Annotated in this window: 56 protein-coding genes (2 of these 56 running past the window's edge); 36 read left to right on the forward strand and 20 right to left on the reverse strand. The window is 64.5% G+C overall.

The window, feature by feature from the left end; all coding sequences use genetic code 11:
• Positions 1-39, reverse strand: the 5' portion of a protein-coding gene (gene fixJ / locus ACYCVF_RS11280) for a response regulator FixJ (protein WP_459602578.1). It extends 579 nt beyond the left edge of the window; 39 of the gene's 618 nt are visible here — the first part of the coding sequence; its start codon is at positions 37-39; the stop codon falls past the left edge of the window.
• Positions 40-42: 3 nt separating this feature from the next.
• Positions 43-1,560, reverse strand: coding sequence for a sensor protein FixL (gene fixL, locus ACYCVF_RS11285; protein WP_459602580.1), 1,518 nt, complete (start codon positions 1,558-1,560; stop codon positions 43-45).
• A gap of 217 nt (positions 1,561-1,777) precedes the next feature.
• On the opposite strand from fixL, the gene ACYCVF_RS11290 reads away from it, so the two are divergent.
• From ACYCVF_RS11290 to ccoS, 10 genes are all read left to right on the forward strand, one after another.
• Complete coding sequence (locus tag ACYCVF_RS11290; protein ID WP_459602582.1) at positions 1,778-2,611, forward strand: universal stress protein; 834 nt, start codon at positions 1,778-1,780, stop codon at positions 2,609-2,611.
• 38 nt (positions 2,612-2,649) lie between these two features.
• Positions 2,650-3,075, forward strand: coding sequence for a CBS domain-containing protein (locus tag ACYCVF_RS11295; protein WP_459602584.1), 426 nt, complete (start codon positions 2,650-2,652; stop codon positions 3,073-3,075).
• Between the two features lie 234 nt (positions 3,076-3,309).
• Entirely contained in the window at positions 3,310-4,959 is a 1,650-nt protein-coding gene (gene ccoN, locus ACYCVF_RS11300) for a cytochrome-c oxidase, cbb3-type subunit I (protein ID WP_459602586.1), read from the forward strand.
• Between the two features lie 13 nt (positions 4,960-4,972).
• Positions 4,973-5,707, forward strand: a complete 735-nt coding sequence (gene ccoO, locus ACYCVF_RS11305; protein ID WP_459602588.1) for a cytochrome-c oxidase, cbb3-type subunit II — start codon at positions 4,973-4,975, stop codon at positions 5,705-5,707.
• 13 nt (positions 5,708-5,720) lie between these two features.
• Complete coding sequence (locus ACYCVF_RS11310) at positions 5,721-5,885, forward strand: cbb3-type cytochrome oxidase subunit 3 (RefSeq protein WP_028135114.1); 165 nt, start codon at positions 5,721-5,723, stop codon at positions 5,883-5,885.
• 6 nt (positions 5,886-5,891) lie between these two features.
• Positions 5,892-6,767, forward strand: a complete 876-nt coding sequence (gene ccoP / locus ACYCVF_RS11315) for a cytochrome-c oxidase, cbb3-type subunit III (RefSeq protein WP_459602591.1) — start codon at positions 5,892-5,894, stop codon at positions 6,765-6,767.
• Between the two features lie 119 nt (positions 6,768-6,886).
• Positions 6,887-8,353, forward strand: a complete 1,467-nt coding sequence (ccoG, locus tag ACYCVF_RS11320; RefSeq protein WP_459602593.1) for a cytochrome c oxidase accessory protein CcoG — start codon at positions 6,887-6,889, stop codon at positions 8,351-8,353.
• A gap of 15 nt (positions 8,354-8,368) precedes the next feature.
• Complete coding sequence (locus tag ACYCVF_RS11325; protein ID WP_459602595.1) at positions 8,369-8,854, forward strand: FixH family protein; 486 nt, start codon at positions 8,369-8,371, stop codon at positions 8,852-8,854.
• An 11-nt stretch (positions 8,855-8,865) separates the two neighbouring features.
• Positions 8,866-11,055 (forward strand): cation-translocating P-type ATPase, encoded by a 2,190-nt coding sequence (locus tag ACYCVF_RS11330; RefSeq protein WP_459602597.1) that lies wholly within the window; start codon positions 8,866-8,868, stop codon positions 11,053-11,055.
• Positions 11,055-11,222 (forward strand): cbb3-type cytochrome oxidase assembly protein CcoS, encoded by a 168-nt coding sequence (ccoS, locus tag ACYCVF_RS11335; protein ID WP_459602599.1) that lies wholly within the window; start codon positions 11,055-11,057, stop codon positions 11,220-11,222. Before ACYCVF_RS11330 ends, ccoS begins: the two co-directional genes overlap by 1 nt.
• A 52-nt stretch (positions 11,223-11,274) precedes the next feature.
• On the opposite strand, the gene ACYCVF_RS11340 is transcribed toward ccoS, so the two are convergent.
• Both ACYCVF_RS11340 and ACYCVF_RS11345 read right to left on the reverse strand, forming a co-directional pair.
• Positions 11,275-12,468, reverse strand: a complete 1,194-nt coding sequence (locus tag ACYCVF_RS11340) for an MFS transporter (protein ID WP_459602601.1) — start codon at positions 12,466-12,468, stop codon at positions 11,275-11,277.
• A gap of 92 nt (positions 12,469-12,560) precedes the next feature.
• On the reverse strand, positions 12,561-13,043 hold the full coding sequence (locus ACYCVF_RS11345) for a cupin domain-containing protein (RefSeq protein WP_459602603.1): 483 nt from the start codon (positions 13,041-13,043) through the stop codon (positions 12,561-12,563).
• A 235-nt stretch (positions 13,044-13,278) separates the two neighbouring features.
• On the opposite strand from ACYCVF_RS11345, the gene ACYCVF_RS11350 reads away from it, so the two are divergent.
• Both ACYCVF_RS11350 and ACYCVF_RS11355 read left to right on the forward strand, forming a co-directional pair.
• Positions 13,279-13,563, forward strand: a complete 285-nt coding sequence (locus ACYCVF_RS11350; protein ID WP_459602605.1) for a hypothetical protein — start codon at positions 13,279-13,281, stop codon at positions 13,561-13,563.
• Between the two features lie 80 nt (positions 13,564-13,643).
• Positions 13,644-14,360 carry a peroxiredoxin-like family protein gene (locus tag ACYCVF_RS11355; RefSeq protein ID WP_459602607.1) on the forward strand — a complete coding sequence of 239 codons (717 nt, stop codon included), beginning with the start codon at positions 13,644-13,646 and terminating at the stop codon, positions 14,358-14,360.
• Positions 14,361-14,412: 52 nt separating this feature from the next.
• Here the strand turns inward: ACYCVF_RS11355 and ACYCVF_RS11360 are convergent, their stop codons facing one another.
• Positions 14,413-15,300: a LysR family transcriptional regulator gene (locus tag ACYCVF_RS11360; protein WP_459602609.1), complete on the reverse strand. Its 888-nt coding sequence runs from the start codon at positions 15,298-15,300 to the stop codon at positions 14,413-14,415.
• Between the two features lie 191 nt (positions 15,301-15,491).
• Here ACYCVF_RS11360 and ACYCVF_RS11365 point away from each other — a divergent pair, with 191 nt between their 5' ends.
• From ACYCVF_RS11365 to ACYCVF_RS11375, 3 genes are all read left to right on the forward strand, one after another.
• Complete coding sequence (locus ACYCVF_RS11365) at positions 15,492-16,313, forward strand: 3-hydroxybutyrate dehydrogenase (protein ID WP_459602611.1); 822 nt, start codon at positions 15,492-15,494, stop codon at positions 16,311-16,313.
• A 70-nt stretch (positions 16,314-16,383) separates the two neighbouring features.
• The gene (locus ACYCVF_RS11370; RefSeq protein WP_459602613.1) at positions 16,384-17,526 is read left to right on the forward strand and encodes a DUF3734 domain-containing protein; all 1,143 of its coding nucleotides are present in this window, start codon (positions 16,384-16,386) and stop codon (positions 17,524-17,526) included.
• Between the two features lie 76 nt (positions 17,527-17,602).
• Positions 17,603-18,550 (forward strand): oxygenase MpaB family protein, encoded by a 948-nt coding sequence (locus ACYCVF_RS11375; protein ID WP_459602615.1) that lies wholly within the window; start codon positions 17,603-17,605, stop codon positions 18,548-18,550.
• Between the two features lie 165 nt (positions 18,551-18,715).
• On the opposite strand, the gene glgA is transcribed toward ACYCVF_RS11375, so the two are convergent.
• Complete coding sequence (gene glgA, locus ACYCVF_RS11380) at positions 18,716-20,131, reverse strand: glycogen synthase GlgA (protein ID WP_459602617.1); 1,416 nt, start codon at positions 20,129-20,131, stop codon at positions 18,716-18,718.
• Between the two features lie 183 nt (positions 20,132-20,314).
• On the opposite strand from glgA, the gene ACYCVF_RS11385 reads away from it, so the two are divergent.
• From ACYCVF_RS11385 to ACYCVF_RS11420, 8 genes are all read left to right on the forward strand, one after another.
• Complete coding sequence (locus ACYCVF_RS11385) at positions 20,315-21,511, forward strand: CaiB/BaiF CoA transferase family protein (protein WP_459602619.1); 1,197 nt, start codon at positions 20,315-20,317, stop codon at positions 21,509-21,511.
• A gap of 131 nt (positions 21,512-21,642) precedes the next feature.
• Positions 21,643-23,178, forward strand: coding sequence for an ABC transporter substrate-binding protein (locus ACYCVF_RS11390; protein WP_459602621.1), 1,536 nt, complete (start codon positions 21,643-21,645; stop codon positions 23,176-23,178).
• Positions 23,179-23,185: 7 nt separating this feature from the next.
• Complete coding sequence (locus ACYCVF_RS11395) at positions 23,186-24,136, forward strand: ABC transporter permease (protein ID WP_459602623.1); 951 nt, start codon at positions 23,186-23,188, stop codon at positions 24,134-24,136.
• Positions 24,123-24,992, forward strand: coding sequence for an ABC transporter permease (locus tag ACYCVF_RS11400; protein ID WP_459602625.1), 870 nt, complete (start codon positions 24,123-24,125; stop codon positions 24,990-24,992). The genes ACYCVF_RS11395 and ACYCVF_RS11400 overlap by 14 nt, the downstream gene beginning before the upstream one ends.
• Entirely contained in the window at positions 24,989-25,981 is a 993-nt protein-coding gene (locus ACYCVF_RS11405) for an ABC transporter ATP-binding protein (protein WP_459602627.1), read from the forward strand. Before ACYCVF_RS11400 ends, ACYCVF_RS11405 begins: the two co-directional genes overlap by 4 nt.
• On the forward strand, positions 25,978-26,949 hold the full coding sequence (locus ACYCVF_RS11410) for an ABC transporter ATP-binding protein (protein WP_459602629.1): 972 nt from the start codon (positions 25,978-25,980) through the stop codon (positions 26,947-26,949). Before ACYCVF_RS11405 ends, ACYCVF_RS11410 begins: the two co-directional genes overlap by 4 nt.
• Before the next feature lie 81 nt (positions 26,950-27,030).
• Positions 27,031-28,098 carry an alcohol dehydrogenase gene (locus ACYCVF_RS11415; protein WP_459602631.1) on the forward strand — a complete coding sequence of 356 codons (1,068 nt, stop codon included), beginning with the start codon at positions 27,031-27,033 and terminating at the stop codon, positions 28,096-28,098.
• A gap of 109 nt (positions 28,099-28,207) precedes the next feature.
• The gene (locus ACYCVF_RS11420) at positions 28,208-29,287 is read left to right on the forward strand and encodes an isocitrate/isopropylmalate dehydrogenase family protein (RefSeq protein ID WP_459602633.1); all 1,080 of its coding nucleotides are present in this window, start codon (positions 28,208-28,210) and stop codon (positions 29,285-29,287) included.
• A gap of 61 nt (positions 29,288-29,348) precedes the next feature.
• On the opposite strand, the gene ACYCVF_RS11425 is transcribed toward ACYCVF_RS11420, so the two are convergent.
• From ACYCVF_RS11425 to ACYCVF_RS11440, 4 genes are all read right to left on the reverse strand, one after another.
• A complete protein-coding gene (locus tag ACYCVF_RS11425; RefSeq protein WP_459602636.1) occupies positions 29,349-29,633 on the reverse strand; it encodes a hypothetical protein in 285 nt (94 codons plus the stop codon).
• Between the two features lie 103 nt (positions 29,634-29,736).
• Positions 29,737-30,558: an enoyl-CoA hydratase gene (locus ACYCVF_RS11430; protein ID WP_459602637.1), complete on the reverse strand. Its 822-nt coding sequence runs from the start codon at positions 30,556-30,558 to the stop codon at positions 29,737-29,739.
• A gap of 282 nt (positions 30,559-30,840) precedes the next feature.
• On the reverse strand, positions 30,841-31,212 hold the full coding sequence (locus ACYCVF_RS11435) for a helix-turn-helix domain-containing protein (protein WP_020608151.1): 372 nt from the start codon (positions 31,210-31,212) through the stop codon (positions 30,841-30,843).
• A 29-nt stretch (positions 31,213-31,241) separates the two neighbouring features.
• Positions 31,242-32,291, reverse strand: coding sequence for a LysR family transcriptional regulator (locus tag ACYCVF_RS11440; RefSeq protein WP_459602638.1), 1,050 nt, complete (start codon positions 32,289-32,291; stop codon positions 31,242-31,244).
• A 513-nt stretch (positions 32,292-32,804) separates the two neighbouring features.
• Between ACYCVF_RS11440 and ACYCVF_RS11445 the strand changes: the two genes are divergently transcribed.
• Positions 32,805-33,041, forward strand: a complete 237-nt coding sequence (locus ACYCVF_RS11445; RefSeq protein ID WP_459602761.1) for a hypothetical protein — start codon at positions 32,805-32,807, stop codon at positions 33,039-33,041.
• Positions 33,042-33,246: 205 nt separating this feature from the next.
• Entirely contained in the window at positions 33,247-33,978 is a 732-nt protein-coding gene (locus ACYCVF_RS11450) for a cytochrome c biogenesis CcdA family protein (protein WP_459602640.1), read from the forward strand.
• Positions 33,979-34,017: 39 nt separating this feature from the next.
• Here the strand turns inward: ACYCVF_RS11450 and ACYCVF_RS11455 are convergent, their stop codons facing one another.
• The 7 genes from ACYCVF_RS11455 to ACYCVF_RS11485 form a co-directional block, all read right to left on the reverse strand.
• Positions 34,018-35,073, reverse strand: coding sequence for an ABC transporter substrate-binding protein (locus ACYCVF_RS11455; protein ID WP_459602642.1), 1,056 nt, complete (start codon positions 35,071-35,073; stop codon positions 34,018-34,020).
• 3 nt (positions 35,074-35,076) lie between these two features.
• Positions 35,077-35,409, reverse strand: coding sequence for a hypothetical protein (locus ACYCVF_RS11460; protein WP_459602644.1), 333 nt, complete (start codon positions 35,407-35,409; stop codon positions 35,077-35,079).
• Entirely contained in the window at positions 35,406-36,164 is a 759-nt protein-coding gene (locus ACYCVF_RS11465) for an ABC transporter ATP-binding protein (RefSeq protein ID WP_459602646.1), read from the reverse strand. The genes ACYCVF_RS11460 and ACYCVF_RS11465 overlap by 4 nt, the downstream gene beginning before the upstream one ends.
• Entirely contained in the window at positions 36,161-36,967 is an 807-nt protein-coding gene (locus ACYCVF_RS11470; protein ID WP_459602648.1) for an ABC transporter permease, read from the reverse strand. Before ACYCVF_RS11470 ends, ACYCVF_RS11465 begins: the two co-directional genes overlap by 4 nt.
• Positions 36,964-37,785, reverse strand: coding sequence for an ABC transporter permease (locus ACYCVF_RS11475; protein WP_459602650.1), 822 nt, complete (start codon positions 37,783-37,785; stop codon positions 36,964-36,966). Before ACYCVF_RS11475 ends, ACYCVF_RS11470 begins: the two co-directional genes overlap by 4 nt.
• Positions 37,786-37,935: 150 nt before the next feature.
• A complete protein-coding gene (locus ACYCVF_RS11480) occupies positions 37,936-38,757 on the reverse strand; it encodes a FadR/GntR family transcriptional regulator (RefSeq protein WP_459602652.1) in 822 nt (273 codons plus the stop codon).
• Between the two features lie 169 nt (positions 38,758-38,926).
• The gene (locus ACYCVF_RS11485; protein WP_459602763.1) at positions 38,927-40,384 is read right to left on the reverse strand and encodes a sensor histidine kinase; all 1,458 of its coding nucleotides are present in this window, start codon (positions 40,382-40,384) and stop codon (positions 38,927-38,929) included.
• A gap of 424 nt (positions 40,385-40,808) precedes the next feature.
• On the opposite strand from ACYCVF_RS11485, the gene ACYCVF_RS11490 reads away from it, so the two are divergent.
• The 3 genes from ACYCVF_RS11490 to ACYCVF_RS11500 all read left to right on the forward strand — a co-directional run bounded on the left by ACYCVF_RS11490 (position 40,809) and on the right by ACYCVF_RS11500 (position 43,717).
• Complete coding sequence (locus ACYCVF_RS11490; RefSeq protein ID WP_459602654.1) at positions 40,809-41,807, forward strand: TRAP transporter substrate-binding protein; 999 nt, start codon at positions 40,809-40,811, stop codon at positions 41,805-41,807.
• 78 nt (positions 41,808-41,885) lie between these two features.
• Positions 41,886-42,401: a TRAP transporter small permease gene (locus tag ACYCVF_RS11495; RefSeq protein ID WP_459602656.1), complete on the forward strand. Its 516-nt coding sequence runs from the start codon at positions 41,886-41,888 to the stop codon at positions 42,399-42,401.
• Positions 42,398-43,717, forward strand: a complete 1,320-nt coding sequence (locus ACYCVF_RS11500; RefSeq protein ID WP_459602658.1) for a TRAP transporter large permease — start codon at positions 42,398-42,400, stop codon at positions 43,715-43,717. The genes ACYCVF_RS11495 and ACYCVF_RS11500 overlap by 4 nt, the downstream gene beginning before the upstream one ends.
• 66 nt (positions 43,718-43,783) lie before the next feature.
• Here ACYCVF_RS11500 and ACYCVF_RS11505 read toward each other — a convergent pair whose 3' ends face one another.
• Entirely contained in the window at positions 43,784-45,058 is a 1,275-nt protein-coding gene (locus ACYCVF_RS11505; RefSeq protein ID WP_459602660.1) for a serine hydrolase domain-containing protein, read from the reverse strand.
• A 160-nt stretch (positions 45,059-45,218) separates the two neighbouring features.
• Between ACYCVF_RS11505 and ACYCVF_RS11510 the strand changes: the two genes are divergently transcribed.
• Both ACYCVF_RS11510 and ACYCVF_RS11515 read left to right on the forward strand, forming a co-directional pair.
• The gene (locus ACYCVF_RS11510) at positions 45,219-46,136 is read left to right on the forward strand and encodes an intradiol ring-cleavage dioxygenase (protein WP_459602662.1); all 918 of its coding nucleotides are present in this window, start codon (positions 45,219-45,221) and stop codon (positions 46,134-46,136) included.
• A gap of 60 nt (positions 46,137-46,196) precedes the next feature.
• Entirely contained in the window at positions 46,197-46,523 is a 327-nt protein-coding gene (locus tag ACYCVF_RS11515; RefSeq protein ID WP_459602664.1) for a barstar family protein, read from the forward strand.
• A gap of 29 nt (positions 46,524-46,552) precedes the next feature.
• On the opposite strand, the gene ACYCVF_RS11520 is transcribed toward ACYCVF_RS11515, so the two are convergent.
• Positions 46,553-48,289, reverse strand: a complete 1,737-nt coding sequence (locus tag ACYCVF_RS11520; RefSeq protein ID WP_459602666.1) for a protein kinase domain-containing protein — start codon at positions 48,287-48,289, stop codon at positions 46,553-46,555.
• A gap of 60 nt (positions 48,290-48,349) precedes the next feature.
• On the reverse strand, positions 48,350-49,189 hold the full coding sequence (locus tag ACYCVF_RS11525; RefSeq protein ID WP_459602668.1) for a formate/nitrite transporter family protein: 840 nt from the start codon (positions 49,187-49,189) through the stop codon (positions 48,350-48,352).
• Between the two features lie 670 nt (positions 49,190-49,859).
• On the opposite strand from ACYCVF_RS11525, the gene ACYCVF_RS11530 reads away from it, so the two are divergent.
• The 6 genes from ACYCVF_RS11530 to ACYCVF_RS11555 form a co-directional block, all read left to right on the forward strand.
• The gene (locus ACYCVF_RS11530; RefSeq protein WP_459602670.1) at positions 49,860-51,182 is read left to right on the forward strand and encodes a CmpA/NrtA family ABC transporter substrate-binding protein; all 1,323 of its coding nucleotides are present in this window, start codon (positions 49,860-49,862) and stop codon (positions 51,180-51,182) included.
• 62 nt (positions 51,183-51,244) lie between these two features.
• A complete protein-coding gene (gene ntrB, locus ACYCVF_RS11535) occupies positions 51,245-52,141 on the forward strand; it encodes a nitrate ABC transporter permease (protein ID WP_459602672.1) in 897 nt (298 codons plus the stop codon).
• A gap of 12 nt (positions 52,142-52,153) precedes the next feature.
• Positions 52,154-52,948: an ABC transporter ATP-binding protein gene (locus tag ACYCVF_RS11540; RefSeq protein WP_459602674.1), complete on the forward strand. Its 795-nt coding sequence runs from the start codon at positions 52,154-52,156 to the stop codon at positions 52,946-52,948.
• Between the two features lie 337 nt (positions 52,949-53,285).
• Positions 53,286-54,665 carry an MFS transporter gene (locus tag ACYCVF_RS11545; RefSeq protein WP_459602676.1) on the forward strand — a complete coding sequence of 460 codons (1,380 nt, stop codon included), beginning with the start codon at positions 53,286-53,288 and terminating at the stop codon, positions 54,663-54,665.
• Positions 54,666-54,794: 129 nt separating this feature from the next.
• A complete protein-coding gene (locus ACYCVF_RS11550; protein WP_459602678.1) occupies positions 54,795-55,223 on the forward strand; it encodes a globin family protein in 429 nt (142 codons plus the stop codon).
• A 10-nt stretch (positions 55,224-55,233) separates the two neighbouring features.
• On the forward strand, positions 55,234-56,026 hold the 5' portion of the coding sequence (locus tag ACYCVF_RS11555) for an NAD(P)/FAD-dependent oxidoreductase (protein WP_459602680.1). It continues 425 nt past the right edge of the window; 793 of the gene's 1,218 nt are visible here — the first part of the coding sequence; it begins with the start codon at positions 55,234-55,236; the stop codon falls past the right edge of the window.

The raw sequence follows: 56,026 nt of genomic DNA on the forward strand, positions 1-56,026 counted from the left end.
GTCGTCGTCGATGACGTAGACATGTCCCTTGTTCGTCATGAGTCAGTTCTCGTCGGTTGCCGGCAGGGTGAAGCGGAATGTCGCCCCTCCCGCTGCGTTGCTCTCGGCCCACATGCGGCCGCCGTGGGCCTCGATGATCGAGCGGCTGATGGAGAGGCCAACGCCCATGCCGGTGTCTTTGGTGGTGAAGAAAGTCTGGAACAGGTTTGGGATGACGTCGTCCCGGAAGCCGATGCCGGTGTCGGAGACCTCCACCTCGATCATGTCGTCATCGACACGGGTGTTGGCGACGACGAGCTCGCGCCGCGGCGACTGTGCCATTGCCTCGAGCGCGTTGCGGAACAGATTGACCAGCACCTGCTGGATCTGCACCCGGTCGGCGAGGACGAGATCGGCGTCGGGATCGAGGCTGAAGCGGAGCTGCACGTTCTGCTCGCGGGCGCCGGCGAGCCCGAGCGCACCGGCTTCCTCGATCAGCTTGGACAGGCTCTCGACCCGCTTCTCCGATTCGCCGCGGGAGACGAAGTCGCGCAGGCGGCGGATGATCTGCCCGGCGCGCAAGGCCTGCTCCGCTGCCCGATCCAGCGCGCTTTCGACCTTCGGCGTGTTGGGATCGCTGCTGCCGGCAAGGAGGCGCCGAGATCCCTTCATGTAATTGCTGATCGCCGCCAGCGGCTGGTTGAGCTCGTGGGCGAGCGCGGAGGCCATTTCGCCCATGGCGGTCAGCCGCGAGACGTGGACGAGCTCGGACTGCAATTCCTGGAGCCGCGCCTGGGTCTGCTGGTGCTCGGTAAGGTCGCGCACGAAGCCTGTGAAATAGGGCTCCCCGGCGCGTTGCGTCTGCCCGACGGACAGGTGCATCGGGAAAGTCGTGCCGTCGCGGCGCTTGCCGGTCACGATGCGGCCGATCCCGATGATGTGCGGATCGTTCGTCCGGAGATAGCGCGTGAGATAGGAGTCATGACGCGACTGATCGGGCTCCGGCATCAGGATGCTCACGTTGCGGCCGATGGCCTCCTGCCTGCTGTAGCCGAACAGCCGCTCCGCGGCGCTGCTGAAGAGCTGCATGATGCCGCGTGAATCGATGACAATCATGGCATCGGGCACGGTTTCGAGAATCGAGCGAAGATGATTCTCCTGGGAGCGCAGGGCCTCCTCGAGATGCTTTTCCTCGTTGATATCGAGGAATATCCCGCTGAGATGACGCGGCGTGCCGGTATCGTCCCGGATCACACCTGCCCTGGCCCGGATCCATTGACCGGTCCCGGCCCCGCTGACGACCTTGAAGGACAGATCAAGTCCACCCCCGCCTTCCGAGGTGCGCCCGATTGCCTTCAGGAAGTGGTCCCGGTCGCTTGGCTCCAGCAAGGAAAGGAAGCGATCGTAGCTGACGGCCTGGTCCCGCTCGAGGCTAAACAGCCGCTTGGCCATGTCCGACCATTCGAGTTCGCGCGTCTGCAGATCAAGGTCCCAGGTGCCCACCCCGAATCCCTCGATGCGGCCTCGGAATTGCTCGCCCCGACCATCGTCCGCCGGATGGGTCACGCGCGTCGGCGCCAAGCTCTGCTCCTATCCTCGGCGGCGAGGCAGGATGCCTTTACCGCTTGCGCAATTTCGCCCAAGGCTCGCTCCGAGGCAAGCGCGGACGTTGAATTTACTGGCGGATTTCCCGCAAGACGGCGAGGCGAACCAGAAGCGCTTGTTTTTGATCTATCTCAGCCTGCCGCGCGGCAGCAGGTCTAGGATAGCGGAAATTTGGTGATGCTGGAGATACCCGATGACATACGCGACCGTCATGGTCAGCTTGGCGCTCGATCAGTCCAACGAGGCGCGTCTTCAGGTCGCGGGCGAGCTTGCCGAACGATTCGAGGCCGCCATCGTCGGGGTCGCCGCGGCGCAGTTTGCGCCGCCGCTCCATTTCACGGACGGCACCGAGGCGCAAGCGCTGATCGACGAGGGCGAAGCTTCGGTCAAGCGGCGGTTGGCCGGGCTGGAAGCGCAATTCCGGGCGGCCACGAAAAATCGCGGCGGACATGTGGAGTGGCGCAGCGCCATGGATTTTCCGGCGCGATTCGTCCTGGCGCAGGCGCGTTGCGCCGATATCGTCGTCAGCGGGGGGCAGAGTCCGGCCTTCTCCGATGCTTTCTCGCTCGTGAGTCCCAAGGATCTGGTGATGCAGGCCGGCCGCCCGCTTCTCGTCGTCCCCGACCGGGCGAACTGGCTCGACCTGCGCAACGTGCTGGTGGCGTGGAAGGACACGCCGCAGGCGCGGCGGGCGGTAGCCGACGCGCTGCCGATGCTGCGCAAGGCGAGGGACATCACCATCGTCGAGATTCCAGAGCAGGGCGACGACCGTTCGGCCGTGATGGCCGGCGTCAGCGACGTTGCCGCCTGGCTCGGCCGTCACGGCGTGACCGCGACCGCACGCGTCTCGGAGGCCCATGCACGCGAAGCTCCGGCAATGCAATTGGAGAAAGTCGCCGGCGACGTCGGCGCCGGCCTGATCGTCGCGGGTGCCTACGGTCATTCGAGATTTCGCGAACTGATCCTCGGAGGTGTCACTCAGTATCTGGTCACACAAACCACCCGCAGCGTGCTGCTGTCGCACTGAGCGCCGGCCCGTCAGTATGGAAGCGAGGAGGACGCGCCGTGTATAGATTTCTCGAGCAGACCGTCGACGGCTACATGACGCGCAACGTCAAAACGGTGCAGCGCGACCTTGACCTGCTCCAGCTGAGCGAAATGTTCGAGACCGACGATTTCAACAGCTATCCGGTCGAAGACGACGGGCAAGTGGTCGGCATCGTCACCAAGTTCGACATCCTGAAGTGTTTCGCCTTCACGCCGAGCCAGATGTTGCCGCGCTACGACGATCTGATGCGCCGCAAGATCGGCGACGTCATGACGCCCGAGTTCATCTACGTCAACCCGGACACGCGGTTGACGCGTGTGCTCCAGATCATGGTCGAACACCGCATCAGGAGCATCATCGTGCTCGACGGTGCACAGAAGCTGGTCGGCATCATCGCCCGCGAGGACGTCATCGCGGCACTCAAGGCCAGCGCCGGCGACTGACCTGCGTTCTCCGTTCTCCGATTCGTGGGTTCCAAGCTCCGTGATTTCACGGAGGTCATTCCTTTTGCGATCGGCCTGACGTCCTCGCTGTCCTCACGCACCGTGGCGAGAAGGCCTTTTCAACCGGCGCCGCGTCCGTCCACGTCGACAGAAAACCATCCATCTTGATTTCAATCAATTCCCCGCGAGGGTGAATGTGGTTTCTGGCGCTGTGTTCTTTCAGAGAGAATCCGCATGAGCCAGCCCTCCATCTCCAAATCCATGACCATCGGTGAAAGCGGCTTGGCTGTCGTGTTCGCAGTCACCGCTTTCCTGTGCGTGATCGCCTCGGCCAAGGCGCTCGATGCGCCCTTCGCGTTCCACGCCGCGCTCAGCGCTGCGGCAAGCGCGGCTGCGGTGTTCTTCATCGTCAACCGCTACTTCGAGCGGCCCGCGGCGCTGCCGCCGGCGGAGATCAACGGTCGCCCGAACTACAACATGGGGCCGATCAAGTTCTCCGCCTTCATGGCGATGTTCTGGGGCATTGCCGGCTTCCTTGTCGGCCTCATCATCGCCTCGCAGCTGGCTTGGCCCGCGCTGAACTTCGATCTGCCCTGGATCAGCTTCGGCCGCCTGCGGCCGCTGCACACGTCCGCGGTGATCTTCGCCTTCGGCGGCAACGTGCTGATCGCGACCTCCCTCTACGTCGTGCAGAAGTCCTGCCGCACGCGCCTCGCCGGCGACCTCGCGCCGTGGTTCGTCGTGCTGGGCTACAACTTCTTCATCCTGATCGCCGGCACCGGCTATCTGCTCGGAGTCACGCAGTCGAAGGAATACGCCGAGCCGGAATGGTATGCCGACCTCTGGCTGACCATCGTCTGGGTGGCCTATCTGCTCGTCTTCGTCGCTACCCTCATGAAGCGCAAAGAGCCGCATATCTTTGTCGCGAACTGGTTCTATCTCGCCTTCATCGTGACGATCGCGGTCCTGCATCTCGGCAACAATCCGGCCCTCCCGGTCTCGGTGTTCGGCTCGAAGTCCTACGTCGCCTGGGGCGGCATCCAGGATGCCATGTTCCAGTGGTGGTACGGCCACAACGCGGTCGGCTTCTTCCTGACCGCCGGCTTCCTCGCCATCATGTACTACTTCATCCCGAAGCGCGCCGAGCGGCCGATCTATTCCTACCGGCTCTCGATCATCCATTTCTGGGCACTGATCTTCCTCTACATCTGGGCCGGCCCGCACCATCTGCACTACACGGCGCTGCCGGACTGGACGCAGACTCTGGGTATGACCTTCTCGATCATGCTGTGGATGCCATCCTGGGGCGGCATGATCAACGGCCTGATGACGCTGTCGGGTGCCTGGGACAAGCTGCGCACCGATCCCGTGCTGCGCATGCTCGTGGTCTCCGTCGCCTTCTACGGCATGTCGACCTTCGAAGGCCCGATGATGTCGATCAAGGTGGTCAACTCGCTCAGCCACTACACCGACTGGACCATCGGCCACGTGCATTCCGGTGCGCTCGGCTGGGTCGGCTTCGTCTCCTTCGGCGCGCTGTACTGCCTGGTGCCGTGGGCCTGGAATCGCAAGGGGCTCTACAGCCTCAAGCTCGTCAACTGGCACTTCTGGATCGCGACCCTCGGCATCGTTCTCTACATCTCGGCGATGTGGGTGTCCGGCATCCTCCAGGGTCTGATGTGGCGCGCCTACACTTCGCTCGGCTTCCTCGAATATTCCTTCATCGAGACCGTCGAGGCGATGCACCCCTTCTACATCATCCGCGCCGCAGGCGGTGGCCTGTTCCTGATCGGCTCACTGATCATGGCCTACAATCTCTGGATGACGGTTCGCGTCGGCGAGCAGGAAGTCCAGATGCCCGTCGCTCTTCAGCCGGCGGAATGAGGAGCTCAAAGCAATGTCGTTCTGGACACGCCACCAAATCTTCGAAAAGAACTCGATCATCCTGATCGTCGGCATCCTGCTGGTGGTCGCGATCGGCGGTCTCGTCGAGATCACCCCGCTGTTCTACCTCAAGAGCACGATCGAGAAGGTCGACGGGGTCAGGCCCTACACGCCGCTGGAGCTCGCTGGACGCAACATCTACGTCCGCGAGGGCTGCTATCTCTGCCACTCGCAGATGGTCCGGCCCTTGCGGGACGAGGTCGAGCGCTACGGCCACTTCTCGCTCGCCGCCGAGAGCATGTACGATCACCCGTTCCAGTGGGGCTCCAAGCGCACCGGTCCGGATCTTGCCCGCGTCGGCGCCAAATACTCCGACGACTGGCACGTCACCCATCTGACCAACCCGCGCGCGATCGTGCCGCAATCGGTGATGCCGGGCTATCCATTCCTCAGCAGAACCGAGATCGACCCGGATGCGATCGCCGGCGACATGCGCACGCTCAGGATCGTCGGCGTACCCTATAGCGACGAGCAGATCGCCAACGCAGCCGCCGACCTGAAGGCTCAGGCCGATCCGGATAATGCCGGCACCGACGCCTTCAGCAAGCGCTACGCGAAGGCCGTCGTGCGCAACTTCGACGGCAAGACCGGCACGCCGACCGAGATGGACGCGCTGGTCGCGTACCTGCAGATGCTCGGCACGCTAGTCGACTTCAAGATCTACAACGAGAAAGCCAATCTTCGCTGAGAAGGCATGAACGATGAAAGCCATCCTGACCGTCCATAATCTTGCGTCAGATCTCGTGACGACGATCTGGACACCGGTGTTCGTAGCGATCTTTCTCGCGATCATCGCCTACGCATTCTGGCCCCGTAACAAGGCTGTGTTCGACAAAGCAGCGCACCTGCCCTTGCGGGAGGAGTAGAGAACCATGACCGACCATTCTAGCGACATCGATTCCGTCTCCGGCACGTCCACGACCGGCCACGAGTGGGACGGCATCAAGGAGCTCAACACACCGCTGCCGCGCTGGTGGGTGATCACCTTCTATCTCACCATCGTCTGGTCGATCGGCTACTGGATCGTCTATCCGGCCTGGCCGCTGATCTCGAGCAACACCGCCGGCGTGTTCGGCTACTCATCGCGCGCCGACGTTGCGGTCGAGCTCGCCAACCTCGAGAAGATCCGCGGTGACAAGATGGTGGCGCTGGGCGCCGCCTCGCTCGCCGAGATCGAGAAGGATCCGGCTCTGCTGGCGCTCGCACGCGCCAAAGGCAAGACCGTGTTCGGCGACAATTGCGCGCCGTGCCACGGCACAGGCGCCGCCGGAGCCAAGGGCTATCCGAACCTGAACGACGACGAGTGGTTGTGGGGCGGCTCGCTCGACCAGATCATGCAGACCATCCAGTTCGGCGTGCGTTCCGGCCATGCCAAGACGCGTGAGGGCCAGATGCTCGCCTTCGGCAAGGACGGCGTGCTGAAGTCGGACGAGATCGTCGCCGTCGCCAGCTACGTGCGGGCGCTGGCGGGTCTGCCGACCCGGGCAGGCTTCGACAAGGCCAAGGGCGAGAAGATCTTCGCGGAGAACTGCGCGGCCTGTCATGGCGATGCCGGCAAGGGCAACCCGGAACTCGGCGCGCCAAACCTGACCGACAAGATCTGGCTCTATGGTCCAGAGGAGGCCACCCTGATCGAGACCATCACCAACGGTCGCGCCGGCGTCATGCCGGCCTGGGAAGGCCGGCTCGATCCCGCCACCATCAAGGCGATGGCTGTCTACGTCCACTCGCTCGGTGGCGGCAAATAGCCGGCGAGCGAGCGCCGATTTCAAACGGGGGCGCAGAAAAACGCCCCCGTTTGCGTTGGATCAAGTGACCGGCGAACACCGGGTCTAGGTTTAATCGCACCTCCTGAGAAGATTCCGCGATGAACAAGACCGTCAACCCGAACGAAGTGAAGCCGGCGGACGATAGCGGGCCGCTCTATGTCCCCCGCAAGAAGGTCTATCCCCAGAGCGTCTCCGGAACGTTCCGGCGGATCAAATGGGGCCTGATGGCATTCTGCCTCGGTGTCTACTATCTCCTGCCGTTCGTGCGCTGGAACCGCGGCCTCGGCGCTCCCAGCCAGGCGGTTCTGATCGATCTTCCCAACAGCCGCTTCTACTTCTTCTTCATCGAGCTGTGGCCGCAGGAGGTCTACTACTTCACCGGCCTGTTGATCGTCGCCGCGGTGGCGCTGTTCCTGATGAACTCCATCGGCGGACGAATCTGGTGCGGCTATCTCTGTCCGCAGACCGTCTGGACCGACCTGTTCTACGCCGTCGAACGCCTGATCGAGGGCGACCGGCGCGAGCGGATGAAGAAGGACAAATCGTCCGACCCGATGAAGCTCGAGCGGATCTCCGAGATCGTGCTCAAGCATTCGATCTGGCTCATGATCGCTTGGTGGACCGGCGGCGCCTGGGTGCTCTACTTCAACGACGCGCCGACGCTGGTGAAGGAGCTCGTCACCTTCCAGGCGCCAATGATCGCCTATATCTGGATCGGCATCCTCACCGCGACGACCTACGTCCTCGCCGGTTTCATGCGCGAGCAGGTCTGCACCTATATGTGCCCGTGGCCGCGCATTCAGGCCGCGCTCACCGACGAATGGGCGCTCAACGTCACCTATCGCTACGACCGTGGCGAGCAGCGCACGTCGGTCAAGAAGGCCGCCGAGTTGCGGGCGCTCGGCCAGACGGTCGGTGACTGCGTCGATTGCTACCAATGTGTCGCGGTCTGCCCGACCGGCATCGACATCCGCAACGGGCCCCAGCTCGAATGTATCCAGTGCGGGCTCTGCATCGACGCCTGCGACAACGTGATGACGAAGATCGGCCGGCCGAAGCGTCTGATCGGCTACGACAACGACGTCAATATTCACCGCCGCCAGGAAGGCAAGGCGCCCATCTACCGGATCGTCCGGCCCCGCACCATCGTGTACAGCGCGATCATCGTGGCCATCGGCGGCTTCATGACTTATACGCTCGCGACCCGCAGCCTGCTCGACGTCAACGTGCTGCATGACCGCAATCCGGTCGCGGTCAAGCTCAGTGACGGCTCGATCCGCAACGCCTACACGGTGCGCCTGCTGAACAAGAGCGGCTACGACCGCATCATCGCCATCGACGCGCACGGCCCGGCGAATGCGACCGTCCACGTCATCGGCGTCGATTCGGTGACGCCGGATCGGCCGATGATCGTGGTCCCACGCGATTCCACCAGCGAGCTCCGGCTTCTCGTCACCGCGCCGGCCGACAACAATCCGGAGAAATCGATTCCGGTCCGCTTCCACGTCACCGATATCGGGCTCGGCGAAGTCGCATCCGCCACCGACAATTTCGTTTCGCCTTAAGGAGTGAGGACTGCCATGGCCTCCAAGCCGCTGACTGGAACCAAGGTCTTTCTGATGCTCGTCGCCTTCTTCGGCGTCGTGATCGGCGTCAACGGGACCATGATGAAGCTCGCGATCGCGACGTTGCCCGGCACCGACGTCGACAGCCCCTATGCCGCCGGCCTCGTCTATGACCGCGAGATCTCGGCGGCGCAGGATCAGGCCGCGCGCAAATGGAAGGTCAGCGCCCATATCGAGCGCCGCAACGACGGCGGCGCTCTGGTCCAGGTCGAAGCCCGCGATGCGAGCGGACAGCCGATCTCCGGGCTGAAATTCGACGGCCGCCTGGAGCGGCCGACCGACAAGCGCGCCGATCTCGCCGTCGAACTCACCGAAGCCGGTATCGGACTCTATCGCGGCAACGCCGCATCCGTCGCGCCGGGCCAATGGGATCTCGTGATCGAGGGTGAGGCGCGGGGGACGCGCGTCTTCCTCTCGCGCAACCGCGTGATCCTGAACTGAAGGATTCTGTCATGCAGGTCACGCGCGATTTCTCTCACTATGTTCGCGATGCGGGCGCGGGCCTCCGGCATATCGACCTCGCCGTCGAGGGCGTTCACTGCGCCGGCTGCATGGCAAAGATCGAGCGCGGCCTGTCCGCCATCCCCGACGTCACGCTGGCGCGCGTGAATCTCACCGACCGCCGCGTCGCGCTGGAGTGGAAGGCGGGCACGCTCGACCCCGGCCGCTTCATCGATCGCCTCGAGGAACTCGGTTACAAGGCCTATCCGTTCGAGACCGAGAGCGCGGAGGCGGCCGAGGTCGCCGAGTCGCGTTTCCTCCTGCGGTGCCTCGGCGTCGCGGCATTCGCCACCATGAACGTGATGATGCTGTCGATCCCGGTGTGGTCCGGCAACGTCTCCGACATGCTGCCCGAGCAGCGCGATTTCTTCCACTGGCTGTCGGCGCTGATCGCGTTGCCGGCGGCCGCCTATGCCGGCCAGCCGTTCTTCCGCTCGGCCTGGCGCGCGCTGTCGGCGAAGACGACCAACATGGACGTGCCGATCTCGATCGGCGTGATACTGGCGCTCGGCATGTCCGTGGTCGAGACCATCCATCACGCCGAGCACGCCTATTTCGACGCCGCGATCATGCTGCTGACCTTCCTGCTGGTCGGCCGCGTCCTCGACCAGAACATGCGGCGGCGGACCCGCGCGGTCGCCGGCAACCTCGCAGCGCTGAAGGCGGAGACTGCCGCCAAGTTCGTCGGTCCCGACGAAATCTCGCAGGTCCCCGTGGCGGCCATCCATCCCGGGGACATCGTGCTGCTCAGGCCGGGCGAGCGCTGCGCGGTGGACGGTACCGTGATCGAGGGCCGTTCCGAGATCGACCAGAGCCTGATCACCGGCGAGACGCTTTATGTCACGGCGGAGCAAGGCACGCCTGTCTATGCCGGATCGATGAACATCTCCGGGACGCTGCGGGTGCGGGTCTCCGCAGCCTCCGAGGCGACGCTGCTCGCCGAGATCACGCGGCTGCTCGACAACGCGCTGCAGGCACGCTCGCGCTACATGCGGCTCGCCGACCGCGCCTCGCGGCTCTACGCGCCGGTGGTGCATGCGACCGCGCTTCTGACCATCCTCGGCTGGGTCATCGCCGGCGCGAGCTGGCATGATGCGATCGTGACCGGTGTTGCCGTCCTGATCATTACCTGCCCTTGTGCGCTGGGCCTTGCCATTCCGACCGTGCAGACGATCGCCTCCGGCGCGATGTTCAAGTCCGGGATGCTGCTGAATTCCGGCGACGCGATCGAGCGGCTCGCAGAAGCCGACCATGTCATCTTCGACAAGACCGGTACGCTGACGCTGCCCGATCTCGAAGTGATGAATGCGGCCGACATCCCCTCCGACATCTTCGAGCTCGCCGGCCGGCTCGCGCTGTCGAGCCATCATCCGGTCGCCGCCGCGGTCGCTCAGGCTGCCGGTGCGAAGTCTCCGATCGTCGGCGCGGTCGAGGAGGCCGGGCAGGGCGTCCGCGCGACCGTGGACGGCGTCGAGCTTCGCCTCGGGCGTCCGTCCTTCTGCGATGCCGAGACGCTGGTCGGCGGCGCCACGCTCGATCCCGAGGCCTCCGTCGTGGCCTTCAGCAAGGGCGACGAGAAGTTCATCCTTTCCGTCCGCCAGGGCCTGCGCCCGGATGCGGAGGCCGTGGTCGCGGCGCTGAAGGCTCGCGATATCGGTGTCGAGATTCTCTCCGGCGACCGCGAGCCGGCGGTGAAGGCGGCAGCGCTTGCGCTCGGCATTCCCGAATGGCGCGCCGGCGTGACGCCGGCCGACAAGATCGCCCGGATCGAGGAATTGAAGCGGCGCGGCGCCACGGTGCTGATGGTGGGTGACGGCATGAACGACGCGCCTTCGCTGGCGGCAGCCCACGTCTCGATGTCGCCGATCTCGGCCGCGCATCTCAGCCAGGCCACCGCCGATCTCGTCTTCCTCGGCCGGCCGCTGGCGCCCGTCGTTGCCGCCATCGACGCTTCGCGCAAGGCGCTGCGCCTGATGCGGCAGAACCTCTGGCTGGCGATCGGTTACAATGTCCTGGCAGTGCCGGTTGCCATCAGCGGCATCGTGACGCCCCTGATTGCGGCGGCCGCCATGAGCGGATCGTCGATCCTGGTCATGCTGAACTCGCTGCGCGCCCGCAGCGCCTCGCGGGAGATCGTGTGATGGAGATCCTGGTCATCCTGGTCCCGCTGGCCTTGTTGCTCGGAGGTGCCGGTCTCGTCGCTTTCCTGTGGTCGCTCAGGAGCGGCCAGTACGACGATCTCGACGGTGCTGCCTGGCGCGCCATCGCCGACGATGAGCCGCCGCAGGAAGCGCCGGCCAAACACTAGCGATTTCGAGCGAAGTGGACATCGGTTCGCGTCAATCGGAACGGGAAAGGCTCTAGCGCTTCAAGCCGCTCGCGAGCAGGGCAGCGGCCACGAGGGCGAGACCAACGCCGGCTACGCAGGCCTGCCAGCCAAAGGCGTCGAACAGCCGTCCGAGCACGGCCGTGCCGACGAGCCCGCCGCAGAAGTAGCAGGCGAGATAGGTGCCGCTGGCGATGCCGCGGTCGTCAGTCGCAATCTGTCCGACGAATCCGGTCGCCGCCGCCTGTGCGAAGAAGGTCCCGACTGCGACCAGCACCATTCCGGCGAGAACTTCGGCGAGCCGCGCCGTCAGCATCAGCGGCAGGCCGATGCCTGCAACGGCGAGCGAGCCCCAGATCGTTGGACGTGTTCCGAGGCGCGAGGCGACACGCCCAGCCAGCAGCGTCGTTGCGATCGAGGGCAGGAACACGAGATAGACGAGGCCGAGGTCCATCATGCCGAGCGACAGCGGCGGCCGGACCAGAACGAAATTGACGAAGGTGAAGGTGCCGATGAAGGCAAACAGAATGCAGAAGCCGATGCCGTAGGCGGCGCGCAGCGGCGGATTGCGCCAATGCGCGATGCTGGCCGCGAGCGGAGATGCCGGGGGCTTCATCTCGTGCATCGGCGGCATGCGTCCGACGGTGAAATAGACCAACACCGCGCCGGCCAAATTCAGCGCTGCGAACAGATAGAAATTCCAGGCAAGGCCGAAGCCATCGGCGACGGCCGCCGAGATCAGCCGGCCGAGGAGGTTGCTGGCGACATTGCCGGTGATGTAGGCGGCGAAGGCGCCGCCGGCGTCCATGGCGCTGCATTGCTCGCCGAGATGGGCGAGGGTGAGCGCAAAGGCGGAGGCCATGCACAGGCCCTGCGTGACCCGCAAGGCAGTGAAGACGGCCAGATTCGGCGCGGACGCCAGCAGGCTGGTGGGGATCGCGAGCAGTGCCAGGCTGAGCAGGATGCCGGTCCGCCGGTTAATGTGCGGGCTGAAGAAGCCGACGACGAGCCCGGCGACCGCCATGCCGAAGGTGCTGGCATTGACCGCAAAGCCCATCGCTGCCGGCGTGACGCCGTAGTGCCGCGTCAGCGAGGGCAGGATCGCCTGCGTCGCGAAGAGGTCGACGACGGTCAGGAATGCGGTGAGGCCGATCACGAGCGAGCGAAGCACGAGACCCGGAGAATGCGTCGTCGTGGCCGGTCTTGTCCGCGCGGAGAGCTCGGTCATGCGTGCTTGTCCTGTGAGGAATGTGGCGCCCGGCATGCGGCATCCCGGGCGCCACACCCAGGTAACGAATGCGCTGGGGCTGAGGGCGCTCGTTACATGTGGTGGTCGTTCGGGTCCTTGCGGACGTCGCCGACATAGAGAATGACGGTCTCCTTGCCGAGGTTTTTCCACCAATGCGAGGTGCCGAATACCTCGGAGCGGATGTCGCCGGCCTTGTGCACGATCGGTTCGACGCAGTTGGAAGCGTACTCGACGATCTCGCCTTGCTGCACGAAGATCAGGGCAGGACGGTCGTCATGGCTGTGCCACGGCACGATGCCGCCGGGCGCGATGGTCAGCTTGCGGAAGCGAAGCTCGCGACCCTCGATACGCGCCGGCTGCTTGCCGAGGTCGATCGCCCCGAGCGTGACGTCGGTGACGCCGACCGCTTTGTGGTCGACCATCTGCTGCGCGTTCGGCTTGATCTTCCCGGCCGGGCATTCGCCGGCGACGACCTGCTTCGCCGGAAGCGTCAGTGCGGCGAGGATCGCAAGGCCGGGCCAGAGCGCCCGGGATAACGTGCGATGCTTGAACATGGAAGTCTCCTGTGTTGGCCGCAACCGCGGTGGTCGCCGGCTGTGGCCGAAGTGTCTTCGAGGCGCTGCCCGTCCTGAAATGCTCTTTCGCTCTCGGCGCGATAGCCCGGGACTATGCCGATAGGCGGCGGCTATCGAACCGATCGTGGATCGGCATTTCCGCTCGCGCCGCTTCCACCGTTCGATGGCAAAGCGCCCGTTGGCGGGCGTTCACGTCAATCCGGAGGAGCATTCCATGACATCACTGTCCAAGACCCTGATCGCCACCGCCGCGTTTGCGGTCATCGCTACAGCGGCCCTCTCGGAGGCTGCCTGGGATTTCAAGGCCGGCATGGCCTACGTCTATGGCGGGCCTGGCAAGATGTCGGCGATGGCGATGGCGCCGGCCGAAAAGAACCACGAGGCCATGATGAAGCACGCCAAGAAAGTGCCCGACAATACCGTCTTCTTCATGGACAAGGGTACGCTGTACTCCACCTCGGGGCGGCTGGACCCAACCGGCAATTTCTACGTGAACTGATGACGTGCGCACGACGGCCGCCCCTTGCGGGCGGCCCGATCGGGCAACTACTATTCGTTCCTCGAACGCCGGAGCAGAAGATGACGTCTCTTGCGGAAGCCGACGCCGAACAGCTCAGGCTCGCCTTTCAGCGCTGCCGCGACATGGACGGTACGCTGAACGAACAGCTCCGCGCCTACGCCAATGCCAGCCGCAAGGTCTTCCCCGCCTATGGCGAGGCCGTCGATCGCCTGGTGGCGCGATTGAACGGAAACGGCGGTGGCGAGACGGCGCCGCATCCCGGCGACACCATGCCGCCCTTCATCCTGCCCGACGAGAGCGGGCGTCTCGTCGCGCTGACCGCGCTGCTGGAGAGCGGCCCGGTCGCGGTGATGTTTTTCCGCGGTCATTGGTGTCCGTATTGCAGGCTCAACGTCCGCGCGGTTGTCCAGGCACTCGGCCGCATCAAGGCGATGGGGGCGCAGGTGGTGGCAATCATGCCGGAGATGCAGGAATATACGCGGCAGCTCAAGTCAGACGCGGGCGCGCCGTTTCCGATCCTGACCGATCTCGACAACGGCTACGCACTCTCGCTCAATCTCGCGATCTGGCTCGGCGCCGAAATCCAGCATCTGTTGTCCCATCAGGACATGGCGAAATTCCACGGCAATGACGGCTGGGTGCTGCCGATCCCGGCCGTGTTCGTGGTCGGACGCGACGGCATCGTGAAAGCCCGCTTCGTCGATCCGGATTTCCGCAAGCGAATGGAGATCGACGATCTGATCGAAGCGCTGGCGAGCGCCAGCCGGGAGCGCTGAGGCGCATTTTCTTCCTTCTCCTACAAAGAGGAGAAGGAGGGCAGCGTCCGCGCTACCCCGCGATCTCCCGCCAGTCGGCGCCGCGCAGCATGCGCATCACGGCGTTGCCTACTGCCGTGCGCTGCCGGCCCGCGACCCCATAAAGGTTGACGGTACGGCGGGCGTCCAGCCCAGCGACTGCGGCACGCGTCAGCCGCTCCGGCACGGGCGAGGTGTGCGGCACCATGGCGACGCCCATGTCGGCTTCGACCAGCTCGATCAAATCGCGCTCGTTCGAGACCTCGTGGCCATGTTCGATGTCGATGCCGTGCTCGCGCAGGCTGGTCGAGATGCGGCGAGAGTGCTCGCAGAAGGTTCGGCTCAGAAGCTGCTCCGATCGCAAATCGTCCAGTTCGATCGAGCTGCGGCCGGCCAGCCGGTGTCCGTCGCCGACCACGAGCTCGAAATTTTCGGTGAACAGCGGCCAGACGTCGAGCCGGTCCCAGGCCTCGTCGATCTCCGCGGCGATGCCGAGCTCGGCTTCACCCTTCTTCAGGAAATCGCCAACCTCCCGGTTCGAGCCGCGCAGGAAGCGGAATTCGATCCGGTTGAACTGCCGCTTGATCTCGTTGAGATGCGGAATGAGCAAGGCGAGGTCGATCGAATGGGTCAGCGCAATGCGGAGCGCACCGATCTCGCCGCTCTTGAACGAGGAGGCGAGCGAGCGTGCGCCGGCGGCGGCGTCATAGCACTGCTTCAAAAGCGGATGCATCCGCTGACCGAGCTCGGTCAATTGCGCCGCCGGCCGTTCGCGGCGGAACAGGTCGCCGCCGAGCTCGGCCTCGAGCTGCTTGATCGCGCGCGTCAGTGACGGCTGCGTGACGTTGCACTCTTCGGCCGCGCGCGTGAAGTTCAAGAGCTGCGCCACCGCGAGGAAATAGCGGACCTGGTGCATTTCCATGGATCGGCTCCGAGCAAAACTGGACCGCAAATCTAGCCGATTGGAACCCGGAATGACATCCCGGGCGCAATAGCGCGCGCCTATGGAATTGGAAGCCAGCCGGTATTTCCGTTCGGGCGAGCGTTCCCTCAGGCTCCAGCGAAGGTCCGGGCTCGTCCGTGAAGCCCGGTTGTCGCGAACGGAGATCCTGCATGAACATTCCGTCGGCGCAGACAGCTCAGCTTGTCCGCGCGCTAGCCGGCAAAGTGGCGCTTGTCACGGGCTCGACCAGCGGTATCGGCCTCGGTATCGCGCGTGCGCTGGCCGCGGCCGGCGCCGACATCGTGCTGAACGGGCTTGGCGTCGCCAGCGAGATCGGCCGGACCAGCGAGCAGATCGCCGCCGAGTTCGGCATCAAGGCGAGCTATTCCCCGGCCGACATGACGAAGCCCAGATCAATTGCCGAGATGATCGCGGCCACCATCGCCCAATCGGGCCGGCTCGACATTCTCGTCAACAATGCCGGCATCCAGCATGTTGCGCCGCTCGACCAGTTTCCCGTCGAAAAATGGGATCAGATTCTCGCGATCAACCTGACCTCGGCCTTTCACACGACGCGACTTGCACTGCCGGCGATGCGCGGCAACGGCTTTGGTCGCATCATCAATATCGCCTCCGCGCACGGTCTGGTCGGCTCGCCGTTCAAGGCGGCCTATGTCGCAGCCAAGCACGGCATCGTCGGCCTGACCAGGGTGACGGCACTGGAGACAGCCGAACAAGGCATCACCTGCAATGCGGTCTGCCCCGGCTACGTTTATACTCCGCTGGTCGAGGCGCAGATCGAAGGTCAGGCCAAGGCGCACGGCATCTCCCGCGACGAGGTGATCCGCGACGTGCTGCTGGCACAGCAGCCGAACAAGCGTTTTGCGACAGTCGAGGAACTCGGGGCGCTCACGGTGTTCCTGTCGACAGAGGCGGCCGGGTCGATCACCGGCGTCGCCCTTCCTGTCGACGGCGGCTGGACCGCGCACTAACATGAGCCGGCGTAACAAGCCGCAATCAGCAGCGAATACCCGGGCAGTGCAGGCTGATCAGGAGCGACCCATGAATGGCACGCAGACCAACATACAGCGCAAGGATCTACCGGGGCAGGTCGTGCTCGTCCTCCAGGGCGGCGGCGCGCTCGGCTCGTACCAGGCAGGCGTCTACCAGGCGCTGCACGAGGCCGACATAGAGCCGGACTGGGTCATCGGCACCTCGATCGGCGCCATCAATGCCAGCCTGATCGCGGGCAACGGACCGGCGCAGCGGCTCGCGCGCTTGAGGGAGTTCTGGAAGCGGATGGAGCAACAGCCGGTCTGGGACTGGCGCGCCGGATTTCCCGGCTTCAACGAGAAGCTGGCCTATTGGTCGACCGTCACCCACGGCATTCCGGGTTTCTTCCGGCCCAATCCGCTGGCGCATGCCGGAGATTCCTTTCCGCTGGGTGCCGATCACGCGGGCTATTATTCGACGGCTCCGCTGGAGAAGACGCTGAGCGAGCTCGTCGATTTCGATCTGGCCAATCGCTGCGCGCCGCGCCTGACGGTCGGTGCGGCTCATGTCGGCACCAGCGAAATGCGCTATTTCGACAGCCGAGACGGCGAGCTGACGGTGAAGCACGTGATGGCTTCGGGCGCACTGCCACCGGCTTTCCCCGCCGTGCGTATCGACGGTGAGCTCTATTGGGACGGAGGCATCCTGTCGAACACGCCGACGGAAGCGGTGTTCGACGACAATCCACGCAGGGATTCGCTGATCTTCTCCGTGCATCTGTGGAATCCGGTCGGGTCCGAACCGACCACGATGGCGGAGGTGCTGAACCGGCACAAGGACGTGCAATATTCCAGCCGCATCGCGAGCCAGATCGTGCGACAGCAGCAGGCCCATCGCCTGCGCCATGTGATCAACCAGCTCGCGGCGCGGCTACCCGAGAGCGAACGCAACGACCCCGCCGTGCGTGAGCTGACGAGCTACGGCTGCCCGACCCGCATGCATGTGGTGCGGCTGCTGGCGCCGCAGCTCGAGCGCGAGACCCATACCAAGGACATCGATTTCAGTCCGTCCGGGATCACGCGGCGATGGCATGCTGGCTATGCCCACACGAAGGCGGTGTTGGCGCGCAAGCCGTGGATCGGCGAGTTCGATCCGCTCGCGGGCGTGGTGCTGCACGAGCATATGGACGAGATGCCGATGGCGGCGGAGTAGGGACGGCGTCCCTCTTCATCGAATTGCCACAGGCCTCGCGGATCGTTCATCGTTCGCCACAGTCCAAGGCCGTACAATGGTGTCCGGGAATGATCTCGAAGCCGCTCTCGATCAGGTCCGTGCTCACGCGGCAGGACCGGTTGCCGGCGTGTTCGGCCCGGACTCGGTGACGTGGCGGATCGACCGTGAGGCCGTGATCTTCCTCGGCGCCGGTCGCGCGCTGTTGCTGCAATTGGCCAACCCCTGGGTCGCCGCGGCGATCGCCGAGCATTCCAAGACCTTTGCCGACCCGATCGGGCGATTCCATCGCACCTTTGGCATCGTCTTCGCCATGGTGTTCGGCTCGCTCGATGAGGCACTGTCGTCGTCGCGGCAATTGCACCGGCGTCATGCCATGATCGTCGGCGAGATGCCCGAGAGCGTCGGCCCGTTCGCGGCAGGCTCGCGCTACTGTGCCAATGACATTCCGTCGCTGCGCTGGGTCCACGCCACCCTGGTCGAGACCGCGTTGATGGCGCATGACCTCGTTCTGGCACCGCTCTCGGCGGAAGAGCGCGAGCGCTACTGGGCCGACAGCCGGATGTACGGTGCGCTGTTCGGGCTGACGGCGGATGATCTGCCCGCCGACTGGACCGGCTTTGCCGCTTACACCGCGGAGATGGCGCAGTCGGAGACGCTGACGGTCAGCACGGCGGCACGCGAGATCGCCACACAGATTTTCACGGGGGCGCGCCCGTGGTTGCGGCCACCGCGATGGTATCGCGCGCTCACGGCGAGGATGCTGCCCGAGCGCTTGCGCGCAGGCTTTGGTTTCGAGCTTGACGCGCGGGATATCCGGTCCGCGGACAATGCACTGCGATGGATCAGGCGCGTCTATCCGAAATTGCCGGATCGTCTGCGCTATGTCGGCCCCTACCAGGAAGCGCAGGCGCGGCTGCGGGGCGAGCCGCAGCCCGACTGGATGACCCGCTGTCTCAACAGGGCCTGGATCGGACGGCCGCAGATGGACGCCCGCGGGAAGTAGGGTCTTGGAAGTCGGTTATCCGTGCAGTTCACGGCCCGCCGTCATTCCTCGGTCATTCCGGGGCGCGCGGAGCGCGAGCCCGGAATCCATTTCTCAGAGCATTCCGGCCGCACGATAGATTCCGGGCTCGCGCCAAGCGGCGCGCCCCGGAATGACAGCGGCGCCTCACACCGACGCCAGCTTGCGGTAAAGTGCGCTGTAGCTGCCGGCGGAAATGCTCCAGGAGAACGATCGTCCCATGGCGCTGCGGCGCATGGTATCGAGCTGGTCGTGCGCCATGAAGGCCGAGAAAGCACGGCGGACGCCGCCGAGGAAAGATTCGCGCGAGGGTTTGGAGAACAGGAAGCCGGTCTCGCCGTCGGTGATGGTCTCGGCGAGACCGCCGGTCTGGTGCCCGATCGGCAGCGAGCCGAAACGCTGAGCGTACATCTGGCTGAGGCCGCACGGCTCGAAGCGCGACGGCATCAGCGTGAAGTCGCTGCCGGCGAAGATGCGGCGAGCCTGGGCGTCGTTGAAGCCGATCACGACGCCGATGGCGTCGGGGCGGCGGCGATGCGCGTCGATCAGGGCTTGCTCGAGCGCCGGCTCGCCGGAGCCGGTGACCACGATCTGCCCGCCGGCGTCGACGATCTCGTCTGCCGCCGAGAGCACGAGGTCGATGCCCTTCTGGTGCACGAGTCGCGCGACGATGCCGAACATCGGGCCGCGCGAGACGGCAAGCCCGAACTGCTTGCGCACGTAATCCGCATTGGCCCTCTTGCCGGCCCAGTCGCCGGCGCCGAACTGCTGGGCGAGCTGGGCGCATGAACGCGGGTCCCAGCTCTCGTCGATGCCGTTGAGGATGCCGGTCAGCTCGGCCGCATCCGAGCGCAGGCGGAGCAGGCCCTCCAGGCCGCAGCCGAATTCGGCCGTGGTGATCTCGCGCGCATAGGTGCCGCTGACGGTGGTGAGGTGCGAGGCATAGACGAGGCCCGCCTTGAGAAAGGAGACCTGGTCGTAGAATTCGACGCCGTCGATGTGGAAGGAGCTCTCCGGGGCGCCGATCCGCCGCAGCGAGTCCTTCGGGAAGAGGCCCTGATAGGCGAGGTTGTGAATCGTCAGGATCGACGGCAGCTTTGCGCCGCGCCAGGCGAGGTAGGCCGGCACGAGCGAGGCTGGCCAGTCATTGGCATGGATCAGGTCCGCTGCCCAATTCGTGTCCAGCGTGCCCATTGCGAGCTCAGCCGCCGCCGAGGCAAAGCGCGCGAAGCGGATGTCGTTGTCCGGCCAGTCGCGCCCGGATTCGTCGCCATAGGGATTGCCTGGCCGGTCGTAGAGCTGTGAGCACAACAGCACATAGACCGGCAGGCCGTCCTTGGTCGCAGCCCGACCGAGCGAGCAGGCCGGCATTTCCGCGAACGCAGGACAGCGCCCGACGATCTGAATATGCGTGAGTTGCTCGATGATGTCGCGATAGCCGGGCAGCATGATCCGGATATCGGCAAAGGACCGAAGTGCACGTGGAAGGGCGGCCGAAACGGCGCCCAGTCCACCGACGCGGACGAAGTCGTCCATCTCTGTGGTGACGAACAAGACCCTCAAGAACAGCCGCCCTCTTCCGATCCCGTTCCCTGCTATGCAAGAACGGGTCCAGTTTCCTGGAATTCCCAAGCCCGCCCATGCGGTGCGCCTGTTCGGTAAACACTTTCCTACTCAGCCGCCGCCCTCTAGGGTCGCGGCATCAACAAGAAGAAACATTGAAGGTTCCAAAGAGGGGCTTCAAGGATGCAGCTAGCAGATGAGCATCACGGCACAACGATAAAGGCCTTCGCGGGCCTGCGGGTCCTGGATTTTTCGACCACGATCGCCGGTCCGCATTGCACGCGGATGCTCGCCGACATGGGCGCGGAGGTCATCAAGATCGAGACCGACGGCGGGGAGACGATGCGGACGCGACCTCCTTTGCGCAAGGGCTGCAGCACCGTGTTCGGCCAGCTCAACGTCGGCAAGAAGAGCGTGGTCCTCGACCTCAAGTCCGAGCATGGTCAGGAGGCGGTGCGCCGGCTGGCCGCGACTGCCGACATCCTGGTGGAGAACTTCCGCCCTGGCGTGATGCACCGGCTGCGGCTCGACTATGACAGGCTGCGCCCGGTCAACCCGAGGCTGATCTACTGCTCGATCTCCGGCTACGGCCAGAGCGGCCCCTCGGCCGAGCTGCCGGCCTACGCCCCGGTGATCCATGCGGCTTCCGGCTACGACATGGCGCATCTCGCCTACCAGCCAGGCCGCAACCGTCCCGACTATTGCGGCATCTACCACGCCGACGTCGTCACCGGCGCCTACGGCTTCGGAGCCATCGCTTCCGCTCTCTATCAACGCACGGTCACCGGGCTCGGTCAGCACATCGACGTCTCCATGCTGGAATCCATGCTGACCTTGACCGTGATCGAACTTCAGAACTCGCAATTCGCCGTGAAGCCGCCGCCGCGTCCGATGTTCGGGCCGACGGAGACGGGAAACGGCTACGTCATGATCACGATCGCCAGCGAGAAGACGTTTCAAGGATTGATGGGCGTCATCGGACGCCCCGAATGGATCTCCGATCCGCGCTTTGCCACCTACGCCGCGCGCCGCGAGAACTGGGCGGACCTGATGGACGGCGTCGAAATCTGGTCGCGTCAACTCACGACCGATGCATGCCTCCTCGCGCTTGGCGCCTCCGGCGTGCCGGCGTCGGCCTATCGCACCGTATCCGAGGCCCTGGCCGATCCGCAGCTGGCGCATCGGCAGGCGCTCTCCGAGGTGCGGGACGAGGGTGGCTCCTTCCGGGTGCTCAACCTGCCGTTCCGGATGTCCGGCGCCGATACGAGGCCGGGCAAGACGATTGCCGTGCTCGGCGAGCATACGGATGCGCTCCGCGACGAGATCGGCCTCGCCAGCGATGCGGCAATCCTGCCGGGCAAAACAGCTGCGACAGGCTGAACAGCATTGCGTCGCGGCATGCGGAGGTTGAAACTCCCCCCGCGTGCCTCTTGCCGTGGCCCGCTTTTGTGGTCAATCTCGCCCGGTCATTCAACGATCCGAAACATCGGACGAGGGATCCGGGAGGGACCATGACGAACGCGGCTACAGCGGCGCGCAAGCGCGCACCGATTTTCCTTGTTGCGGCATTTGCACTGGTCGCGCCGGCGCAGGCGCAGAAATCCGGCGGCAGCATCACCGTCGGCCAGGAGCTCGAGATCTCAGGCTTCGATCCGTTGAAGGTCGGCGTCTACGACACCTCCACCTTCACCGCCGCGGCCGCGATCTTCGACACGCTGACAACGCTCGACGACAAGGGCGAGGCCGCGCCAAAGCTCGCGGTGTCCTGGACCCATTCCGACGATTACAAGAGCTGGACCTTCAAGCTGCGCCAGGGCGTGAAGTTTCACGACGGTACGCCCTTCAATGCGCAGGCCTTCAAGGAGAACTTCGACCGGCAGAAGGACCCTGCCAACAAGTGCCGCTGCGCCTTCTACATCAGCAACATGAAGGAGGTGCTGGCGCCGGACGACTATACCCTCGTCTATAACCTCACCGATCCTTCGGTGAACCTGCCGGCGGTGATCACCATCCAGAGCCAGAACAACGTCGTGCACTCGCCCACGGCCTGGAAGAGCAAGGGCGACGACTATAATCGCAATCCGGTCGGCACCGGTCCTTACATCCTGAAATCCTGGACCGCCGGCGACCGCATGGTGCTGGAGAAGAACCCCAACTACTGGGACAAGAGCCGTCCCTACCTCGACCGCATCATCCTGAAACCGCTGCCGGACGCGCAGTCGCGCTTCGCCTCGCTGCAATCGGGCGAGGCCGACATCATCTGGGACGACGAGAATGACGCCGACAACATCATGAAGGCGCAGAAGGATCCCAAGCTCACCGTGCACACCTACAAGGGCTCGGGCGCCGCGGTCTACGCCTTCAACACCAAGGTCGCTCCATTCGATGACGTCCGCGTGCGGCAGGCGCTGGTGATGGCGATCGACCGGCCGAAAATGTCGCAGGCGATCAGCAACGGTCTGAGCCGGCCGGCGACCAATCCCTATGGCGACGGCTCCTGGGTCAAATGCAAGGACGACGGCGCGTTGCCCTTCGACGTCGAGAAGGCCAAGGCGCTGATCAAGGATTACGGCAAGCCCGTCGAGTTCAAGATGCTGGTGACCGCGACGCCGCGCGGCCGCATGGTCGGCCAGGTGCTCCAGCAATTCTGGAAGCGCGTCGGCGCCAATATGGAGATCGAGCAGGTCGACCAGGCCACCATTCCGTCGCGCGCCTTCACCCGCCAGTTCCAGCTGACGCCGTGGCGGATCGTCGATCTCGCCGATCCCGATCCGCAGATGTATGCGAACTTCCGCAGCGGCAGCCCGCTGGCGCTCGCCGGATTCTCGAGCCCCGAACTCGACAGGCTTCTCGACCACGCACGAGTCACCGCCGACCTCGGCCAGCGGACGGAGGACTATTGCGCGATCAGCCGCCTGATCAACAAGGAAGCGATCTGGTTCTGGACCTTCCAGAACACCTATTACGCGCTGTCGAGCGCCAGGCTGAAGGGCTTCCCGAAGATCTACAACGGCGTGATCGACGTCTCGAACACCTGGTTGGAATGACCGCGCGATGCTGAACTTCGTCGTTCGGCGGCTCCTTGCCATCCTGCCGGTCCTGCTTGCCGTCTCGCTGCTGACCTTCCTGATCGCTTCGCTGCTGCCGGGCGATCTCGCTTTGGTCATCCTCGGGGATCAGGCGACGCCGGAGAATGTTGCGGCACTGCGGCGTGACATGGGGCTCGATCAGCCGCTGTGGTGGCGCTATCTGAGCTGGCTCGGTCAGGTCCTGCAAGGCGATCTCGGCCGCTCGTTCCGCACGGGGCAGACGGTGCTCCAGGCCGTGGCCGAGCGCATCCCGGTCTCGTTGCAGCTGATGCTGATGGCGGAGTTCATCGGGCTCCTGATCGGCGTGCCGCTCGCGATCGCCTGTGCCGCGCGCGCTGGCGGCGGCTTCGACCGCTTCATGACTGGCGGCGCCTTCGCCATGTTGTCGATGCCGTCTTTCCTGACCGCGATCCTCTTGATCTACCTGTTCGCGGTCGAATTGCGCTGGCTGCCGGCGACCGGCTATGTGCCGTTCACCGAGGCGCCGCTTGCGAACTTGCGCTTCTTCGTGCTGCCGGCGCTGACATTGGCGCTGGCGGAATGGCCGGGCATCATGCGGGTCCTGCGCTCCGACATGATCGCGACCTTGCAGGAGGACTATATCGCGCTCGCCAAGGCGAAAGGCCTCAAGCCATCGCGCATCCTGTTCGTGCATGCACTCAAGCCTTCGTCGCTGACGCTGGTGACGGTGACCGGCATCAATATCGGGCGCCTGCTCGGCGGCACGCTGATCGTGGAGTCGATCTTCGCGCTGCCCGGCATCGGCCGGCTGCTGGTCGGCGCGATCTACACCCGCGACCTCGTCATCCTCCAGGGCGTGGTGCTGCTGGTCGCCTGCGGCTTCGTCATCGTGAACTTCATCGTCGACATGCTCTACGCCGTGCTCGATCCGAGGATCCGCCATGGCCACGCTTGAGCTCATTCAGGACGAGGCAGCATCCACGCCCGCGCGCGGCAAGCGCAAGCTCGGCTTCCTGTTCTGGCTCGCGAGCGGCTGGGTCGCGATCATTCTTGCGCTCGCGATCCTCGCGCCTCTGCTGCCGCTCCAGAACCCGACCGACATGGACATGCTGGAGCGCCGTGCCGCCTTCTCGAGCGAGCATTGGTTCGGCACGGACGGGCTCGGCCGCGACGAGCTCGCCCGGCTGATCTTCGGTGCGCGCGTGTCGCTGACGGTCGGCCTGATCGCGCCGATGATCGGCCTCGTCGTCGGCGGCGCACTCGGGCTGCTCGCCGGCTATTTTCGTGGCCGGTTCGAGACGCTGGTGGTCGGCAGCATGGACGTTCTGCTCGCCTTTCCTCCACTGATCTTCGCTCTCGCCGTGACGGCCTATCTCGGCCAATCGGTTCCCAATCTCACCTTGATCCTCGGCGTGCTCGGCATCCCTGCCTTCATGCGCGTGGCGCGGGCGGCGACGTTGACGCTGGCGCGGCGCGAGTTCGTGATCGCGGCGGAGGCGTTGGGTGCCAGCCATGCGCGCATTCTCCTGCGCGAGCTGCTGCCGAACGTGACCCTGCCGCTGCTCGCCTTCTTCCTGCTCGGCGTTGCCGTCGCCATCGTGGTCGAGGGGGCGCTGTCCTTTCTCGGCCTCGGTGTGCCGCCGCCGATGGCGAGCTGGGGCAGTATGATCGGGGAGGGGCGGGACAGTCTCGACGTCGCGCCGCGGCTCGCCTTCCTGCCGGCGGCCGCGCTGTTCCTGACCGTGCTGGCCTTCAACCTCGTCGGCGACACCTTGCGGGCGCTGACCGATCCGCGTCAGGGGGCGCTGTGAGCGCACCGCTCTTGACCATCGAGAATGTCGCGGTCGAGCTGCCGACCCCACGCGGCAATTTGCGCGCCGTCGACCATGTCGACCTGACGCTGGACGCCGGCCGCACGCTCGGCATCGTCGGCGAATCCGGTTGCGGCAAGACCATGCTGTCGCGCGCGGTGCTTCAGCTGCTGCCGAAAAAGGCGAAGCTCACCGGCAGCGTGATGTTCGACGGCGAGGATCTGGTGCGGCTCGATGCGGAACGCTTGCGCCGCTTGCGCGGGCGCGATCTCGCGGTCGTGTTCCAGGATCCCATGACATCGCTCAATCCGGTGCTGACCATCGGCACCCAATTGATGGAGACGATCCAGGAGCATCTCGAGCTCGATGCACCGGCGGCGCGCAAGCGCAGCGTTGAGCTGCTCGCTGCCGTCGGCATCCCGGCGCCGGAGCAGCGGCTCGCGCAGTATCCGCATCAATGCTCCGGCGGCATGCGCCAGCGCATCGCAATTGCGATCGCGCTGTCGTGCGAGCCGAAGCTGCTGATCGCAGACGAGCCGACGACGGCGCTCGACGTCACCATCCAGGCGCAAATTCTCGATCTGCTGGCGCGCGAGCAGCGCCGCCGCCACATGGCGATGATCATCATCACCCACGACCTCGGCGTCGTCGCCGGCCGCGCCGACGAGGTCGCCGTGATGTATGCGGGCCGTGTGGTGGAGCGCGCGCCGACGCATGCGTTGTTCAAGCGCATGCACATGCCCTACACCGAGGCTTTGCTGGCGGCGATCCCGAAGCTGGAGACCGCACCGCATACGCCGTTGCCCGCCATCTCCGGCCGCCCGCCCGATCCGACGCGGCCGGTGAAGGGCTGCTCCTTTGCGCCGCGCTGCCGCTATGTCGGGGAGCGCTGCCATGAGGGCAAGCCCGAGCTGAAGAGCGCCGAGATGCCCGGGCATCTCTATGCCTGCTTCCATCCGATCCGGATGGCCGAGGGAATTGGCGCATGATGCAGCTTGCCGTGCGGTCCGAACCGCTTCTGGATGTCGAGGATCTCGTCGTCGAATATGGTCTCGGCAACAAAACGGTCCACGCCGTCTCCGGCGTCAGCCTTCAGGTTGCACGCGGCGAGACATTGGGGCTGGTCGGCGAATCCGGCTGCGGCAAGTCGACGCTGGGACGTGCGATCCTGCAATTGCGACGCGCCAAATCCGGTCGCGTGTTGTTCGATGGCGAGGATCTCACGGCCATGAAGGGCGAGTTGCTGCGGAGAATGCGGCGCCGCGTCCAGCTGATCTTCCAGGACCCGATCGCTTCCCTCAATCCGCGCCGCCGCATCGGCGACATCGTGGCCGAGCCGCTGATCATCGCGGGCGTCAAGGATGCCGCCGAGCGGAAACGGCGCGTGCGCGAGGTGCTCTCTGCGGTCGGGCTCGACCCTGATATCGTGGCGGGCCGCCTGCCGCATGAATTCTCCGGCGGGCAGTGCCAGCGCATCTGCATCGCACGCTCGCTGGTGCTCAATCCGGAGTTCATCGTCTGCGACGAGCCGGTCTCGGCGCTCGATGTCTCCATTCGTGCGCAGATCCTCAATCTTCTGGAGGAGATGAAGGCGCGGTTCGATCTGACCCTTCTGTTCATCGCGCATGATCTCGCAGTGGTCAAAGCGGTCAGCGACCGGGTCGCGGTGATGTATCTCGGCCGGCTCTGCGAGGTTGGGCCGTCCGAGCAATTGTTCGCGAGGCCGGCGCATCCCTATACCGGGCTGTTGTTGCAGGCGATCCCGGTGCCCGATCCGGACGTTCGTCCCGCCGAGAGCGTGGCGCCAGGCGAGCCGCCATCGCCGATTGCACCGCCGTCCGGTTGCCGCTTCCGCACCCGCTGCCCGCGCGCGGATCAGCGATGCAGCGCGGAGATACCGGAGTTGCGCGAGGTAGCAATCGGCCAGTTCGCGGCTTGCCACCATCCGCTGGCCTGAACTAAGACCGTTCCCGGGTTTGTCTCGCCTCGCCGGCCATGGCATGGTGCGGGACAACGAGAAACATGCCGGAGGACGCCGATGAAGAGTTTCAAAGTCGCCGATTTCAAGGCGCCGCTGCAGGAGGTCGACGAAGCGACGCCGCAGCCGTCGGGCACGCAGGTGCTGATCAAGGTGAAGGCGGCCGGCGTCTGCCACAGCGACCTTCACATCTGGGAAGGAGGCTACGATCTCGGCCACGGCCGAAAGCCGCTGTCCCTGAAGGACCGCGGCATCAACCTGCCGCTGACCATGGGCCACGAGACGGTCGGCGAGATCCTGGCCTTCGGTCCCGACGTGAAGCCGACCGATCAGGGCGATCTCAAGCTCGGCGACATCGGTCTCGTCTATCCCTGGATTGGTTGCGGCAAATGCGCCACGTGCCTGGCCGGCGACGAGAACATGTGCCTGACGCCGCGCTCGCTCGGCGTCTATTGCGACGGCGGCTATTCCGATCACATGCTGGTGCCGCATCCGCGCTATCTGCTCAATCTGAAGGGGCTCGACCCCGCGACGACCGCGCCTTATGCCTGCTCGGGCGTCACCACCTATAGTGCGCTGAAGAAGGTCGAACAGCATTTCGACACGCCGATCGTGATGTTCGGCGCCGGCGGGCTCGGCCTCATGGCACTGTCGCTGTTGAAGGCAATGGGCGGCAAGGGCGCCATCATGGTCGACATCGACGCGAAGAAGCGCGAGGCGGCGGAAAAGGCCGGCGCGCTCGCGACGGTCGATCCCAAGGCGCCGGATGCGCTGGAGCAGCTTGCCAAGAAGGCAGGCGGCCCGATCCGCGCCGTGATCGACCTCGTCGGCAATGCCGCCACGACGCAGCTCGGCTTCGACTGCCTGACCAAGGGTGGCAAGCTCGTCATCGTCGGCCTGTTCGGCGGCGGCGCGACCTGGGCGCTGCCGCTGATTCCGATCAAGGCGGTGACGATCCAGGGCAGCTATGTCGGCAATCTGCGTGAGACGCAGGAATTGCTCGAGCTCGTGCGAAGCAAGAAGGTGCCGCCGATCCCGGTGACGCGGCAACCGCTCGCCAAGGCCAACGAGGCGCTGCTGCAGCTGCAGCAGGGCGCAGTGGTCGGACGCACGGTGCTAACACCTTAGTTTTCACCTCGTCGTTCCGGGGCGATGCGAAGCATCGAACCCGGGACCTCGAGATTCCGGGTTCGGTCCTGCGGACCGCCCGGAATGACTTCTACTTTTTGGGAAACCCATGTCCGCAAACAACGCCTTCCACGTTGCCGTGCTCGCCGGCGACGGCATCGGCCCCGAAGTCATGGCGCCGGCCATCGAGGTGCTGCGTAAGGTCGAGCAGAAATCCGGCCTGAGCTTCCGCTTCACCGAGGCGCCGGCAGGCGCCAACAATTATCTCGCCACCGGCAAATCGATGCCGGACAGCACCATCAAGCTGTGCGAGGAGGCGGATGCGATCCTGCTGGGCGCCTGCGGCCTGCCGTCGGTGCGCTATCCCGACAATACCGAGATCGCGCCGCAGATCGAGCTGCGCTTCATCTTCGATCTCTATGCCGGCGTGCGTCCGGCGCGCCTCATTCCCGGCGTGCCGAGCCCGATCGTCGGTGCCGACACGCGCGGCATCGATCTCGTCGTGATCCGTGAATCCACCGAGGGCCTGTTCGCCTCGATGGGCAAGGGCGTCGTCACCCATGAGGATGCGCGCGAGACCATGGTGATCACGCGCAAGACGTCCGAGCGCCTGTTCGAGTTCTCGTTTCGCCTCGCCGAACGGCGCAAGGCGCGTGGCAAGCCGGGCGCACTCACTTGTGTCGACAAGGCGAACGTGTTCAAGGCCTTCGCATTCTTCCGCGGCATCTTCGACGAGATCGCCAAGAAACATCCCGAGGTGAAGACCGACCGGCTCTATGTCGATGCCTGCTCGGCGATCCTGGTGAAACGTCCCTGGGATTTCGACGTGATGGTGATGGAGAACATGTTCGGTGACATCGTCTCCGACATCACCGCGAGCCTGATCGGCGGCCTCGGCATGGCCCCGTCTGCCGATATCGGCGACAAGTACGCAGTGTTCCAGCCCTGCCACGGCACCGCGCCCGACATCATGGGGCAGGGCAAGGCCAATCCGACCGGCATGATCCTGTCCGCGGCGATGATGCTGGACTGGCTCGCCGACAAGCACGGCGTCGAGAGCGCCGCGGAAGCCGGCGCGACGATCGAGCGTGCGGTGGATCAGATCTATGCCGGCGGCATCAAGCCGATGGAATTCGGCGGCAGCAACGGTACGGCGGACATCACGAAGGCGGTGCTCGCGGCGCTTTGAGCAGCGATCGCGGTGCCACTTCACCCAAAAAGAAAAGGGCCCTGAGAGGGGCCCTTGCCGTTCACCACCGACGCCAGTGGTGGTGATGGCGGCGATAGCCCCACGGGCGCGGACCGTAGAAGCGCGGGCCGCCGTAATAGCCGTAGGCGCGGTAATAGTTCGGGCGCCACCAGCAGCGGCCCCAGCGGTTACAGACCCAGCGCACCTGTTCGACCTCTGCGGCTGGGCCTTTTGCGATCTTATCCGCCTGCGGAATGCCATTCGGCATAGCCGCAAGGGCCGGTCCCGAAGCGAGCGTCACACTGCCGACGGCGACCAGACCAAGAAGAGCAAATTTCAGTGTCATCGCAAATCTCCCGTTGGTGGCGGGAGAACTTTCGCGACATCAAGTGGTTGCGACTGCGCTCAGTTGCACGAGGAATTTAATCTACCTGAACGCCGGTTCAGCTTCAGCGTCCCCGGAACTGCGGCATGCGCTTTTCCATGAAGGCCTGCCGGCCCTCGCGGAAATCCTCCGAGTCCATGCAAGAACTACCGATCGCCTTGACGGCATCCATGTCGCGCCGGCTCTCGTCGTTCAGCACTTGAGCGATGGTGATCTTTGCGGCCTTGATCGCGAGCGGGGCGTTCTGCGAGATCGTCTCGGCGATCGCCATGGTCTCACCCCAGAGTTCGTCGACCGGGAACAGGCGCTCGACGAGGCCAATGCGCAGCGCTTCAGCGGAATCGATACGCATACCCGTGTACATCAGCAGCCGCGCCCAGGACGGGCCGACCAGCGACACCAGATGCCGCAGGCCGTCATAGCCGTAGGCGATGCCGAGCTTGGCTGCGGGGATGCCGAACTGGCTGCCATGCGAGGCAAGGCGGATGTCGGCGAGCATCGCGACCTGAAGGCCGCCGCCGAGGCAGTAGCCGTCGATGCAGGCGATGGTCGGCTTGGGATAGTCGGCGAGCAACGCGCGCTGGGCGGCGCTGCGCCTGGCGTACTCCTCGGACGCCGCCGCATTGTGCCTGACCTTCTCGAACTGGCTGATGTCGGCGCCCGAGACGAACGCCTTGCCGCCGGCGCCGCGCAGGATCACGACGCGCATGGTGTCGTCGTCGCGCAAGGCCGTCAGCGCTTCGCCAAATCCCTCCCACATCTCCAGCGACATCGCGTTGCGCTTGTCGGGATTGTTGAAGGTGATCACGCCGACGCCAGCGGCCGTGTGCTTGAGAATCTTGCCATCCGCGTAAGGGGTTTCGGTCGTGCTGAGAATGTCGGGCATTGCGCGCTCGCTGGTCGTTGGCGAGACGCAATGTGCGGCGTCGCCGCCGCCGCGGTCAACCGGCGCAGGGGAGGAGAGCTTGCATCCACCCGTGCAGCGATTGCATGGCGCGCGAAGTTCGACGAATGGCGGCAGGTTGCCAAGAAGAGGGGGCGGCCAAGCCGCCCCCGAGACAGACCGCGCGCAAGCGCGCGGGCACAGACAGAACCCGTCCAATCCGGCTGCGCCCCCGTGACGCGGCGGATTGAACATCGGCCGTAAAGGCCAGGCCGTCGATCGGCCTCAGCTCTCGTTTGCCGCGATCGATTCCATCAGCGAGACGAGCTGACGCTGCACCGTCTGGTCCTTGATCTTGCTGTAGGCGCGCAGCAGGCGGAGGCTGAACGCCGAGTCCAGGAAGAGCAGGCTCTCGACCTCGCGGGCCTTGTTGTCGCCGTCGTAGAAGAAGGTCACGGGCACATCGAGGGCGGAGGCAATCTGCTGAAGCCGTGCAGCGCCGACGCGATTGACGCCCTTCTCGTACTTCTGAACCTGCTGGAAGCTGACGCCGAGCTTCTCACCGAGTTCGGCCTGCGAGATCTTCATCTCGACGCGCCGCAGACGGATTCGCTTGCCAAGCTCGATGTCCGGCTTTCCGGCGCTGCGCTGCTTCATTCTTTTCGCCGCTGCTTTCATCTCTGTCTTCACCTTTGTTCTTCGGTTGAAAATCCCCCGAAGAGCTGGGTCAGGGGTTCGCCCATGTACGAGTCCTTGAATTCATGCGGGTGCACGAACTCTTCCTTAAACCACGGGAAGCGGGCCGGACTGAAAGCCTCGATCAGCCAGTCAATCATGTGCCGCACGCGCGGAATTCGGCCGCTACCGGGATGGTAGGACAACCAGATATCCAGCGGCCGGTTCAGCTCGACCTCCAGTGGAATCAGTTTCCCGCCAAGCGCAATGGCATAGCTCGGGAATACGCCGATGCCAGCGCCATTCGCGACGGCCCAATAGTTGGCGCTCGAGACGTTGGTCTTCATGACCAGAAGGTCACGTTCCGAAACACCCGGGAAGAAGCTCTCGAAGGATTCCTTGGCGGCGATCTGGTCGGCGAATTGCAGCACCAGGCGGTGTTTGATCAATTCCGCCGCCGAGCGCGGCGCGCCATGCTTTGCGATGTATTTCTCGGAGGCCCAGAACATCAGGTGCATGCGGCCGAGCCGCACCAATTTGATGTCGAGCGCGGACGGACGCGCCAGATGGATGGCGACGTCGGCTTCGTGGCGCGAGACGTCGGCCGAGCGCATCGCGCAATGCAGGTCGACCAGGATCTTCGGATAGGCCTGCTGGAATTCGACCAGGCGCGGAGCCAGCCAGAACGTGCCGAGCCCCTCGGTGACGGCAACGCGGACCTCGCCGGACAAGGCGTTGGCCATCGAATCGCTGGCGCGCAGCACGTCGAAGGTGGCCGCTTCCATGCGCTCGACGGCGGAGACCACCAGGGCGCCCTCATCGGTCAGATGGGTGCCGTGAACGTCGCGAGTGAAAAGCGTGGTGCCGGTCTGGCGCTCGAAGTCGTCGATCCGCCGGCGCACGGCGTTGATCGACAGCGACAAGCGCTCGGCCGCCGAGCGGAAACTTCCGCATCGGACGACTTCCAGAAATATGCGGGCCGCATCCCAATCCGAGAGGCCGCTGAGATTTGTCTTTGGGCGTTCCGCCAGAGGAACGCCCCTTTCCGCCAAGGAGTGCATACAAGTCCCTTCGGATTGCTAAACTGGCAGAATCTGGCGCAAACCACAACCTCGACGGGTTGAGGAATGACGAGTTTTGAACGTCATCCTTACTGCTTGTGGGGCGGTATTGGGATGCTGCCGCGGGTTGGGAATCGGGCAGACTATCGGCTCGGCTAAAGGGGGGTGTGGCGTGAGTTCCGTTGCGAGCCGTGGAATTGCTGCGGAGTTGCCGGCGCTGGCCGCATTGAAAGTTTCTCGAAGAGAGCCGATGCCATCGCTCTCGATGGATCAATCGCATCGCGTGAGGCGTTTGCTCCCGGACCATTTCACTAACCGCCATGGTCGCTGCGCGGCGGCGGCCGGAGTCGCGGTTTCGCGGCAGAAGCACACTGAAATCAGGTTCGGAGGCGAAGTACCCTCATGCTATCTTTGGTCCTCCATGGGGACCGAAGAGGGCGTCACCCATACGTCTCGCAGGCCGAATTAACGGAAAGAACGCCGGTGTCGCATTCAGACGAACAGTTGCAGTCCGTGCTGGAAACGCTCGAGGAGTGCCGCAGGGTTCTCAATGAGTGCAACAGCCGCGAGTCGGCCGAGATTCTGTCCATCGTCATCCTGGACGTGCGGATGAAACTCAAAGGAATTGACAGTGCCGATCTCAAGGCGCTGTGCGACGAAATGCTGCGGAGCGCTGCGAGCGTTCCGCCGACCCCTTCCAAGCAGACGCAGGACCAGCCCCGGCGTCCGCTGCTCCGCGTGGTGAAGTAGCCGCGCCGCCGAATCTCGCTTTTTGGCGAGGTTTGTGCGCGTCCCGATGCCGTATCTGTGATCACGGATGGCATCGGGAGGAGCCTTGGTTTTGTGCGCCTCTGTTGCGCATTCTCAGCCATCGGCTACACCAGAGCCGGTTCGGCTCCGGTCCGGGCGCATTCCTGCGCGCCGTACCGGTGCCTGAGATGGCTCCGACTGCATCATGCAAAATGTTTCGATCCCGGCGGCGCTGATTGCCGGACTCGTCAGCTTCCTCTCGCCTTGCGTCCTGCCTCTGGTTCCGCCCTATCTGATTTACCTCACGGGCGCCACGATCGAGCATGTCGAGAGCGACGAGCCGGTCGCAGCATCCAAGCGCGCGATCCTGATGTCGGCGCTCCTGTTCGTGCTCGGGTTTTCGACGATCTTCGTGGCGCTCGGCGCCAGTGCCTCGCTGATCGGCGGGCTGATCCGGGCCTGGTCGGCGGAACTGTCGATCCTCGCCGGGATCGTCATCATCATCATGGGCCTGCATTTCCTTGGGCTGACGCGCGTCGGTCTGCTGATGCGCGAGGGACGGCTGCCGATCCCCAAACCGGTCGGCCTCTGGGGCGCCTATATCATGGGCCTCGCTTTCGCCTTCGGCTGGACGCCTTGCATCGGCCCGATCCTCGCCGCGATCCTTTCGATCGCCGCGGCGGAAACCACGGTGGCGAAGGGCGCCGGCCTGCTCGCGGTCTATTCCGCGGGCCTCGGCATCCCGTTCCTGATTGCCGCGCTGATGATCGAACAGTTCTCCGCGTTGTTCGCGCGCATGAAGGGCCACCTCGTCAATGTCGAGCGCGCGATGGGCGTCTTGATGGTGATCACCGGCATCGGCTTTCTCACCGGCGCCGTGACGAATGTGAGCATCTGGCTGCTCGAGACCTTTCCGGCGCTGCAGACGATCGGTTAGACCGGCGCGCTCAGCGCGCCGGTCCCGTTTGCAACCAGCTCAAGGCTTGAACACGTAGCCCGGCGTGATCGCCGCCGTCTCCGGGATCGGCGGCAGATCGGCGAACAGTTCGGGACGGTCCTTCATGACCTTGAGAATGTGCTTCGGTTCGATATGCGCATTGACGTCGAAGGTCGACTTGAGGATGCCAAGCCGCGATAGCCGTTCCTCGGCGCTCCAGAGCGCGCGGTAGTTGTTCGCCGACAAGCGGCGGTCCGCCTGCTGGATGTTGAACTGCATCGCCGCCTCGGCGACGTCCTGCTTGAGTCCCGGAATCCAGCGTGTGGCAACCTGCGCCGCCTGCTTCGGGTTCTTGCGCATCCATTGGTCGGCCTCGGAGACGGCCGCGAGGAATTTCTCGATGGTCGCGCCATTGGTCTGCACCCAGGGCCGCAGCGCGACGTTGAAGCCGATATAGGAGATCACGTCTCCGCCCCGGATGATCTCGACGGCGCCCGGCACGTCCTTGCCCGCGACGATCGGCCAGGGGTCCCAGCCCGAGAACGCATCGATACCCTTGGCGAGCAGGGCGACGGTCATGTCCGGCGGCGGCGTGTTGACCAGCGTCACGTCGTCGGGCTTTAGCCCGGCCTTCTCCAGCGTCGCCAGGATGTAGAGATGGTTGATCGTGCCGAAGGACGCCGCGATCTTCTTGCCCTTCAGCGTCGACAGGTCGCCCTTGACGATGCCTGAACCTTCGCGCGCGATGATCGCCATCGTCGCGTCGGAGCCGGCCTTGGTGGCGTTGCCGCTGTAATTGCCGAGCGCGACGAGGTCCATACCGCGCAGCACGGCGCCGATCATGGGCACGCCGACCTGCACGATCTCGCTCTCGCCGGCCTGCAATGCGTTCAACGCATCGACGCCGGTGGCGTAGGGGCGCGCGATCGTGACGTCGAGCCCGTACTTCTCGAAGAAGCCGCGTTCGAGCGCGATCGGCAGGCCGATCTGGTCGATGCCGGTGACCATGCCGGCCTTGAGTTTCGTCGGGGTCTGGGCGCTTGCCGGCACCATGCCGGCCAGAAGCGCCAATCCAAGCAGCAAGACTCTTTTCATATCTCAGCCTCCCTCTTTTATCGGCCCCACCGCCGTCACCCAATAGGGGCGGGCCACGGCGTTGAGGTCCGTTCTTTTGACACCGCGTAGTTCGATCGAATGCTCGTCCGTTCCCGAGACGCGTCCGTATTGCTGGAACGCGAGCACGTGGAAGCGCTCCGGCGTGAACGGCAGCTCGATCTGCACGTTCACCTTTTCCGATGTGCCCGTGAGTTCCGGCGAAATCTTTCCCGGCGCCGCGATCGTCAGCCAGAGCTGAAACAGCGCCCACGCGGCAATCGCGCCGAGCACGATGCGGCCCTTGGGCGAGCGCAAGGCTGCGGTGGCGATGCTCATGCTGCGCGCACCATCTGCAGCACGCGCGCCGAGAGCTGCTTGAAGCGGTCGTCCTTGACGAGATCGTCCCAGACCCGAGGCCGCGGCAGGTCGATCGCGATCTCGTCGAGCACGCGTCCCTTCGACAGCACGACGACGCGGTTGGCGAGAAACACTGCTTCCGGCACGTCATGGGTGATGAAGATCACCGTCGGCTTGCGCTCCTGCCAGATGCGCGTCAGTTCCTCCTGGAGCGTCATGCGCGTCTGCGCGTCGACGCTGGCGAAGGGCTCGTCCATCAGCAGGACGTCGGGGTTATTGGCGAGCGCGCGCACCACGCCGACGCGCTGCTGCATGCCGCCGGAGAGTTCGTTGGGATAGCGGTGCGCCGCGTGCGAGAGCCCGGCGAGCGCCAGATATTCGCGTGCGATGCGGTCGCGCTCGGCCTTCGGCACGCCGCGCATCTTCGGGCCGAAGCCGACATTGTCGAGCACCGTCTTCCAGGGAAACAGTGCGAACGACTGGAATACGACGCCACGCTCGGGGCCGGGACCGTGCACCGGCTTGCCGTCCAGCAGGATGTCCCCCTTCGAATAGGGGATGAAGCCCGCGATCATGTTCAGGATCGTCGTCTTGCCGCAGCCGGAGGGACCGACCACCGAGATGAATTCGCCGGGTTCGACGTCGAGCGAGACGTCGTGGACGGCGGTGACATGCGCGCCCGCATAGGGATCGAAATAAGTCTTGCCGAGATTGCGCAGCGAGAGCGTCTTCATGATGTCACCAATCCCCAACGCTGGCCGGTCGCGCGCTCGAGCGGCGCGAGGATCCAGGCATCCACGATGTACCAGAGCAATCCGAGAATGATCATGCCGAGCAGGATCTCGACGGTCGAACCGGCGCGGCGGGCATCGAACATCATGAATCCGATGCCCGAGGTGCCGACGATCATCTCGACCGCGATCAGCGCGCGCCAGCCATAACCGAGCCCGTTGCGCAATCCGGTGATGATGTTGGGCAGTGCGCCCGGCAGCGTCACCTCCCACAAGACGCGTGCGCGGGAGGCTCCGAGGCTCAAGGCGGCGCGCGCCATGTCGCGCGGCACGGATTCGACGCCGAGCACGGTGTTGAGCACGACCGGGAACAGCACGGTGTAGACGATGACGAAGGTCATCGTCGTCAGTCCGAAGCCGAACCAGATCAGAAGGATCGGCAACCAGGCGATGTCGCCGATGGCCTGGAAGAACAGCAGCACCGGCCAGCAGATGCGGTGCGCCCAGCGGCTGGTGCCGATCAGAATCCCTAAGGGAATGCCGAGCGCCATGCCGACCGCGGCGCCGGTCGTGAGCCTTATCAGGCTGTCCTGGAGATAGTCGGGCAGGATGCCTTTGTAGGTGAGCGTGAAGAACGCGCGTACGACGTCGGCCGGGCCCGGGAAGAACGCGCGTGGAAACAATCCGGCTTCGCTCACCGCCGTCCACAGCGCCAGCACCGGGATGAAGGGAATGATCGCGGCGATCCCCGGCCAGCGCCGGGTCAGGCGGGTATAGCCGGCCCAGATTTGCAGCATCAGATTCATGCGCGCCTCACCATGCCCCAGCGCTCGATGGTCGCGCGTTCCAGCGGGACCAGCAGCAGGCGGTCGATCAAAAGCCAGAGTACGCCGATCACGATCATGCCGAACACGATCACCTCGGTGCGATAGAAGTCGCGCGCGACGAAAAGCATGTAGCCCAGCCCGACATTGGTCGCGATCATCTCGGCGGCGATCAGCCCGCGCCAGGCAAAGCCCAGGCCGGTCCGAATGCCGGTGACGATATTGGGGAGCGCGCCCGGCAGCAGCACTTCGGTCAGCAGCGCCCAGCGGCCGGCGCCAAGCGAGGCGGCAGCATTGCGCAGCGTGTGTGGAATGGTCCTGACGCCGAGTAGGGTGTTGTAGGCGACGACGAAGAACACGGCGTTGAAGATCACGAAGACGATCGCGCCAAAACCGTAGCCGAACCACAGCGTCGCGATCGGGATCCAGGCAATGCCGGCGAGCACCGAGAAGAAGCGGAACAGCGGCGTCAGGAAGGCCGCGACCGTCGGGCTGACTCCCATGGCGATGCCGAGCGGCACGGCGGTCGCGATGCCGATCAGCGTGCCCAGGCCGACGCGCAAGAGGCTTGCGCCGACATGAGCGAACAACGTGCCGTCGCGGATCGAATCCAGCGCTGCCACGCCGACCGAAGCGACCGAGGGAAACACGCGTGGATTGACGTTGAACAGCGGGACGACGATCGCCCAGATCGCGACCAGCGCAAGCAGCGGCGCGACGAACATCGCAGCTCCCGCCAGCGTATTGACGCTGCGGATCAGCCGCGACGATCGGCCCTTCAGACTGCCCGTCACCTGCATTTGACCTCCCTGACGCTCAGCTATGCCTGTGCCGGCATTTCACGCTGATCATTCCCGACATGGAAACCACGTCTCGCGCGATCGCATATCTCCGTCGGTGTGTGACCCTCGCGATTCCGGCGGAGCGAGGATCTGGGCCGAGCCCTTCGGTCACGGTCCATGGCGATTTCTCTTGCTCTTGGGGCTCGATTTCCTGGGTGAGCGCAGGGCCGATCCGTCCGTTTTGCGGGTTGCCGCGGCGATGACCGTCTTCCGGTTCGAAAGCTTCAATCGGGTGTAGCCCAGCAGCCGTTCCATCGCGGCGCGCGCCTTCTCCGGGTTGCCGCTCTCGATGGCTCGCGCCGCCGCCGCGTGGTTCGGCAGATTATCCCTGAACCAGCCGCCGGGGCTGACGACGGCGACGGTGAAGACGGTGCTCAGAATGGTATCGATCGCACCGCGAAAGCCCTGGAGGACCGGGTTGTGGGTCGCGTCCAGGATGGCGAGATGGAATGCCTTGTCAGCTGCGAGAGCGCTGGCCTGGTCCTTTGCAGTCTGCATCGCGGCCAAGGCCGTGTCGATCCGCCAGCGGTCGTTCCTGGTGGCGCGTTCGGCGGCGAGAGCTGCGGCGGCCGGTTCGATGATCGAGCGCACCTCCTGGATCGCCAACAGAAGGCCGCGGTCCGGCTCGTCCCGGCCGACGAGCCAGCTCAGCACGTCGCGATCGAGCAGGCTCCATTCGTGGCGCGGCAGCACCTGCGTGCCGTGGCGCGGTCGCACGCTGACGAGGCCTTTCGCGGCAAGTGTCTTGATGGCCTCGCGCACCACGCCGCGCCCGACGCCGAAGCGGGTTTCGAGTTCAGGCTCCGGCGGCAGGGTCGTCCCGACGGGAATGAGATCCTGGGCGATCTCGCGGCCGAGCGTGGTCAGCACGGCGCGAATGCGGCCGGGCTTGATCGGTTTGTCGACGGCGCTCGGGCGCGCTCTTGCCACTCGTACGTTTCTCCCGTCCGGCCTGTAGCGGCCGGTTCATTTATCTTTGGCTGCCACGCCCGGCAGCTACAATCATCCGATGTTTAACATCGGATGATTGGCGGAGGGCAAGCGCAATTGTCGCAGCATGACCGTGCTGCGCTGCGATATAGGCTGGCGAAGGCTCGGATCAGGGCGCCTCGTCCAGTGTGCAGATCACCGTGCAGACGACGCCGCGCGGCAGGAAGTCGATGGTTGCCTCACCGTCGAGCTGATCGCGCGCGCTGCGCTCGATCAGACGCGAGCCGAAGCCGCGTTGTACCGGCGCCGTCACGGGCGGCCCGCCGGTCTCGGTCCAGATCAGCCGCAGTCGCGGCTTCGGCGCATCGGTGGTGACTTCCCAGACCAGCGTCACCCGGCCGGTGTCGTTGGACAGCGCACCGTATTTCGCAGCGTTGGTGGCGATCTCGTGCACGATCATCGACAGCACCACGGCAAGCCGCGGCGACAGCGGCACGGCCGGTCCGGCCATGCGGATGCGGTCGGGACTGTCCAGCAGGAACGGCCGAAGCGCGCGGGCTATCACGTCCCGGAGCTCCGAGCCGGCCCATTTTTCCTGGCTCAGGAGATTGTGCGCCTCGGCCAGCGCGCCGAGCCGGCCCTCGAACTTGGTCCGCTCGTCACGGCTGGCGCCGCGGAAGGTCTGCACCGCGATCGCCTGCATCAGGGCCAGCGTGTTCTTGACGCGATGGTTGAGCTCCTCGATCAGAAGATTGTGCAGCATCTCGCCGCGCGCGATCGTGGTCGCCATCCTGACTGCAAAGGTGAGGCCGACCAGCAGCAGGATGCCGCCGATCAGGCTCGTGATCGCGATGTCGCGCCAGAGCGGCGCGATCAGCGAGCTCTCGCTGACGCCGGCCACGACTATCCAGCCGGTCAGCTGCGATCTGGTGAAGGCGGACGAGAGCGCGACGCCGTCGAGCGAAACGGTCGAAAGCGCGTCCTCGGGCGTGCGGGACATCGCATCGTAGAGTGCGCCGAAAGCCTGCTTGCCGAACGTCTCGGCGGGGTTTGGTGTGCGCGCGAACACGCGAGCCTTGGTATCCAGCAGCGACACCGTCCATTGATCGTTTGGCCGCTGCTGCTCGACCAGTTTCTGGAATATCGCGATCGGCGGACTGAAGGAAAGCGCATAGGCGACGTCGCCATTCCGCAGCACGGGAACTTCCACGGTCACGATCGGCCGTTTATCGGTCGAACCGACGAACAGGTCGGAATATTGCGGCGCCTTGCTTGTAAACACCCGCTCGACGATCTCTCGATTGTTGCGCGGTGGCAGACTCGCTGTTGCCGTCGTCACGGTCGAAAACAGCTGCTGGCCGGATCTGTCGGCCAGTAGAAGAACGCTGTCCCCGCCATACTGGCTGATGAACCCCGCCGCCGGCCGGCGGAAGCCGTCGAAATCACCGCTTTGCAGGGAATCGCTGAGCGCGAGCACCTGCAAGCCACCTGTCACCCGCTGCACTTCGGAGTCGAGCACGATGCGAATGCTTCGCACCGTCTCCAACACCCGGCGCGTTGCCTCGCCGCGATCGTGGCGATAGTTGGAATAGGCGAGGCCGACGGCAAAGATGATCAGCGGCAGCATCGTTCCCGCCACGAGGAGAGCGAGCCGGACGGGCAAAGTGAGCTTGGACAAACGTGGACGTCCCGGTTCCAGCGCAGCGGCGCCGGACAATGATTTCGGCAGGACCATAAGGGCAGTAATTGCACGGCGCCACGATTTTCGCGTTCATTACGGTCCCCCAGCATTCACGCGATCGCCGCACGGGGAGTCCCACGCCGAGCAGGACGCAAGACCAGGAAGTGCACCTTCGTCGAGAGGAAGCCTGCGAACGCGAAAGGCGAGTTGCAGTGCAGCAGGCTCCGCTCTGCGACGAAGAGGACGTCCAGCCCAAGCGAAATGACTTCCGTCCCGCCGCAGTTTTTCATACGCTCCATGAACGCTGGCCGTAGACCGGCTGCGCTCACGCCCCGGCGACAGGGGCGGAGCATCAAAGGGAGGGGAGACGATGAAGCGAAGGACATTTCTCGCTGGTATCGGTGCGACCAGCGCGGCGGCTACGATCGGAATGCCGTCGATCCTCAGGGCGCAAGCCCCGATCACGCTGAACGGTGCGGTTCAGTTCAATGACGACCATGCCTTCAACCGGGCACTGATCCGGTTCGAGGAATTGGTGAAGAAGTACTACGGCAAGCCCGTCAACTTCACTCTGCACAAGAATTCCTCGCTCGGCCTCGAGAAGCAGTATTTCGAGTACATGTCGCAGGGCAAGGCGGTCGACTACGGCATCGTCTCGCCGGCTCACATGTCGACCTTCGCCAAGGCCGCCCCGTTCATCGATGCGCCCTTCGTCTTCAAGGGCATTGAGCACATGAACAAGGTCGTCGAGGCCAACATCCTGGCGCCGGTCGCCGACGAGGTTGCGGCCAAGGCCGAGGTCGTTCTGATCGGTTATGCCGGCGGCGGCATCCGCAACATCTTCGCGAACAAGCCGCTCAAGAACCTCGCAGACCTCAAGGGGCTCAAGGTTCGCGTGCAGGGCGCGCCGATCTGGTCGAAGACCTTTGCGGCCGTCGGCATGAGTCCGACCGTGATCGCCTACAACGAAGTCTACAATGCGATCCAGAACGGCGTGATCTCGGCCGGCGAGAACGAGGCGGCCGGCGTCGAGGCGATGAAGTTCTACGAAGTCGCCCCGCATCTCAACCTGACCCAGCATGCCGTGTCGATCCGGCCGATCTGCTTCTCGGTGAAGACGCTGAAGACCTTGCCGAAGGATTTGCAGGACGCGATCATGAAGGCCGGCAAAGAGGCCGGCGACTACGGCCGTCAGCTCGAGTCGAGCGAAGAAGTCGTCAAGCTCGACACGCTCGAGAAGGCCGGCAAGCTCAAGCGCGTTCCCTTCGAGGAACGGGACGCCATGAAGAAGCTCGCCGACCCCGTGATGGCCACCTATGCCAAGGAAATTGGTGCGGAACGCATCTTCGAGAAGATCAACGTCGTCTGAGATCGCTCTGTCCGCCGAGAGCGTTCCGGGCAGGCCCCGCTTCCTGCCCGGACGTCGCGGATGCCGCACGGAGTCCCAATGTCTGAAATGCCCGTCCCGTCCACACTCTCGCTGTGGCGTCGCGTCACGGCGGCCTACGCGAAGCTGCTGGAATTCCTGCTGGCCGCCTGCGTCGGCATCCTCGTAGTTCCGGTCACGCTGCAGATCATCTCGCGCTACACGCCGTTCATTCCGTCATACATCTGGACCGAGGAAATGGCGCGCTTCCTGTTCATCTGGACGATCATGATCGGTGCCATGGTCGGCATCCGGGAGGCGCAGCATTTCGAGGTCGACGTGTGGCCCGACCTGTCGCGGCGGTCGGAGGCCGCGGTGCGGATCCTCGCCCGACTCGGCGTGCTGGCGCTGGCGCTGGTGTTCGTATCCGCCGGCATCGAGTTCACCCGTTTTGCCTGGAACAGGACGTCGGAATTGGCCGATCTGCCGCTCTGGCTGATCCACGTCGCCTGGCCGGTTGCAGGTGTGACGTGGATCATCTTTGCGGGTGAACAGATCATCGATGAAATGCGCGTTCTGGTCGGGGCACGGAGATGAGCGGCAGCGTACTTTCCGCCGGACAGGCGGCGATGGTCCTGTTCGGCGGCTTCGTCGGTCTGCTCATCGTGCGCGTGCCGGTCGCTTTCGCGCTCGGCCTTGCCTGCGTGCCGATCCTGCTGATCGAGCCGCGCCTGTCGCTGATGACGCTCGCGCAGGAGACCTTCAATGCGTACAATTCGTTCATCCTGCTCGCGGTGCCGTTCTTTCTGCTGACGGCGAACCTGATGAGCATCGGCGGCATCACCGATCGCCTCGTGGCGCTGTCGCGCTCGATGGTCGGGCACTGGCCGGGATCCCTGGCGCAGATCAACGTCGTGCTGTCGGTGTTCTTTGCCGGCATCTCGGGCTCCTCCACCGCCGATGCGGCGAGCCAGTCCAAGATATTCATCGATGCGCAGAACAAGGAGGGCTACGACCTTTCGTTCTCCATCGCCATCACCGCGGTGTCGGCGGTGCTTGCAGTCATCATTCCGCCGTCGATCCTGATGATCGTGTGGGGCGGGCTGATCTCGACCTCGATTGCGGCGATGTATCTGGCCGGCATCGTGCCGGGCCTGCTCATCGCGGGCGCTCAGATGGCGACGGTGCACATCTATGCCGTGCGCCGGGGCTACCCCACCTATCCGAAATCGAGCTGGACCGAGATGCGATGCGCGATCTGGCGCTCGATACCGGCGCTGATGACGCCCTTCATCGTCGTCGGCGGTATTCTCCTCGGCTGGTTCACCGCGACCGAGTCCGCCTGCGTCGCGGTGCTCTATTCCGTAGCGCTCTCGACATTCTTCTACCGCGAAACGGGGCCACGCGAATTGTACAAGGCCTTGCTCGACACCGGGCGCCTCTCCGGCGTGGCGCTGTTCTGCGTCGGCACCGCAAGTGCGTTCGGCTGGCTGCTCGCCTATTACAAGATCCCGCAAGAGCTGCTGGCCAACGTATCGACCTGGGGCATGGGCGCCGTTGCGGCCGGCTTCTTCATCGCCTTCTGCTTTCTGGTGGTGGGATGCTTCCTCGACGCCATACCGGCGATCATCATCGTCGGCACCGTGCTGGAGCCGCTCGCCAGGTCGGTCGATCTCCATCCGGTCCAGTTCGCGATCATTTCCATCATATCGCTGGCCTTCGGGCTGGTGACGCCACCCTATGGTCTCTGTCTGATGATCGCCTGCTCGATCGCCGGCGTGCGGCTGCGCTATGCGCTGAAGGACACGGTGATCATGCTGATCCCGATGCTGCTCGTGCTGGCGGCGGTCATCGTTTGGCCCAGCGTGTCGCTGTTCCTGCCGCGTCTGATCGTGCCGGAGATGCTGAAATGAGCGTCTGCAAAGGAGAATCTGAGAGTACGATCCCGCGGCGGACGGCCGCGGGATCAATTCCACCGGTTACAGATTGCTCTCGGTGATCGCGGCGTAGACCATGCTGCGCAGCTCGCGGCGGATCGGATAGGCGCTCGACGGCAGCACCTGCGTCATGAAGATGGTGACCAGCTCCTCGGCCGGATCGATCCAGAAGGAGGTCGTGGCCGCGCCGCCCCAGTTGTACTCGCCGGGGCTGCCGGCGATCAGCGTCTCCGCCGGGCGCATGGTGACGGCGAAGCCGAGGCCGAAGCCGATGCCGTTATACGTGGCTTCGGAGAACAGCGAGCGCGACACCTCCGGCAGCGCCTGTCCGCCCGGGATGTGGTTCGTCGTCATCAGTGCCAGCGTCTTCGGCCCGACCAGCCTGACGCCGCCGAGCTCGCCGCCATTGAGCAGCGCGCGGCAGAAGGTGAGATAGTCGGCGACCGTCGAGCACAGGCCGCCGCCGCCGGAGATGAAGGAAGGCGGTGACAGGAACGAGCTCGTCGCCGGATCGTCCTGAAGCGTCAGGCCCTCGCGGCGCTGGCCGGCATGGAAAGTCATGCCGCCGCCGGGGTCGGCCGAGTAGCAGGCGGCGAAGCGATGCGCCTTCGAGGCCGGCACGTGGAAATCGGTGTCGGTCATGCCGAGCGGATCGAGAATTCGCTGCTTCAGAAACTGCTCGAAAGGCATCCCCGAGATCTTGCCGACGAGGTAGCCGATCACGTCGGTTGAGACGGAGTAGTTCCAGGACTCGCCGGGCGAGAACTCAAGCGGGATCTTTGCCAGGCCCTCGATCATGGTCTGGAGCGTGCCTGATTTCTCGACCTCGCCGATCTTCTCACTGCGATAGGCGGCATCGACGTTGGAGCGCTGCTGGAAGCCGTAAGTCAGGCCGGAAGTGTGGCGCAGCAGGTCGACGATCAGCATCGGCCGGGATGGCGGCCGGGTCAGGAAGGCCGGGTAGGTGCCGGCGACGAATACGCCGAGATCCTTCCATTCCGGAATGTACTTGGCGACGGGCTCGTCGATCGCGACGAGGCCTTCCTCGACCAGCATCATGAAGGCGACGCTGGTGAGTGGCTTGGTCATGGAATAGATGCGGTAGATGGTGTCGTCCTTCACCGGCACCTTGCGCTCGACGTCGGCAAAGCCCTGCACCGAGCTGTGAGCGATCTTGCCGCGGCGGTAGACGAGGAGCTGCGTCCCCGGGAAACGGCCGGCATCGATGTACCGGTTCTTCAGATGCGCATCGACGCGGTCGAGCGCGGCCTTGGACATGCCGACGGATTCGGGCGAGGCGGGGGTGGGGGCGAGCATCAGTTCCTCCGGGCGTTTTGCCGGAGAGTTGATACCGAAATGGCGGCCTCATTCCAAGCCGGTTGCGCTTAACGCGGCCGGGCCGACTGGTGTAGGCTCGGCCGCGGAACGCCTCCAGGTAGCCCGCCCGGGCCAACGAGAAACGCGAGGGCAACGCATCATGACCCAGTTCAACGAGACCGAACTCACCGAAGCCGTCATCAGGAGCTTCGACCAGACGCCTGATACGCGGGCAAAATTCCTGCTGCAGGAACTGGTGAAGTCGCTGCACGATTACGTGAGCAAGACCGGCCTGACCTTCGAGGAATGGGAATACGCCATCGATTTCCTGACCCGGACGGGGCAGAAATGCACCGACACGCGCCAGGAGTTCATCCTGTTGTCCGACGTGCTGGGCGTCTCCATGCTGGTCGACGCGGTCAACCACCGCGACCGCGAGGGCGCCACACAGACCACGGTGCTCGGCCCGTTCTATGTCGGCGAGCACAAGGTGACCGCGCACGGGACCGACATCTCGCCGCACAATCTCACCGGCGAAAAGATGTTCGTGCAGAGCCGCGTGACCGACCTTAACGGCAAGCCGCTCGCCGGCGTGCCCGTCGACGTCTGGCATGCCGACGATGATGGCTTCTACGATTCACAGAAGCCGAACTATGACCAGGTCGGCGCCTCGGCGCGGGCGCGCTTCATCACCGATGACGATGGCCGCTTCTTCTTCCGCACCATCCTGCCGTGCAGTTACCCGATCCCGACCGACGGTCCGGTCGGCGAGATGATCGTGCAGACGGGGCGTCACCCGATGCGCCCGGCGCATGTGCATTTCCTGGTCAATGCCAAGGGCTACGAGCCGCTGATCACGCACGTCTTCATCGGTGGCGACAAATATCTGGATTCCGACGTGGTGTTTGGCGTCAAGGACGACCTGATCGCCAGGGTCGAGCCGCGCAGCGATCTCGAAATGCCCGACGGCACCAAGGCTAACGGGCAGTGGCACCTGATGACCTACGAATTCCACCTTAAGCCGGGCGGCGGCATGGCGCCGAAACCGCTGGGGGTGAAGGCGGCGGAGCCGGCGTGAGGGCTCAGCGTCAAGCCCGTACACTGTGAGCGGCGTGGCAGCGGATGGCGGCAGCATGAAATGACCATTGTCACGATAGAGCTCGATGCTGGCAGTTGGAAAACTGCTTCCGATTTTCGATCGGCCCTTAAAGCTGCAATAGGAGCACCGGAATGGCATGGCGACATTGCTGCTGCTTTCTTGGACTCAATTTTCGGGGGAGGCATCAATGCCCTCAAGCCTCCTTACGTCATCAGAGTCATGAATACGGCACAACTTGCTCCGGAGCTTAAGAAAATGATCCGCGATCTTTCGTCAGCGATGGAAGAAGTGCGAGTGCGTCGGCTTGCCCGTACAGGTGAGAACGTTGCGGCTAGTCTTGAAATAGCGACGTCCGAGCCACTATGAGCATCCATCCTACCTTATGAGCATCCATCCTACCTTGAGTGCAGCAGCGCCAGCAGCACGACGACCGCGCAGGCGAGCGCCGCCGAAGTCAGCTTCCAGAACATCAGCGGGCTGCGCTCCAAGAGCGGCGTGATCCGCCTGTCGAGGTAGGCCGGATTGGGCGTGCGGAGCTCGAAGACGAACTCCGAGAGATCCTCGTGCCGCTTGTACGGATCCGGATGGAGTGCGCGCCTGAGCGCACCATCGACCCAGGCGGGCACATTGGGGTCGTCGTCCGCCGAGCGATACTGGAGCCTGCGCAGGTCCGCCTTGCGCCTGATGCTGGCGACCTTGGTGCCGTAGGGGAGCTTTCCGGTCAGCATCTGGTAGCAGATCACGGCCAGCGAAAACATGTCGGAGCGCGGTGAGCCGCCCTGTCCCAGAAAATACTCCGGCGCGGTATACTGCACCGTTCCCAGGATGTCGTCGGATTCCTCGCAAGGCGCGGCCTCCGCGACGCCGGCAACCCTGACCGATCCGAAGTCGATGATCTTGGCGGTGCCGGTCTTGTCGATCAGGATGTTGTCGGGCCTGAGGTCCTGATGCAGCATCTCCATGCGGTGGAAGGCGCGCAGGCCCGCCGCGATCTGACCGACCAGCCCGCGGACGGTTTCGAGATCGGGGCGCGGATGGTCGATCATCCACTGCTTCAGGGTCTGTCCGTCGACGAATTCGGTCGCAACGTAGAGGTAGCTGCGCCGTTTCGACTGTGACAGCGGCTTGAGCACGTGCGGGCTGTCGATCCGGCGCGCGATCCACTCCTCCATCAGAAAGCGCTTCAGGTACGCGGCATTGTCGCGCAGATCGACCGACGGCAGCTTGAGCGCGACCGGTTCGCCAGTCTCCACATCGACCGCAAGATAGATGTGGCTGCGGCTGCTGCCGTGAATCTCGCGGACGATCCGGTAGCCGTCGAAGATCGCGCGCGGCTCCGGCAGTGGAGGCAGCGGCAATTGTGCGGTCTGATTGAAGATGCCGGCCGGCTCGCGCTGCGGCACCGCATCGATGCGCAGGATCTGAACGGTGATGTTGTCGTCGCTCCCGCGCCGGCAGGCTTCCTCGACGATGGCCTTCGCCGCGGCGTCGAGTTCGCCCGCATGCTCGTTCAGCGCGCTGGTGACGAAGCGTGCGTCGACGAATTCGTAAGCGCCGTCGGTTGCCAGCAGGAAAGTGTCGCCCGCCTCGATCTCGAACGCCTGATAGTCGATCTCGAGCTGCGGATTGATGCCGAGCGCGCGGCCGAGATAGGTCTGCTCGGACGACACGATGATGCGGTGATCGTCGGTCAGTTGCTCGAGCGCCTTGCCGGCGACGCGGTAGATGCGGCAATCGCCGACATGGAAGATGTGCGCGGTGGTCGCCTTGATGACCATGGCGCTGAGGGTGCAGACATAGCCCTTGTCGCGGTCATAGGCATATTGGCTCTTGCGCGTCTGCGCGTGCAGCCAGGAATTGGTCGCGTCCAGCACCCGGCGGGCGGAGGTCTTCACCGTCCAGGATTCCGACGTGCAGTAATAGTCCATCAGGAAGCTCTTGACCGCCGACTCGCTGGCGATCTGGCTCACCGTGCTGGAGGAGATGCCGTCGGCGAGGACGGCGGCGATGCCCTTCAGGCTGAGCAGCGGCTCCTGCGGGATCAGGATGCCGTGAAAGTCCTGGTTGACGGGCTTGCGGCCCTTGTCGGAATGCTGGCCGACCGAGATCTGGAGACCGGGGGGCATCGTCATCACCAGGAGAGGGGAGCCTCACCCTGGCCGGGCGAGGCTCCCCTGTCGAGACGGGTTTGATCAGGCCGCAACGCGCGGCCGCGTGGCCTTGCCGGCCTGTCGCTTCGGCTGGGTCATCACGTGCGTCGCATAGAGCGTCATGCCGGTGAAGGCGAGGCCGCCGACGAGGTTGCCGAGCACGGTCGGGATCTCGTTCCAGATCAAATAGTCCATGATCGAGAACTTCGCGCCGAGCAGCAGTCCGGACGGGAACAGGAACATGTTCACGACGGAATGCTCGAACACCATGTAGAAGAACACCAGGATCGGCATCCACATCGCGATGACCTTGCCGGGGACCGAGGTCGAGATCATGGCGCCGACGACGCCGGTCGAGACCATCCAGTTGCAGAGCATGCCGCGCATGAACAGCGTCGCCATGCCTGCCGCCCCGTGCGCGGCATAGCCGAGCGTCCGGCCTTCACCGATGTTGCCGATCGCCGCTCCGACCTTTTCGGGGGCCTGGGTGAAGCCGAAGGTCGTGACGAAGGCCATCATGAAGGCCACGGTGAAGGCGCCGGCGAAGTTGCCGACGAAGACGAGGCCCCAGTTGCGCAGCACGCCGCCGAGCGTGACGCCCGGTCGCTTGTCGATCAGGGCGAGCGGCGAAAGCACGAACACGCCGGTCAGGAGGTCGAAGCCCAGCAGATAGAGCATGACGAAGCCGACCGGAAACAGCAGCGCGCCGACCAGCGGCTGGCCCGTGTTCACGTTGATGGTGACGGCGAACCAGGCCGCCAGGGCCAAGATGGCGCCGGCCATGTAGGCTCGGATGATGGTATCCCGGGTGGACATGAAGATCTTGGACTCGCCCGCATCCACCATCTTGGTGACGAATTCCGAAGGTGCGAGATACGACATCGATGCTTCCTTTTGAATCGTTGGTGAGTGTCGACACGCTCCGGAGAGCGCGCGTCATCGGCTGTGCGGGCAGGCCTGCCGCGCACGGATCTATGGAAAGTCTGGAAGCCTTGGGAATCGCGCCACGAGGACTTTAAAGCCGGGAAGGCCGCGAAGCAGTTGAGCTTCCGGGATGCAGCCGCCAGAGGCTGCAACAATGCGGCAAGCCGCAGTCTTCGTTGACAGTGAACACAATGCAAATTGCGTGCCGGTGTAACCCGTCAAAAATAGGAGTGGTTTCAACGGGATGGCGTTCCATCAGATGCGGTTCCAGCGCCACCACGGCCTCTTGCTTGAGCTTCTGCACAAGCTTTGTGCGTCGCACAAGCAATGTGCAAGCCGCAAACTTTGCATGCGGAACTCGCCTGCGACAATCTGGCGCGATTCGTTTAATAGATTGATTTATCTTGGTTTTTTATAGCATCGCGCTTGGCATGAAGCTTGAATAGTTCCAAGCCGACGCCATTGAAGCCGTCCCGCGAGAATTCTCATCCGATTTGCTGACGCCGCCAGACGGGGGTTCCCCCGTCGCGCGTTCGCATGCGCCAAAACGGCGCCACGGACGGACGGGCCGCTCGCGCGCACAGCCGCAAATCATTCCGCAACGACGCAGCAAAGGACGACACTGCTTATGACCAAGCGCACCCGCCGGCCCTCGGAAACGACTGGCCTCAGCCGCCGTCAACTGTTGAAAGCCGCCGGCTCCACCGCAGCACTTCTCGCCGCAGCCAAACTGAATTTCCCCGCCGGCGCCTTCGCGCAGGACGCCGGCCCTGAGGTCAAGGGCGCCAAGCTCGGCTTCATTGCGCTGAGCGATGCCGGCCCGCTCTTCGTTGCCAAGGACAAGGGCCTGTTCGCCAAATATGGCATGCCCGACACCGACGTGCAGAAGCAGGCATCGTGGGGCACGACGCGCGACAACCTCGTGCTCGGCTCCGAAGGCAACGGCATCGACGGCGCGCATATCCTCACCCCGATGCCGTATCTGATCTCGGCCGGCAAGGTGACGCAGAACAACCAGCCGACTCCGATGTACATCCTGGCGCGGCTCAATCTCGACAGCCAGTGCATCTCCGTCGCGAACGAATATGCCGACCTGAAGCTCGGCGTCGATGCCACGCCGTTCAAGGCCGCGCTGGAGAAGAAGAAAGCCTCGGGCAAGGCCGTGAAGGCCGCGATGACCTTCCCCGGCGGCACCCACGACCTCTGGATCCGCTATTGGCTCGCCGCCGGCGGTATCGATCCCGACAAGGACATCGAGACCATCGTGGTGCCGCCGCCGCAGATGGTGGCCAACATGAAGGTCGGCACCATGGACTGCTTCTGCGTCGGCGAGCCCTGGAACCTGCAGCTGATCCATCAGAAGATCGGCTATACCGCAGTCAATACCGGCGAGCTCTGGAACAAGCATCCGGAAAAATCCTTCGGCATGCGCGCTGCTTTCGTCGACAAATATCCCAAGGCGGCCAAGGCGCTGCTGATGGCGGTGATGGAAGCCCAGCAATGGGCCGACAAGGCCGAGAACAAGGCCGAGCTCGCCGCCATCATGGGCAAGCGGCAGTGGATGAACTGCCCGGTCGAAGACGTGCTCGACCGCAGCGCCGGCAAGTTCGACTACGGCATCCCCGGCAAGGTGGTCGAGAGCTCGCCGCACATCATGAAGTACTGGCGTGATCACGCCTCCTATCCGTTCCAGAGCCACGATCTCTGGTTCCTCACGGAGGACATCCGCTGGGGCAAGTACGAGCCGAACTTCGACACCAAGGCGCTGATTGCCAAGGTCAACCGCGAGGACCTCTGGAAGGACGCGGCCAAGACCCTCGGCGTCGCGGCTGCCGACATTCCGACCTCCACCTCGCGCGGCAAGGAGACCTTCTTCGACGGCAAGGTGTTCGATCCGGAGAATCCGGCCGCCTATCTGAAGTCGCTCGCGATCAAGCGCGTCGAAGTCTGATGGAGCCAGCGGCCGCCTTCGCTGGCGGCCGCATCGTCCCTTGAAGCCGGAGAGAGATTGCGATGAACATGCCTGCTGCCAAGATCGAGATTGAAACCGCGACGCCTGCGGCCAGCTCAGCGCCGGTCGTCACGATGACGCCAAGGCGTCCCCCGCGCGCCGAAGCCTATGCACGCATGGCACGGGAGACGGCGGTGCGCGTGATCCCGCCACTGGTCGTGATTGCGCTGCTCACGCTGGTGTGGGAGCTGGTCTGCCGCCGCGCCGGCTCGGCGCTGCCGCCGCCGTCGAAGGTGTTCACGGACACCAAGGAGCTGATCCTCGATCCGTTCTTCGACAATGGTGGCATCGACAAGGGCCTGTTCTGGCATCTCTCCGCCAGCCTCCAGCGCGTCGCCTTCGGCTATTCGCTCTCGGCGATCGCGGGCATTGCGCTCGGCGTGCTGGTCGGGCAGTCGGTCTGGGCGATGCGCGGGCTCGATCCGCTGTTCCAGGTGCTGCGCACCATTCCGCCGCTGGCTTGGCTGCCGCTCTCGCTCGCGGCGTTCCGCGATGGCCAGCCCTCGGCGATCTTCGTCATCTTCATCACCTCGATCTGGCCGATCATCATCAACACCGCGGTCGGCATCCGCAACATTCCGCAGGACTACCGCAACGTCGCGGCCGTGGTGCAGCTCAATCCGCTCGAGTTCTTCGCAAAGATCATGATCCCGGCGGCGGCGCCCTACATCTTCACGGGCCTGCGCATCGGCATCGGCCTGTCATGGCTTGCGATCGTTGCGGCGGAAATGCTGATCGGCGGCGTCGGCATCGGCTTCTTCATCTGGGACGCCTGGAACTCGTCGCATATCAGCGAGATCATCCTGGCGCTGTTCTATGTCGGCATCATCGGCTTCGTGCTGGACCGCCTGATCGCGGGTCTCGGCAAGGTCGTCACCCGCGGCACCGCGCAGAGCTGAGGAGCAGAGCACATGACCGCCTATTTGAAGCTCGACCACATCGATAAGGTCTTCACCCGCGGCACTGCCACCACCGAGGTGCTGAAGGACATCAACCTCACGATCGAGAAGGGCGAATACGTCTCCATCATCGGCCATTCCGGCTGCGGCAAGTCGACCCTGCTCAACATCATCGCGGGCCTGACCGGCGCCACCACCGGCGGCGTGCTCCTGGAGAACCGTGAGGTGAACTCGCCGGGACCCGATCGCGCCGTCGTGTTCCAGAACCACAGCCTGCTGCCGTGGCTGACCGTCTACGAGAATGTCAGGCTCGGCGTCGACAAGGTCTTCGCCAAGACCAAGTCCCGCGCCGAGCGCGACGCCTGGGTGATGCACAATCTCAACCTCGTGCAGATGGCCCATGCCAGGGACAAGCGTCCTTCCGAAATCTCCGGCGGCATGAAGCAGCGCGTCGGCATCGCGCGGGCGCTGGCCATGGAGCCTAAGGTGCTGCTGCTCGATGAGCCCTTTGGCGCGCTCGACGCGCTGACCCGTGCGCATCTCCAGGATTCGGTGATGGCGCTGCATCAGAAGCTCGGCAACACCATCCTGATGATTACCCACGACGTCGACGAGGCCGTGTTGCTATCCGACCGCATCGTGATGATGACGAACGGGCCGAGCGCGCGCATCGGCGAGGTTCTCGAGGTTCCACTGGCGCGGCCGCGCAAGCGGCTCGATCTCGCGACCAACGGCACCTATCTGAAGTGCCGCCAGCGCGTGCTCGAATTCCTCTACGAGCGTCACCGCTTCGTCGAGGCCGCGTAAACGAAGCGCTTCACGCAACAGCGCGCGCCCCAATGATCGACATCTCGCTCAATCCTTATGCGCCGCACAAGGATTGAGCGAATCGCAAGTTTAACGTGCGAGAAAGCCCTGCAAACATTTCGGGCGACACGAACAACATCCTGAAATCCCTGCGCTTCCAGGATGCGCGCAACTGGCACGGAAATTGAAATGTCTCTGCGCGACGCCAACGACGACGTCCCTCAACATCATCAATCAGCATCGTGAACTCGCCACCGGGGTGAAGTCCCGGAGCGCGCCTCCTTGTCCGGAGGCTGAGCCTGCAACGACGCAGCGGTGAGACTGGAAGGGATACGCAATGACGAAGAGTCCCACTTGGATTTCTGACTGGCGCCCCGAAGATGAGGCGTTCTGGAACGCGACTGGCAAGACCATCGCGCGGCGCAATTTGATCTGGTCGATCGTCGCCGAACATATCGGCTTCTCGGTCTGGCTGATCTGGAGCATCGTCGCCACCAAGCTGCCGCAGGCGGGATTCCACTACACCACCGACCAGCTGTTCCAGCTCGTCGCCGTGCCGGGCCTGATCGGCGCCCTGATGCGCTTTCCCTACACATTCGCAGTGACGACCTTCGGCGGCCGCAACTGGACGATCTTCAGCGCGGCGATCCTGTTCATTCCGACCTTGTCGCTCGCCTATTTCGTCAGCCAGCCCGACACGCCGTTCTGGCTGATGCTGCTGGTTGCCTCGACCGCGGGTCTCGGTGGCGGCAATTTCGCCTCCAGCATGACCAACATCTCGTTCTTCTTCCCCGACCGCATGAAGGGCTGGGCGCTCGGCCTCAACGCGGCCGGCGGCAATATCGGCGTTTCCAGCGTGCAGCTCCTCACTCCCGTCCTGATGACGCTCGCCGTCTTCAACCTGTTCCAGGCAACGCCCGTCGACGGCGTCTTCCTGCAGAATGCCGGTCTGATGTGGGTGCTGCCGATCGCGATCGCGGTGTTCGGCGCGGTGTTCTTCATGAACAATCTCGCCACGGCAAGATCGTCGGTGAAGAACCAGCTTGCGATCGTCAAGCGCAGGCATACCTGGATCATGGCGTATCTCTATGTCGGCACGTTCGGATCCTTCATCGGCTACTCCGCGGCGTTCCCGCTTCTGATCAAGACCCAATTCCCGGCAGTGACGATCTCGATCGCCTTCCTGGGCCCGCTGGTCGGCTCGCTGTCGCGCCCGCTCGGCGGCTGGCTTGCCGATAAGATCGGCGGCTCCATCATCACCTTCTGGAATTTCATCGCGATGGCGGGCGCCACGGTCGGCGTGCTCTACTTCGTCGGGCATAAGGACTTCATCGGCTTCCTGTCGATGTTCCTGATCCTGTTCGTGACGACGGGCATCGGCAACGGCTCGACCTACCGCATGATCCCCTCGATCTTCCGCGAGGAGAACCTGTTCAAGGTGCGCGGCAAGGGGGACGCGGCGCGGGCGGTGGCCCTGAAGACGGCGAGCATCGAGAGCGGCGCGGCGGTCGGCTTCATCGGCGCGATCGGTGCCGTCGGCGGCTATCTGATCCCGAGCGGCTTCGGCAAGTCGATCGCCCTGACCGGCGGGCCGCAGCTCGCCCTCGCGATCTATCTTGCTTTCTACGCCTCCTGCCTGGCTCTGACCTGGTGGTTCTACCTGCGTCGCAGCCCGCAGCGTGAAGGCGCGCCAAGCCTCGCCGAAGCGCGGGTGTGAGCGTGACCACTTGGCACGAATGTCGCTTCTCCCCATACGCGGGGAGGAGTCCCTCTGATGACGTTTGACCCATGAACTTTTTCCGCAATGGCGCGGACGAAGGCAGACCGAAACAGACAGGAGAACATCATGACGCCAGAACAGGTCACCCTCATTCAGCAGAGCTTTTCCAAGGTTGCGCCGATATCGGAGCAGGCTGCGGTGCTGTTCTACGATCGTCTGTTCGAGGTGGCGCCGTCGGTACGCGCGATGTTTCCCGAGGACATGACCGAGCAGCGCAAGAAGCTGATGGGGATGCTCGCCGCCGTGGTCGGCGGTCTGTCGAACCTGAACTCGATTCTTCCCGCAGCCTCCGCGCTCGCCAAGCGCCACGTCGCCTACGGCGCCAAGGCCGAGCACTACCCCGTCGTCGGCGCCACCTTGCTGTGGACCCTGGAGAAGGGCCTCGGCGATGCCTGGACGCCCGAACTCGCCAAGGCCTGGACCGACGCATACGGCGTGCTGTCCGGCTACATGATTTCCGAGGCCTATGGCGCACAGCCGCAGGCCGCCGAATAGGAGATGCCTTGTGAGTGAACCGCTCGTCATCGTCGGTAACGGCATGGCGGCCGCGCGTCTGGTCGACGAGCTCGCGAAGACCGCGCTCGGCCGCTACGCCGTCGCCGTGATCGGCGAAGAGCCGCGGCTCGCTTACAACCGCGTGCTGCTCTCCTCCGTGCTGGCCGGCGAGACCGGCTCGCACGAGATCGAGCTCCGGCCCGCCGAGTGGTGGCGCCACCGCGGCGTCACGGTCCGCTATGGCTATCGCGTCACCGAGATCGACACCGGCCGCCGGGAGCTGAAGATCGAAGGCGAGGAGAGCATGGAATATTCCAAGCTCGTGCTCGCCACCGGCTCGACGCCGCTGCGGCTCAACGTGCCGGGCGCCGATCTTGCCGGCGTGCACACCTTCCGCGATACCCGCGACGTCGACCTGCTGCTCACTCTCGCGGCGGCGAAGAAGCGCGTCGTCGTGGTCGGCGGCGGCCTGCTTGGCCTTGAAGCGGCCTACGGTCTCGCCAAGGCCGGCGCGCCGGTGACGCTGCTGCATCTCATGGACCGGCTGATGGAGCGCCAGCTCGATGCACCCGCCGCCGATCTGCTGAAGACCTTGGTCGAACGCAAGGGCATCCGCATCCTGCTCAACGCCTCGACGGCCCGAATCCATGGCGATGGTCACGTCCAGGCGCTCGAGCTTGCCGACGGCAACCGGATCGAGGCCGACGCCGTGATCTTCGCTGCCGGCATCAAGCCCAACGTCTCGCTGGCGAAAGAAGCGGGAATTGCGGTCAATCGCGGCGTGGTGGTCAACGACGTCATGC

Source organism: Bradyrhizobium cedriense, assembly GCF_054602315.1.

Bases quoted from the DNA above. Each gene is read 5' to 3' on its own strand.
- ACYCVF_RS11425 (WP_459602636.1), bottom strand. From the start codon at position 29,633: ATGACACTGAAATTTGCTCTTCTTGGTCTGGTCGCCGTCGGCAGTGTG.
- ACYCVF_RS11350 (WP_459602605.1), top strand. From the start codon at position 13,279: ATGACATCACTGTCCAAGACCCTGATCGCCACCGCCGCGTTTGCGGTC.
- ccoO (WP_459602588.1), top strand. From the start codon at position 4,973: ATGTCGTTCTGGACACGCCACCAAATCTTCGAAAAGAACTCGATCATC.
- ACYCVF_RS11490 (WP_459602654.1), top strand. From the start codon at position 40,809: ATGAAGCGAAGGACATTTCTCGCTGGTATCGGTGCGACCAGCGCGGCG.
- ccoN (WP_459602586.1), top strand. From the start codon at position 3,310: ATGAGCCAGCCCTCCATCTCCAAATCCATGACCATCGGTGAAAGCGGC.
- ccoS (WP_459602599.1), top strand. From the start codon at position 11,055: ATGGAGATCCTGGTCATCCTGGTCCCGCTGGCCTTGTTGCTCGGAGGT.
- ACYCVF_RS11520 (WP_459602666.1), bottom strand. From the start codon at position 48,289: ATGACGATGCCCCCCGGTCTCCAGATCTCGGTCGGCCAGCATTCCGAC.
- ACYCVF_RS11310 (WP_028135114.1), top strand. From the start codon at position 5,721: ATGAAAGCCATCCTGACCGTCCATAATCTTGCGTCAGATCTCGTGACG.
- ACYCVF_RS11400 (WP_459602625.1), top strand. From the start codon at position 24,123: ATGGCCACGCTTGAGCTCATTCAGGACGAGGCAGCATCCACGCCCGCG.
- ACYCVF_RS11440 (WP_459602638.1), bottom strand. From the start codon at position 32,291: ATGCACTCCTTGGCGGAAAGGGGCGTTCCTCTGGCGGAACGCCCAAAG.
- ACYCVF_RS11325 (WP_459602595.1), top strand. From the start codon at position 8,369: ATGGCCTCCAAGCCGCTGACTGGAACCAAGGTCTTTCTGATGCTCGTC.
- ACYCVF_RS11390 (WP_459602621.1), top strand. From the start codon at position 21,643: ATGACGAACGCGGCTACAGCGGCGCGCAAGCGCGCACCGATTTTCCTT.
- ACYCVF_RS11485 (WP_459602763.1), bottom strand. From the start codon at position 40,384: ATGCTGCCGCTGATCATCTTTGCCGTCGGCCTCGCCTATTCCAACTAT.
- ntrB (WP_459602672.1), top strand. From the start codon at position 51,245: ATGAACATGCCTGCTGCCAAGATCGAGATTGAAACCGCGACGCCTGCG.
- ACYCVF_RS11395 (WP_459602623.1), top strand. From the start codon at position 23,186: ATGCTGAACTTCGTCGTTCGGCGGCTCCTTGCCATCCTGCCGGTCCTG.
- ACYCVF_RS11460 (WP_459602644.1), bottom strand. From the start codon at position 35,409: ATGAGCATCGCCACCGCAGCCTTGCGCTCGCCCAAGGGCCGCATCGTG.
- ACYCVF_RS11365 (WP_459602611.1), top strand. From the start codon at position 15,492: ATGAACATTCCGTCGGCGCAGACAGCTCAGCTTGTCCGCGCGCTAGCC.
- ACYCVF_RS11415 (WP_459602631.1), top strand. From the start codon at position 27,031: ATGAAGAGTTTCAAAGTCGCCGATTTCAAGGCGCCGCTGCAGGAGGTC.
- ACYCVF_RS11470 (WP_459602648.1), bottom strand. From the start codon at position 36,967: ATGAATCTGATGCTGCAAATCTGGGCCGGCTATACCCGCCTGACCCGG.
- ACYCVF_RS11345 (WP_459602603.1), bottom strand. From the start codon at position 13,043: ATGTTCAAGCATCGCACGTTATCCCGGGCGCTCTGGCCCGGCCTTGCG.
- ACYCVF_RS11375 (WP_459602615.1), top strand. From the start codon at position 17,603: ATGGTGTCCGGGAATGATCTCGAAGCCGCTCTCGATCAGGTCCGTGCT.
- ACYCVF_RS11530 (WP_459602670.1), top strand. From the start codon at position 49,860: ATGACCAAGCGCACCCGCCGGCCCTCGGAAACGACTGGCCTCAGCCGC.
- ACYCVF_RS11290 (WP_459602582.1), top strand. From the start codon at position 1,778: ATGACATACGCGACCGTCATGGTCAGCTTGGCGCTCGATCAGTCCAAC.
- ccoG (WP_459602593.1), top strand. From the start codon at position 6,887: ATGAACAAGACCGTCAACCCGAACGAAGTGAAGCCGGCGGACGATAGC.
- ACYCVF_RS11340 (WP_459602601.1), bottom strand. From the start codon at position 12,468: ATGACCGAGCTCTCCGCGCGGACAAGACCGGCCACGACGACGCATTCT.
- ACYCVF_RS11450 (WP_459602640.1), top strand. From the start codon at position 33,247: ATGCAAAATGTTTCGATCCCGGCGGCGCTGATTGCCGGACTCGTCAGC.
- ACYCVF_RS11455 (WP_459602642.1), bottom strand. From the start codon at position 35,073: ATGAAAAGAGTCTTGCTGCTTGGATTGGCGCTTCTGGCCGGCATGGTG.
- ACYCVF_RS11410 (WP_459602629.1), top strand. From the start codon at position 25,978: ATGATGCAGCTTGCCGTGCGGTCCGAACCGCTTCTGGATGTCGAGGAT.
- ACYCVF_RS11465 (WP_459602646.1), bottom strand. From the start codon at position 36,164: ATGAAGACGCTCTCGCTGCGCAATCTCGGCAAGACTTATTTCGATCCC.
- ACYCVF_RS11360 (WP_459602609.1), bottom strand. From the start codon at position 15,300: ATGGAAATGCACCAGGTCCGCTATTTCCTCGCGGTGGCGCAGCTCTTG.
- ACYCVF_RS11550 (WP_459602678.1), top strand. From the start codon at position 54,795: ATGACGCCAGAACAGGTCACCCTCATTCAGCAGAGCTTTTCCAAGGTT.
- ACYCVF_RS11330 (WP_459602597.1), top strand. From the start codon at position 8,866: ATGCAGGTCACGCGCGATTTCTCTCACTATGTTCGCGATGCGGGCGCG.
- ACYCVF_RS11500 (WP_459602658.1), top strand. From the start codon at position 42,398: ATGAGCGGCAGCGTACTTTCCGCCGGACAGGCGGCGATGGTCCTGTTC.
- ACYCVF_RS11475 (WP_459602650.1), bottom strand. From the start codon at position 37,785: ATGCAGGTGACGGGCAGTCTGAAGGGCCGATCGTCGCGGCTGATCCGC.
- ccoP (WP_459602591.1), top strand. From the start codon at position 5,892: ATGACCGACCATTCTAGCGACATCGATTCCGTCTCCGGCACGTCCACG.
- ACYCVF_RS11370 (WP_459602613.1), top strand. From the start codon at position 16,384: ATGAATGGCACGCAGACCAACATACAGCGCAAGGATCTACCGGGGCAG.
- ACYCVF_RS11385 (WP_459602619.1), top strand. From the start codon at position 20,315: ATGCAGCTAGCAGATGAGCATCACGGCACAACGATAAAGGCCTTCGCG.
- ACYCVF_RS11430 (WP_459602637.1), bottom strand. From the start codon at position 30,558: ATGCCCGACATTCTCAGCACGACCGAAACCCCTTACGCGGATGGCAAG.
- ACYCVF_RS11540 (WP_459602674.1), top strand. From the start codon at position 52,154: ATGACCGCCTATTTGAAGCTCGACCACATCGATAAGGTCTTCACCCGC.
- ACYCVF_RS11495 (WP_459602656.1), top strand. From the start codon at position 41,886: ATGTCTGAAATGCCCGTCCCGTCCACACTCTCGCTGTGGCGTCGCGTC.
- ACYCVF_RS11435 (WP_020608151.1), bottom strand. From the start codon at position 31,212: ATGAAGCAGCGCAGCGCCGGAAAGCCGGACATCGAGCTTGGCAAGCGA.
- ACYCVF_RS11355 (WP_459602607.1), top strand. From the start codon at position 13,644: ATGACGTCTCTTGCGGAAGCCGACGCCGAACAGCTCAGGCTCGCCTTT.
- ACYCVF_RS11515 (WP_459602664.1), top strand. From the start codon at position 46,197: ATGACCATTGTCACGATAGAGCTCGATGCTGGCAGTTGGAAAACTGCT.
- ACYCVF_RS11505 (WP_459602660.1), bottom strand. From the start codon at position 45,058: ATGCTCGCCCCCACCCCCGCCTCGCCCGAATCCGTCGGCATGTCCAAG.
- ACYCVF_RS11525 (WP_459602668.1), bottom strand. From the start codon at position 49,189: ATGTCGTATCTCGCACCTTCGGAATTCGTCACCAAGATGGTGGATGCG.
- ACYCVF_RS11545 (WP_459602676.1), top strand. From the start codon at position 53,286: ATGACGAAGAGTCCCACTTGGATTTCTGACTGGCGCCCCGAAGATGAG.
- ACYCVF_RS11510 (WP_459602662.1), top strand. From the start codon at position 45,219: ATGACCCAGTTCAACGAGACCGAACTCACCGAAGCCGTCATCAGGAGC.
- ACYCVF_RS11420 (WP_459602633.1), top strand. From the start codon at position 28,208: ATGTCCGCAAACAACGCCTTCCACGTTGCCGTGCTCGCCGGCGACGGC.